The organism is Arthrobacter sp. efr-133-TYG-118 (assembly GCF_030209755.1).
Classification (GTDB): domain Bacteria; phylum Actinomycetota; class Actinomycetes; order Actinomycetales; family Micrococcaceae; genus Arthrobacter.
Window position 1 is genome coordinate 1 of sequence record NZ_JARVRH010000016.1, and the last position, 57,500, is coordinate 57,500.

Annotated in this window: 52 protein-coding genes and 1 tRNA gene (1 of these 53 running past the window's edge); 39 read left to right on the forward strand and 14 right to left on the reverse strand. The window is 64.1% G+C overall.

Features of this window, described 5'->3' with window-relative positions:
• Positions 1–109 precede the first annotated feature (109 nt).
• The 6 genes from QRN59_RS14440 (at position 110) to QRN59_RS14465 (ending at position 7,346) form a co-directional block, all read left to right on the forward strand.
• Positions 110–1,036 carry an alpha-E domain-containing protein gene (locus QRN59_RS14440; protein WP_284983196.1) on the forward strand — a complete coding sequence of 309 codons (927 nt, stop codon included), beginning with the start codon at positions 110–112 and terminating at the stop codon, positions 1,034–1,036.
• Positions 1,033–1,884 (forward strand): transglutaminase family protein, encoded by an 852-nt coding sequence (locus tag QRN59_RS14445; protein WP_284983197.1) that lies wholly within the window; start codon positions 1,033–1,035, stop codon positions 1,882–1,884. The genes QRN59_RS14440 and QRN59_RS14445 overlap by 4 nt, the downstream gene beginning before the upstream one ends.
• A 114-nt stretch (positions 1,885–1,998) precedes the next feature.
• Complete coding sequence (locus tag QRN59_RS14450) at positions 1,999–3,039, forward strand: LLM class flavin-dependent oxidoreductase (protein ID WP_284983198.1); 1,041 nt, start codon at positions 1,999–2,001, stop codon at positions 3,037–3,039.
• 79 nt (positions 3,040–3,118) lie between these two features.
• On the forward strand, positions 3,119–4,390 hold the full coding sequence (gene cobA, locus QRN59_RS14455) for a uroporphyrinogen-III C-methyltransferase (RefSeq protein WP_284983199.1): 1,272 nt from the start codon (positions 3,119–3,121) through the stop codon (positions 4,388–4,390).
• Positions 4,391–4,404: 14 nt separating this feature from the next.
• Positions 4,405–5,871 (forward strand): FAD-dependent oxidoreductase, encoded by a 1,467-nt coding sequence (locus tag QRN59_RS14460; RefSeq protein ID WP_284983200.1) that lies wholly within the window; start codon positions 4,405–4,407, stop codon positions 5,869–5,871.
• A 95-nt stretch (positions 5,872–5,966) separates the two neighbouring features.
• A complete protein-coding gene (locus QRN59_RS14465) occupies positions 5,967–7,346 on the forward strand; it encodes an MBL fold metallo-hydrolase (protein ID WP_284983201.1) in 1,380 nt (459 codons plus the stop codon).
• Positions 7,347–7,455: 109 nt separating this feature from the next.
• Here QRN59_RS14465 and QRN59_RS14470 read toward each other — a convergent pair whose 3' ends face one another.
• The 3 genes from QRN59_RS14470 to QRN59_RS14480 form a co-directional block, all read right to left on the reverse strand.
• Complete coding sequence (locus QRN59_RS14470) at positions 7,456–8,136, reverse strand: FadR/GntR family transcriptional regulator (RefSeq protein ID WP_284983202.1); 681 nt, start codon at positions 8,134–8,136, stop codon at positions 7,456–7,458.
• Complete coding sequence (locus QRN59_RS14475; protein WP_284983203.1) at positions 8,133–9,398, reverse strand: MFS transporter; 1,266 nt, start codon at positions 9,396–9,398, stop codon at positions 8,133–8,135. The genes QRN59_RS14470 and QRN59_RS14475 overlap by 4 nt, the downstream gene beginning before the upstream one ends.
• Before the next feature lie 155 nt (positions 9,399–9,553).
• A complete protein-coding gene (locus QRN59_RS14480) occupies positions 9,554–10,996 on the reverse strand; it encodes a PucR family transcriptional regulator (protein ID WP_284983204.1) in 1,443 nt (480 codons plus the stop codon).
• 144 nt (positions 10,997–11,140) lie between these two features.
• Between QRN59_RS14480 and QRN59_RS14485 the strand changes: the two genes are divergently transcribed.
• Together QRN59_RS14485 and gabT are read left to right on the forward strand one after the other, a co-directional pair.
• Positions 11,141–12,571, forward strand: a complete 1,431-nt coding sequence (locus QRN59_RS14485) for a gamma-aminobutyraldehyde dehydrogenase (RefSeq protein ID WP_236812411.1) — start codon at positions 11,141–11,143, stop codon at positions 12,569–12,571.
• Between the two features lie 16 nt (positions 12,572–12,587).
• Positions 12,588–13,943 (forward strand): 4-aminobutyrate--2-oxoglutarate transaminase, encoded by a 1,356-nt coding sequence (gene gabT, locus QRN59_RS14490; protein WP_284983205.1) that lies wholly within the window; start codon positions 12,588–12,590, stop codon positions 13,941–13,943.
• Positions 13,944–14,073: 130 nt separating this feature from the next.
• Here gabT and rarD read toward each other — a convergent pair whose 3' ends face one another.
• Positions 14,074–14,973 (reverse strand): EamA family transporter RarD, encoded by a 900-nt coding sequence (rarD, locus tag QRN59_RS14495; protein ID WP_284983293.1) that lies wholly within the window; start codon positions 14,971–14,973, stop codon positions 14,074–14,076.
• A gap of 303 nt (positions 14,974–15,276) precedes the next feature.
• Here rarD and QRN59_RS14500 point away from each other — a divergent pair, with 303 nt between their 5' ends.
• From QRN59_RS14500 to QRN59_RS14510, 3 genes are all read left to right on the forward strand, one after another.
• A complete protein-coding gene (locus QRN59_RS14500) occupies positions 15,277–16,710 on the forward strand; it encodes an FAD-dependent oxidoreductase (RefSeq protein ID WP_284983206.1) in 1,434 nt (477 codons plus the stop codon).
• A 75-nt stretch (positions 16,711–16,785) separates the two neighbouring features.
• Positions 16,786–18,225: an amidase gene (locus QRN59_RS14505; protein ID WP_284983207.1), complete on the forward strand. Its 1,440-nt coding sequence runs from the start codon at positions 16,786–16,788 to the stop codon at positions 18,223–18,225.
• A 32-nt stretch (positions 18,226–18,257) separates the two neighbouring features.
• The gene (locus tag QRN59_RS14510; protein ID WP_284983208.1) at positions 18,258–18,530 is read left to right on the forward strand and encodes a hypothetical protein; all 273 of its coding nucleotides are present in this window, start codon (positions 18,258–18,260) and stop codon (positions 18,528–18,530) included.
• Between the two features lie 31 nt (positions 18,531–18,561).
• Here the strand turns inward: QRN59_RS14510 and QRN59_RS14515 are convergent, their stop codons facing one another.
• On the reverse strand, positions 18,562–19,293 hold the full coding sequence (locus QRN59_RS14515) for a GntR family transcriptional regulator (protein ID WP_284983209.1): 732 nt from the start codon (positions 19,291–19,293) through the stop codon (positions 18,562–18,564).
• Between the two features lie 157 nt (positions 19,294–19,450).
• Here QRN59_RS14515 and QRN59_RS14520 point away from each other — a divergent pair, with 157 nt between their 5' ends.
• The 12 genes from QRN59_RS14520 to QRN59_RS14575 all read left to right on the forward strand — a co-directional run bounded on the left by QRN59_RS14520 (position 19,451) and on the right by QRN59_RS14575 (position 33,250).
• Complete coding sequence (locus QRN59_RS14520; protein ID WP_284983210.1) at positions 19,451–20,845, forward strand: MFS transporter; 1,395 nt, start codon at positions 19,451–19,453, stop codon at positions 20,843–20,845.
• Positions 20,842–21,876 carry an L-idonate 5-dehydrogenase gene (locus QRN59_RS14525; protein ID WP_284983211.1) on the forward strand — a complete coding sequence of 345 codons (1,035 nt, stop codon included), beginning with the start codon at positions 20,842–20,844 and terminating at the stop codon, positions 21,874–21,876. Before QRN59_RS14520 ends, QRN59_RS14525 begins: the two co-directional genes overlap by 4 nt.
• A 67-nt stretch (positions 21,877–21,943) precedes the next feature.
• Positions 21,944–23,155 (forward strand): D-mannonate dehydratase ManD, encoded by a 1,212-nt coding sequence (manD, locus tag QRN59_RS14530; protein WP_284983212.1) that lies wholly within the window; start codon positions 21,944–21,946, stop codon positions 23,153–23,155.
• 44 nt (positions 23,156–23,199) lie between these two features.
• On the forward strand, positions 23,200–24,126 hold the full coding sequence (locus tag QRN59_RS14535; RefSeq protein ID WP_284983294.1) for a PfkB family carbohydrate kinase: 927 nt from the start codon (positions 23,200–23,202) through the stop codon (positions 24,124–24,126).
• Positions 24,114–25,583, forward strand: coding sequence for a mannitol dehydrogenase family protein (locus tag QRN59_RS14540; protein ID WP_284983213.1), 1,470 nt, complete (start codon positions 24,114–24,116; stop codon positions 25,581–25,583). Before QRN59_RS14535 ends, QRN59_RS14540 begins: the two co-directional genes overlap by 13 nt.
• Positions 25,576–26,208, forward strand: coding sequence for a bifunctional 4-hydroxy-2-oxoglutarate aldolase/2-dehydro-3-deoxy-phosphogluconate aldolase (gene eda / locus QRN59_RS14545; protein WP_284983214.1), 633 nt, complete (start codon positions 25,576–25,578; stop codon positions 26,206–26,208). Before QRN59_RS14540 ends, eda begins: the two co-directional genes overlap by 8 nt.
• A gap of 62 nt (positions 26,209–26,270) precedes the next feature.
• Positions 26,271–27,635, forward strand: coding sequence for a GAF domain-containing protein (locus tag QRN59_RS14550; protein WP_284983215.1), 1,365 nt, complete (start codon positions 26,271–26,273; stop codon positions 27,633–27,635).
• Between the two features lie 83 nt (positions 27,636–27,718).
• Positions 27,719–28,330 (forward strand): hypothetical protein, encoded by a 612-nt coding sequence (locus tag QRN59_RS14555; protein ID WP_284983216.1) that lies wholly within the window; start codon positions 27,719–27,721, stop codon positions 28,328–28,330.
• Between the two features lie 133 nt (positions 28,331–28,463).
• Entirely contained in the window at positions 28,464–29,987 is a 1,524-nt protein-coding gene (exaC, locus tag QRN59_RS14560) for an acetaldehyde dehydrogenase ExaC (protein ID WP_284983217.1), read from the forward strand.
• Positions 29,988–30,109: 122 nt separating this feature from the next.
• On the forward strand, positions 30,110–31,132 hold the full coding sequence (gene adhP / locus QRN59_RS14565) for an alcohol dehydrogenase AdhP (protein WP_284983218.1): 1,023 nt from the start codon (positions 30,110–30,112) through the stop codon (positions 31,130–31,132).
• On the forward strand, positions 31,132–31,548 hold the full coding sequence (locus QRN59_RS14570; protein ID WP_284983219.1) for a DUF779 domain-containing protein: 417 nt from the start codon (positions 31,132–31,134) through the stop codon (positions 31,546–31,548). Before adhP ends, QRN59_RS14570 begins: the two co-directional genes overlap by 1 nt.
• 112 nt (positions 31,549–31,660) lie before the next feature.
• Positions 31,661–33,250, forward strand: a complete 1,590-nt coding sequence (locus QRN59_RS14575; protein WP_284983220.1) for an amino acid permease — start codon at positions 31,661–31,663, stop codon at positions 33,248–33,250.
• A 56-nt stretch (positions 33,251–33,306) separates the two neighbouring features.
• On the opposite strand, the gene QRN59_RS14580 is transcribed toward QRN59_RS14575, so the two are convergent.
• The 3 genes from QRN59_RS14580 to QRN59_RS14590 form a co-directional block, all read right to left on the reverse strand.
• Complete coding sequence (locus QRN59_RS14580) at positions 33,307–33,942, reverse strand: DUF2461 domain-containing protein (protein WP_284983221.1); 636 nt, start codon at positions 33,940–33,942, stop codon at positions 33,307–33,309.
• Between the two features lie 348 nt (positions 33,943–34,290).
• Positions 34,291–35,775: a catalase gene (locus QRN59_RS14585; protein ID WP_284983222.1), complete on the reverse strand. Its 1,485-nt coding sequence runs from the start codon at positions 35,773–35,775 to the stop codon at positions 34,291–34,293.
• The gene (locus tag QRN59_RS14590; protein ID WP_184738401.1) at positions 35,772–36,263 is read right to left on the reverse strand and encodes a Fur family transcriptional regulator; all 492 of its coding nucleotides are present in this window, start codon (positions 36,261–36,263) and stop codon (positions 35,772–35,774) included. Before QRN59_RS14590 ends, QRN59_RS14585 begins: the two co-directional genes overlap by 4 nt.
• A gap of 149 nt (positions 36,264–36,412) precedes the next feature.
• Here QRN59_RS14590 and QRN59_RS14595 point away from each other — a divergent pair, with 149 nt between their 5' ends.
• Both QRN59_RS14595 and htpX read left to right on the forward strand, forming a co-directional pair.
• The gene (locus QRN59_RS14595; RefSeq protein ID WP_284983223.1) at positions 36,413–37,684 is read left to right on the forward strand and encodes an MFS transporter; all 1,272 of its coding nucleotides are present in this window, start codon (positions 36,413–36,415) and stop codon (positions 37,682–37,684) included.
• Between the two features lie 171 nt (positions 37,685–37,855).
• Positions 37,856–38,725 (forward strand): zinc metalloprotease HtpX, encoded by an 870-nt coding sequence (gene htpX, locus QRN59_RS14600; protein WP_284983224.1) that lies wholly within the window; start codon positions 37,856–37,858, stop codon positions 38,723–38,725.
• Positions 38,726–38,776: 51 nt separating this feature from the next.
• On the opposite strand, the gene efeB is transcribed toward htpX, so the two are convergent.
• The 4 genes from efeB to QRN59_RS14620 all read right to left on the reverse strand — a co-directional run bounded on the left by efeB (position 38,777) and on the right by QRN59_RS14620 (position 43,055).
• Positions 38,777–40,153: an iron uptake transporter deferrochelatase/peroxidase subunit gene (gene efeB, locus QRN59_RS14605; RefSeq protein WP_284983225.1), complete on the reverse strand. Its 1,377-nt coding sequence runs from the start codon at positions 40,151–40,153 to the stop codon at positions 38,777–38,779.
• Positions 40,150–41,361: an iron uptake system protein EfeO gene (efeO, locus tag QRN59_RS14610; RefSeq protein WP_284983226.1), complete on the reverse strand. Its 1,212-nt coding sequence runs from the start codon at positions 41,359–41,361 to the stop codon at positions 40,150–40,152. The genes efeB and efeO overlap by 4 nt, the downstream gene beginning before the upstream one ends.
• 34 nt (positions 41,362–41,395) lie before the next feature.
• Positions 41,396–42,250: an iron uptake transporter permease EfeU gene (gene efeU, locus QRN59_RS14615; RefSeq protein ID WP_284983227.1), complete on the reverse strand. Its 855-nt coding sequence runs from the start codon at positions 42,248–42,250 to the stop codon at positions 41,396–41,398.
• 313 nt (positions 42,251–42,563) lie between these two features.
• Positions 42,564–43,055: a YajQ family cyclic di-GMP-binding protein gene (locus tag QRN59_RS14620; protein WP_059387254.1), complete on the reverse strand. Its 492-nt coding sequence runs from the start codon at positions 43,053–43,055 to the stop codon at positions 42,564–42,566.
• Between the two features lie 204 nt (positions 43,056–43,259).
• Here QRN59_RS14620 and QRN59_RS14625 point away from each other — a divergent pair, with 204 nt between their 5' ends.
• The 10 genes from QRN59_RS14625 to QRN59_RS14670 all read left to right on the forward strand — a co-directional run bounded on the left by QRN59_RS14625 (position 43,260) and on the right by QRN59_RS14670 (position 52,980).
• Positions 43,260–43,520 (forward strand): hypothetical protein, encoded by a 261-nt coding sequence (locus tag QRN59_RS14625; protein ID WP_284983228.1) that lies wholly within the window; start codon positions 43,260–43,262, stop codon positions 43,518–43,520.
• Positions 43,521–43,654: 134 nt separating this feature from the next.
• Positions 43,655–43,736 (forward strand) — tRNA-Tyr (locus tag QRN59_RS14630).
• Between the two features lie 249 nt (positions 43,737–43,985).
• Complete coding sequence (locus QRN59_RS14635) at positions 43,986–45,461, forward strand: GH1 family beta-glucosidase (RefSeq protein ID WP_502871060.1); 1,476 nt, start codon at positions 43,986–43,988, stop codon at positions 45,459–45,461.
• A 10-nt stretch (positions 45,462–45,471) separates the two neighbouring features.
• Complete coding sequence (locus tag QRN59_RS14640) at positions 45,472–47,190, forward strand: glycoside hydrolase family 13 protein (RefSeq protein WP_284983229.1); 1,719 nt, start codon at positions 45,472–45,474, stop codon at positions 47,188–47,190.
• Between the two features lie 193 nt (positions 47,191–47,383).
• Complete coding sequence (locus QRN59_RS14645) at positions 47,384–48,148, forward strand: ABC transporter ATP-binding protein (RefSeq protein WP_284983230.1); 765 nt, start codon at positions 47,384–47,386, stop codon at positions 48,146–48,148.
• Positions 48,145–48,897 carry an ABC transporter permease gene (locus QRN59_RS14650; RefSeq protein WP_284983231.1) on the forward strand — a complete coding sequence of 251 codons (753 nt, stop codon included), beginning with the start codon at positions 48,145–48,147 and terminating at the stop codon, positions 48,895–48,897. Before QRN59_RS14645 ends, QRN59_RS14650 begins: the two co-directional genes overlap by 4 nt.
• The gene (locus QRN59_RS14655) at positions 48,894–49,730 is read left to right on the forward strand and encodes an ABC transporter permease (RefSeq protein WP_284983232.1); all 837 of its coding nucleotides are present in this window, start codon (positions 48,894–48,896) and stop codon (positions 49,728–49,730) included. Before QRN59_RS14650 ends, QRN59_RS14655 begins: the two co-directional genes overlap by 4 nt.
• A gap of 68 nt (positions 49,731–49,798) precedes the next feature.
• On the forward strand, positions 49,799–50,878 hold the full coding sequence (locus QRN59_RS14660) for an ABC transporter substrate-binding protein (RefSeq protein ID WP_284983233.1): 1,080 nt from the start codon (positions 49,799–49,801) through the stop codon (positions 50,876–50,878).
• A gap of 59 nt (positions 50,879–50,937) precedes the next feature.
• On the forward strand, positions 50,938–51,759 hold the full coding sequence (locus tag QRN59_RS14665) for an HAD family hydrolase (protein ID WP_284983234.1): 822 nt from the start codon (positions 50,938–50,940) through the stop codon (positions 51,757–51,759).
• Positions 51,760–51,903: 144 nt separating this feature from the next.
• Positions 51,904–52,980, forward strand: a complete 1,077-nt coding sequence (locus QRN59_RS14670) for a LacI family DNA-binding transcriptional regulator (protein ID WP_284983235.1) — start codon at positions 51,904–51,906, stop codon at positions 52,978–52,980.
• A gap of 49 nt (positions 52,981–53,029) precedes the next feature.
• Here QRN59_RS14670 and QRN59_RS14675 read toward each other — a convergent pair whose 3' ends face one another.
• Positions 53,030–53,254 carry a hypothetical protein gene (locus QRN59_RS14675; protein WP_284983236.1) on the reverse strand — a complete coding sequence of 75 codons (225 nt, stop codon included), beginning with the start codon at positions 53,252–53,254 and terminating at the stop codon, positions 53,030–53,032.
• A gap of 139 nt (positions 53,255–53,393) precedes the next feature.
• Here QRN59_RS14675 and QRN59_RS14680 point away from each other — a divergent pair, with 139 nt between their 5' ends.
• Both QRN59_RS14680 and QRN59_RS14685 read left to right on the forward strand, forming a co-directional pair.
• Complete coding sequence (locus tag QRN59_RS14680; RefSeq protein WP_284983237.1) at positions 53,394–53,939, forward strand: acyl-CoA thioesterase; 546 nt, start codon at positions 53,394–53,396, stop codon at positions 53,937–53,939.
• Positions 53,940–54,050: 111 nt separating this feature from the next.
• Entirely contained in the window at positions 54,051–54,422 is a 372-nt protein-coding gene (locus QRN59_RS14685; RefSeq protein ID WP_059387274.1) for a thioredoxin family protein, read from the forward strand.
• Here QRN59_RS14685 and QRN59_RS14690 read toward each other — a convergent pair.
• Entirely contained in the window at positions 54,419–54,697 is a 279-nt protein-coding gene (locus QRN59_RS14690; RefSeq protein ID WP_284983238.1) for a putative quinol monooxygenase, read from the reverse strand. The genes QRN59_RS14685 and QRN59_RS14690 overlap by 4 nt on opposite strands.
• Before the next feature lie 102 nt (positions 54,698–54,799).
• Here QRN59_RS14690 and QRN59_RS14695 point away from each other — a divergent pair, with 102 nt between their 5' ends.
• Positions 54,800–56,473 carry an AMP-binding protein gene (locus QRN59_RS14695; RefSeq protein WP_284983239.1) on the forward strand — a complete coding sequence of 558 codons (1,674 nt, stop codon included), beginning with the start codon at positions 54,800–54,802 and terminating at the stop codon, positions 56,471–56,473.
• A gap of 138 nt (positions 56,474–56,611) precedes the next feature.
• Positions 56,612–57,500, forward strand: partial view of a hypothetical protein gene (locus QRN59_RS14700; RefSeq protein WP_284983240.1) — the 5' portion only. It continues 74 nt past the right edge of the window; the window shows 889 of its 963 coding nt (coding positions 1–889); it begins with the start codon at positions 56,612–56,614; its stop codon lies beyond the right edge, outside the window.

Genomic DNA, 57,500 nt, shown 5'->3' on the forward strand with positions numbered 1-57,500 from the left:
CATCACGGTCCGCGAACAGGTCTCGGTCTGGCCCGTCGAAAGCAACTGGCGGGACGGTGCCGACCAATGAATACCACCACCCCAATCCGTAGCCACAGGAGGTAGACACATGCTCAGCCGTATCGCTGAATCGCTGTTCTGGATCGGCCGCTATGTGGAACGAGCCGACGGAACAGCCAGAATCCTGGACGTCCACCTCGAACGCCTCAATGGCCTGGGTGAAGACGAGCAAAACCGCGTCTCAAGGAACCTTCTGGCCCTGATGGGCTCGGACCCCGGGACGGAGGCCGTGACGCTGGATCGGCTCCTCAAATGCCTGGCCCACGACAAGGCGAGCCCCACCTCCATCGCAGGATCGCTCTCCGCGGCACGGGAGAACGCCAGGCGAGCCCGGGAAACAGTGTCGTCAAGCCTCTGGGAAGGACTGAACACCACCCATAACGGACTCAAGAAGCAGCGAAAGGACCTGGTGGGAACATACCGCTTCTGCCATTGGGTGCTTGAACGTACCGCCATGGTCTCCGGCTCCGCCGACTCAACGGTCAGCCACGACGACAGTTGGCTTTTCATGGTGTTGGGGCGTTCCCTGGAACGCGCCGACATGACGGCACGCATGCTCTCTACAAGGGACCTGCTCTCCGGCAGCCTTTCATGGGTGAACATGCTCCATTGCGCCGGGGCCTACGAATCATTCCTGCGGAACCGGGGCGGCTCGTCCGGGGATCAGGATGCTGCCGAATTCCTCCTCCTGGACAGGCTCTTTCCCCGCTCCATCGTGTACGCGCTGCGGGACGCCGAAGAGTGCCTTTCCAAGCTGGATCCTTCTGCGCAACGGGTAGGCTTCATCGACGACGCCCGGCGGGTGGTGGGGCAGGCCCGCACCTTCCTGGAGTTCCACCGCACGGACAACCTCATTGAGGAACTGCCGGAGCACATGGAACGCGTCCAAAGGGCGGTCAGTCAAGCCTCCGAGGCCGTCTCCCGCAAATACTTCAACCAGGCCTCTGAACTCGAATGGATAGGGGAAGTCTCATGACCCGGCTCAGCATCGTGCACACCACGGCATACAAATACAAGAAGAGCGTGACCCGGTCCTACAACGAGGCGAGGTTGACGCCCCTCAGCGACGCCCAGCAGGTGGTGCTGGAATCCAGGCTGAAAGTGTCGCCGTCGCAGGCCGCCGTCGGGAGCTATCGGGACTACTGGGGTTCCCGGGTGAGCACGTTCGATATGCAGCACCGGCATGGCGAGATGAAAGTGACTGCGGTGTCCACCGTCGAGGTGGACCGCAGCGCCAGCCCGCCGCCGTCGACCTCGGGACTTGGCTGGGAGGAGATCAAATCCGAAGCGATTACCGACGCCTTCAGCGAGTGGATTACGCCCTCACAACTCACCGCCATCGGCAAGGAGATCCGCAAGGCGGTGGCTGGAGTGACGGCGGGCCTTGAACCCGGGGAAGCGGCCCCCGCCGTCATGGAATGGATGCGGGCCAACATGGAGTACGTCAAGGGGGTTACCAGCGTCAGCACCAATGCCGAGCAGGTCTGGCAACAGCGCAAGGGTGTTTGCCAGGACCTGGCCCACCTGGGGATTGCGGCGTTGCGGAGCCTGGGCATTCCGGCGCGGTACGTATCGGGCTACATTCACCCGGTCCCGGATGCGGCCGTAGGGGAGACCGTCGCCGGACAGTCCCACGCGTGGCTTGAGTGGTGGGACGGCGAATGGCGCAGCTGGGACCCCACCAACCACAAACCGGCAGGCAACCTCCACGTGACTGTGGCTCGCGGCCGCGACTATCGTGACGTCGCGCCCGTTCGGGGGATTCTTTCCGGCGGCGGGGGTTCGGTCTTGAGCGTGCAGGTCCAGATCACCAGGCTCACCTGAGAGGGCGCGCCCGACGGCGACTTCCGCCGTCGGGCCGCTTCGTCCGGCAGCCGCGCCTCACCACGGGCGCGGCCCTCAAGGAATTCCCCGGCTTGCCCCGTGGTTGACGCGGGCATGAAACGAATCGGTTTTCTTTCCTTCGGCCATTGGGGACCCGTTCAAGGCTCGCTGACTCCTTCGGCCGGCGACGCCTTGCTCCAGGGGATCGACCTTGCGGTGGCGGCGGAGGAACTCGGCATCAACGGGGCCTTCTTCCGCGTGCACCACTTTGCGCGCCAGCAAGCCTCGCCGTTCCCCTTGTTGGCGGCCATCGCGGCCCGGACCAACCGGATCGAAATGGGCACCGGCGTGATCGACATGCGCTACGAAAACCCCCTTTACATGGCCGAGGAAGCCGCGGCCACGGACCTCATCAGCCAGGGCAGGCTCCAGTTGGGCATCAGCCGTGGTTCACCCGAGCCTGCCCTGCATGGCGCCCGGTACTTCGGTTACGCGCCTGCCGAGGGTGAGGACGACGCCGCGATGGCCCGCCGCCACACCGCCGTATTCCGGCATGCCATCGCGGGTCATGGAGTGGCCGAAGCCGATCCCTCCTTCAGGGGCGGCGGCCGTGGCCTCCTGCCGATCCAGCCGACGTCGTCCGGGCTGCCGCGGCGCATCTGGTGGGGCGCCGGCACCCGCAAGACCGCCGTCTGGGCCGCGGAACAAGGCATGAACCTCATGAGCTCCACCCTGCTCACCGAGGACACCGGGGTTCCCTTCGACCAGCTCCAGGCCGAACAGATCAGCATGTTCCGGGAGGCGTGGGCAGCAGCCGGACATGGTTTTGAGCCGCGCGTTTCGGTCAGTCGCAGCATTATCCCCGTGGTGGACGCCGAGGACGAACACTATTTCGGGCTGCGCGCGCAGGTGGAGAACCGCGACCAAGTGGGCATGCTCGACGGCGCCGTGTCGCGGTTCGGCAAGAGCTACGTCGGCCCACCCGATGCGTTGGCTGAGGAACTCGCCCAGGACGCCGCGGTCCAGGCCGCGGACACTGTGCTGGTCACCGTGCCCAACCAACTCGGGGTGGAATACAACGTCAAGCTGCTGGGCAACATCGCCAAATACGTCGCTCCGGCGATCGGCTGGGAGGCGCCCACCGCGCAAGCGTAATGTGACGCAGAGTTACCTAGCGTGAACTGGTGTTTCCGGACCTTTGAAGCATGTTACGGCCCGGCCCTACAGTTTTTTCATGGCAATACAGGACATCTACGCCACAGCACTGCGGCTGCTCGGCCGCCCGGTGCTGGTGGTGGGCGGCGGACCCGTGGCTGCGCGACGCGCCAAGGGGCTGCTCGACGCCGGCGCCCGGGTGACCGTGGTCGCGCCGCTTGCCTCTGACGCGCTCCGCGAACTCGCCGCCTCCGGCCTGCTCACCTGGAAGCCGCGCACGTACCTTTCCTCCGACGTCGACGGCGTCTGGTTCGTCCAGACCGCCACCGGCGTTGCCGCTGTGGACGCCCAGGTTGCCGCCGATGCCGAGGCGCAGCGCATTTGGTGCGTCAACGCCTCCGACCATGAATCCTCGGCGGCTTGGACCCCCGCGGTCGCCGTAGTGGACGACGTGAAGATCGCGATCAACGCCGGGGGAGACCCCCGCCGTGCCATGGCGTTGCGCGACGCGGTTGCCACTGCGCTTGAGACGGGAGACCTGCCGCTCCGCCGTCGTCGTGCTTCGACCGGAAGCGTCGCGCTCGTGGGTGGCGGTCCTGGCGACTCCGGGCTCATCACGGTCCGCGGCCGCCGTCTCCTGGGCCAGGCCGACGTCGTCGTCGCGGACCGCCTCGGGCCGCGCGACTTGCTGCAGGAATTGGCTCCGGACGTCCGCGTGATCGAGGTCGGCAAGACCCCCGGCCACCACCCCGTGCCGCAACTGGAGATCAACCGGATCCTTGTCGAGGAAGCCCTGGCCGGCCACCGTGTGGTCCGGCTCAAAGGCGGCGACCCCTACGTCCTGGGCCGCGGCGGCGAGGAAGCGGAATTCTGCCGGCAGAACGGCGTCGAGGTTGAAGTGGTTCCCGGTGTCACTTCGGCGATCTCCGTGCCCGCGGCAGCAGGGATTCCCGTGACGCACCGCGGACTTGCGAAGGGCTTTAGCGTGGTGACCGGCCACGAGGAACTCTCCGAGGTCCCTGCCCGTCCCGACCACACCGTGATCCTGCTCATGGGTGTCGCCAAACTCCGCGAATCCGCCGCTGCACTCGCGGCATCCGGAATGCCCTTGGATACGCCAGTGGGTATCGTAGAGAACGGCTACATGCCCGAACAGCGCGTCACGATCGGCACCTTGGCAACCATTGCCGAGCAAGCCGAGGCCACCGGCGTCGCAAATCCCGCAGTGATTGTGATCGGCGATGTGGTGCGTGTCAGCCCGTTCGCCCCCGAGCACTTCAAGACCGCTGACTACAGCACCCTGACCCCTAACAAGCCCCGCGTCGTTACCCCTAGCCCCTCAGCACACTGAAAAGGAACACAGCCGTGTCATCTAGCACCACCGTAGGAACCGCTGCACGTCCGCTGCGCGTCGCCGTCGTCGGCTCCGGCCCGGCCGGCGTCTACGCAGCTGACATCCTGACCAAGAGCGAGGCCGTCAAGAGCGGCGAGCTGACTGTCAGCATCGACCTCTTCGACCGCTACCCGGCCCCCTACGGCCTGATCCGGTACGGCGTTGCCCCGGACCACCCCCGCATCAAGGGCATCGTGAACGCCCTGCACAAGGTCCTGGACCGCGGTGACATCCGCTTCTTCGGCAACGTCGACTACGGCACTGACATTTCCATCGAAGACCTGCGCACGCACTACGACGCCGTCATCTTCGCCACCGGCGCCATCAAGGACGCCGACCTGAACATCCCGGGAATCGAGCTTGAAGGCTCCTTCGGCGGCGCCGACTTCGTCTCCTGGTACGACGGCCACCCCGACGTTTCCCGCGAATGGCCGCTCGAAGCCACCTCCGTGGCCGTGCTCGGCAACGGCAACGTGGCACTCGACGTTGCCCGTGTCCTCTCGAAGCACGCGGACGACCTCCTGGTCACCGAAATTCCGGACAACGTCTACGCCGGCCTCAAGGCTTCCCCGGTCACCGACGTGCACGTCTTCGGCCGCCGCGGCCCGGCACAGGTGAAGTTCACCCCGCTGGAGCTCCGCGAGCTGTCCCACTCCAAGGACGTGGACATCATCCTCTACGCCGAGGACTTCGAGTTCGACGAAGAGTCGGACCGCCAGATCCAGACGAACAACCAGACCAAAACCATGGTGGGTACCCTCACCAACTGGATCGCCGAGCAGCCCGAGGACCTCTCCGAGCTCAAGGCCTCCCGCCGACTGCACCTGCACTTCCTGCACAGCCCGGTGGAGATCGTGGATTCCGCGGAGGCCCCGGGCAAGGTTGCCGCGATCAAGTTCGAGCGGACCGAGCTGGACGGCACCGGCAATGCGCGCGGTACCGGCGAGGTTGTCGACTACCCGGTCCAAGCCGTATACCGCGCGATCGGCTACTTCGGTTCCGCGCTGCCGGACGTCGAGTTCGACCACCGGCGCGGGGTCGTCGCGAACGACGGCGGTCGCGTGCTGGACGCTTCCGGCGAGCACGTTCCTGGCTTGTACGCCACGGGCTGGATCAAGCGTGGCCCCATCGGCCTCATCGGCCACACGAAGGGCGACGCCCTGGAGACGGTCACGTACCTCCTGGAAGACCGCGAAAACCTGCCGTTGGCTACCGTTCCCGAGGCGGACGCCGTCGTCGAGCTCCTGGACGCCCGCGGCGTGAAGTTCACCAGCTGGGAAGGCTGGCTGGCTTTGGACGCCCACGAGCTTGCTCTTGGCGCCGCCGCTTCCGAAGCGGGTGGCTCGCACGGCGTCGAGGTCCAGCGCGAACGCATCAAGGTTGTGCCGCGCGAGGACATGGTAGACATTTCCCGCGACGGCGTGGCCGCTCAGGTCTAGTTTCAGCAACGCGGGGTCACTTAGCGCCCATCCGGAGCATCGGAATGGGCGCTAAGTGACCCCGCGTTGTTTGTTATCGGGGTTAGACTCTCCGCATGGACGTCGTCGTCGTCGAAACGACCCAATTGGGGGACCGCAGCTACCTCGTTCATGACGGCACGGCGGCACTCGTGATCGACCCCCAGCGCGATACCGACCGCGTCGAAGCGGCAGCGCGAAACGCCGGTGTGACCATCACCCATGTTGCTGAGACCCACCTCCACAACGACTACCTCACGGGTGGCCTCATCCTTGCCCGGCACCACAACGCCCGCTATTTGGTGAATGCCGCGGACAATGTGGCGTTTGAACGTGAGCCGGTTGTTCCAGGGCAGGCGTTCAAGGTCGGCCGACTTTCCGTCAAGCCAGTGGCCACTCCGGGCCATACGCATACTCATCTGGCCTATGTGGTTTCGGACCCCGACGCCGGCACTGGCGTCCGGCAAGCGGTGTTTTCCGGGGGCAGCCTGCTCTACGGTTCTGTGGGCCGGACTGACTTGATCGGCCCGGAGGACACCGCCGGACTGGCCCATGACCAATACGCCTCGGTCCGGCGGCTCGTTGCTGAGGCAGCACCGGACGCGATCCTGTATCCCACCCATGGCTTCGGTTCGTTCTGCTCCATCGGTCCTGCGAGCAGGATCCCCGCATCGACGATCGGGGAGCAGGGCGCCACCAACCATGCGCTCACCGATCCGGACGAAGACCACTTTGTGAGTCACCTCCTGGCGAACATCACGGCCTACCCGAGCTACTACGCGCACATGAGCCCGATCAACGCCCTGGGACCGGGACCTGCAGTGCTCGACGTGCCGGAATCGGTGCAATCCGCGGAACTGGAGCGCAGGCTCGAGAACGGGGAATGGGTCGTGGACCTGCGCAGCCGGGTCGCATTCGCCGCAAACCACCTGCGCGGCAGCGTGGCCTTTGAATACGGGACGGGGTCGAGCTTCACGAGCTACCTCGGTTGGGTCCTGCCATGGAACCAGCCGCTGACGCTGCTGGGCGCCCACGACGACGTCGAAAAGGCCATCCGCGATCTCGCAAGAATCGGATTCGACTCCCCGGACGCCGCCGTCGGCGAGGATCCCGGGGCCCTGGCACCAGGCACGTCCCTCGTGCAGTATCCGATCACCGACTGGGCGGGGCTGGTGCGGGACCAAGTCCCGGGAGAAACAGTGCTGGACGTGCGCCGCACCGAGGAATATGCCGCCTCCCATGTGTCCAAGGCAGTGAATGTTCCACTGCACGAGCTTTTGCTCCGGCTGGACGAATTGCCGGAAGCCAGGATCTGGGTGCATTGCACCTCCGGCTACCGGGCCAGCGTCGCCGCAAGCCTGCTGCATCGTGTCGGCCGCGACGTGGTGCTCATCGACGCCCTCTTCCGCGAGGCAGCTGATGCCGGCGTCGAGATGACGGGCGCCGCTCCGGCCTAGATGCCCGGGACACGGCGGACGCTCGCTCACCTTTGGGGCATTTCCGGCGGACGCCCGCTCACTAGAGGTGAGCGGGCGTCGGGGAAAGCCCGTCATAGGTGAGCGGGCGTCAGCTGTTGATCCACTCCGCGGCGAAGTCCAGGTTGCGGTAGACGCTCGCGACGGCGGCGGCCTCGTCGCGTGCCTCGATGGCGTCGGCGAGTTCGTCGTGGCCTTCGTGCGGGATGCCGTTGAAGCCGGCCTTGCGTTGTTGGCGCAGGAGATCGTCGTGGAAGACCCCGCCGAAGGACACGTACAACTGGTGCAGCAACGGGTTGCCCGAAGCCAGGGCCACCCGTTCGTGGAAATCCCAATCGGCTCGGGCCCAGGCGGGGTAGTCGGCCGCGAGCCACGCGTCGTGGCGTAGTTGGAGGAGGGTCCGCATGGCTGCGATGTCCTCGGCCGTGGCATGCTTCGTGGCCAGTCGGGCGGCCTGGGTGTCGAGCCCTACCCGGACTTCGACCACATGCTCCTGCGTGTGTTCCTTGTACATTCGTTGGGCCGCGCCCGAGATCTCGCTGGTGGCCCGGACATAGGTGCCGTCCCCCCGGCGAACCTCCAGCATGCCGCTGTGCGCCAAGGCCTTGATGGCTTCCCGGAGTGTCCCGCGGGAGACTCCGAGCGAGGCCATGAGTTCCGGCTCGGCCGGAATCTTTTCCTGCAGCGGCCACTCTCCGGACTGGATCATGCCGCGAAGTTGCTTGGTGACTTCCTCGGCCAAAGCGGGCCGGTGCGAAGGCGTCAGGCTCATGCCACGGGCCTTGGTCCGGCCTTGATCGGCGTGCGTTTGCTGGTCAGCAGGTGGGAGGTCACCATGAGGGCCAGGGCCGCAACGGCAAGGAGCGCCAGGGGGAGGGTCCAAGCTCCGGTGGCACTGTGGAGCAGGCCCATGCCGAACGGTCCCAAAGCCGCAATCAAGTACCCCACGGATTGGGCGACGGTGGACATGGCGGTGGTCTCCGCCGTCGTACGCCCGCTCCGGCTGATGATCACCAGGACCAAGGGGAAGATGCCTAGGCCGAAACCGAACATCACGGCGGGAACCGAAGCGAACGACGTCGGCAGCAACAGCATTGCCGGGATTGCCAGAAGGGTGGTGCCGCTACCCAGGTACAGGGCAGGCCGCATCATGCCGGGCCGCGAGCCGATGGCCAGCAGGATCATGCCGGCGGCGACCGAAACCAACTGCATGAGTCCGAACTGGAGGCCGCTCTCGGAGGCGCTGAGTCCTTGGGTTGTCAGGATGTAGGCAAACCAGCTCATCACGGCATACGCCAGGAGGGCCTGCAACGTGAAGATGGAGGTGATGAGGAATCCCAGCCGGGTGCGCAGGAGCGGCCACATCGATACGTGCTCCTGGCTGGCCTTGCGTGAAGTGCGATGGGTGTGGAGGACCATGGGGAGGAAGCCAAGAAGTGCGGCGACGCCAAGGAGGCCCCATGCGGCAAGGCCCATCGACGGCGAGCCCAGTTGCTGGGCCAACGGCACGCTGACTGCCGCGGCGAAGGTGGCGCCGCCGGACATCGTGAAGGTGTAGAGGCCGGTCATCATGGAGGTCTTGCTTGCATAGTGCTCCCGGATGTACGACGGCATGGCCACGTTGCACACCGCCAGGCCGGACATCGCCAGAACTGTTCCGGCGAGGAGTGCGCCGGTCGCTGGGATGCTGCGGACCAGGAGCCCGGCAGCCAGCATGGCCAGCGCCACGAAGATCGACTTCTCGACGCCGATCCTTCGCGACAGCCACGAGGTTCCCAGTCCTGCCACGGCGAAGCACAGCAAGGGGATGGACGGAAGAATCGACGCGACGAGTGCCCCGTAGCCGAGGAATGCCTGCAAATCGTGGAACAGCGCCGCCGCGCTCGTGATGCCGGCGCGCAGGTTCAGGCCGATCAGGATGACGGCGATGATCCCGACGACGGCGACCACCCGGGATTTCGGCGCCACCGTGCCGCCGCTGGCCGGGACAGTTGTTGCTTCCGTTGCGTGGGGAGTCGGGTGAGTTGGAGCCATGTTTAAAGGTTAGACGTTTGATGTTTGCTGCGGGAAGTTCTGTGGTGAAAATCTCCGCGCCGCCGTCGGAGCCCAACTGACTCGCAGTTAATGTCGTTTTCAGCCCTCAAAACGACAACAAATGCCAGCTAGTTGGGCCGGGCCGCGAAGAACCCTCAGCGCGGGTTGCGCGCTCCCAGCCGTTGCACCGCCAAGGCAAGCCACAGCTGCACCCGGTCCGGCGTCTGGGCGGGGTCGTAGCCGGTGAGGTCCGTGATTTGCGCCAAGCGGTAGCGCACCGTATTGCGGTGCAGCGTCAGGGCTTCGGCGACGGCGGCCACCGAGCCATTGTGGTTGAGGTAGCTTTCCAGGGTCGGAACAAGCTCGGAGCCGTGCGCCGCGTCGAACTTGCGCAGGGGAGTGAGCGCCTCGCTGGCCATGTCCGCCAGCGGCACGTCCTCGCTGGCCAGCAACAGCGAGGTCAGGCTGAGCCGCTCAGGTTCGTTGACCGGCAGGCCGTGCGCCACGGCGTCGCGCGCTTCGAAGTAGCTCCAGCGCACGCCGTTCGGCTTCGTGTAGGCGCCGCCGATCCCGATCACCGCGTGGATCCCCGCTTCCAAAAGGTGATCACTGAGATCCTTCGCGAGCGCGCTCGCGGAACTGCCGTCGTCGGGCACGACCGTCACCAGGTCCTTCCCGACGACGGCGGTCACCCCGCCGTCGAGCGATTGCGGAAGCGAGGTGCTGCTGAGTTGTTTGTGGTGGGCAGCGGAGACCACCAGCAGCACCACGTTCTTGCGGGTGCTGTTGATTCCGACGCCGGCCAGGCGGCGGGCGCCCTCCACCGTGTCCAGGGTTCCGTGGATGACATCGTCCAGCACCTGGCCCGCCAAGGCCCGCTGGCTCTGGCGCTGTTTGACCATGTTGTTGAGTTCCACGCTGATCAGGTTCTGCGCATAACTGACAATTCCGGTGTCGCCGAAGGGCTGTTTGATCCAAAGGGTGCAGGCGTCGCGGCGGCCCGTCGGGATGGGGAAGGACGCCCAGTCGTCGGCGGTGGGTGCGGGGCTGCCGGCCACGCTGTTGTAGAGCTGGGCGCTGAACTGCGTGAGCGCGATGTCGGTCCGGAGCATGCTGCCCAATTGCTTGAGCAATTCGCCGAGCCCGCCGCCGGTCAGCAGGGCCCGGGCCAGGATCTGGTGGCCGGCGATGAGGCGCTCCAGCTTGGAGTAGTGGTCAGCGGATTGGGAATCGGCCACGAGTTTGCCGATAGCGATGAAGGGGGTCTCGTACGGAACTTCCACGAGGGGCAGGCCCCAGCGGTTCGCTTCCGCAATAAGGGCAGGGGGCACGGACTCGTGGGTCAGTCCGGTGCCGAAGCCGATGCCGACGGCTCCCGCCCGCTGGACCTGGCGCACGAAGCGGCGCTGTTCCGCGGCTCCGTTGAGCCTGAGGCCTGTGGTCAGGATCAACTCGCCGCCATTGAGGAAGCGTTGGGGATCCTCCTGCTCGGTCACGGCCACCCAGCGGATATCTTCGTTCCACGTGGTTTCCGCGAGACCGGCTTTGCGGAGCCGAAGAGAGGGGACGGCGACGAGCGCGGCGAGTGACATTGCCATGCCAAAAAGGATATCCCGGCACTGGTCATTCGCACTAAGTCGGCGTGGTCGAGGTGTGCACCTGACTATTCCGCGCCGCGGGGTGCTGGCATAGGCTCGGAGCAGCTGCAACCAATGCCTAGACACCGAAAGAGGTTGTACACCGTGGTCCAAACCTTGCAGAACTTCATCAACGGCGAGTTCGTCACGCCGGCAGGCACCGAACTGCTCGACATCGTGAACCCCACCAACGGGGAGATTGTCGCTCATGCGCCTATCTCCACGGCGGCCGACGTCGATGCGGCCATGAATGCGGCGAAGGAAGCCTTCAAGTCCTGGAAGCATGTCACGCCTGGCCAGCGCCAGCTCATGCTGCTCAAGCTCGCTGATGCCATCGAGGCCAACAGCGACGAGCTCGTTGAGGCACAGCACCGCAACACCGGCCAGGTCCGCGCCCTCATCGCGTCCGAGGAGGTTGCCGCTGGAGCAGACCAGCTCCGCTTCTTCGCGGGCGCCGCGCGCATCATGGAAGGCAAGTCCGCCGGCGAGTACTTCGAGGGCCACACCTCGTACGTACGCCGCGAACCGATCGGCGTCGTCGCCCAGGTTGCACCGTGGAACTACCCGTTCCTCATGGGCATCTGGAAGATCGGCCCCGCCCTCGCCGCAGGCAACACTGTCGTTCTCAAGCCCTCCGACACCACTCCGGAGTCCACCTTGGTCCTGGCCCGCCTGGCGGGGGAGATCTTCCCGGCCGGCGTTCTGAACGTGGTCCTCGGCAACGCGGCCACCGGCTCGATGATGGTGGAGCACAAAGTCCCGGGCCTCGTCTCGATCACCGGTTCCGTACGTGCCGGCATTGCCGTGGCCAGCGGGGCGGCAAAGGGCCTCAAGCGTGCCCACCTTGAACTTGGCGGCAAGGCCCCGGCCATCGTCTTCAAGGACGCCGACATCAAGAAGAGCGCAGCGGCCATCGCCGAATTCGCCTTCTTCAACGCCGGCCAGGACTGCACGGCCATCACCCGCGTGCTGATTGAAGATTCGATCCACGACGACGTGGTTGCCGCCATGGTGGAACACACCAAGACGCTGCACACCGGTTCGCAGAACGACGAGGAAAACTACTTCGGCCCGCTCAACAACGTGAACCACTTCAATGCCGTGAACTCGGTAGTGGAGCACCTGCCGGCCAACTGCAAGATCGAAACCGGCGGCCACCGTGCGGGTGACAAGGGCTTCTTCTTCGAGCCCACCATCATCACCGGCGCCAAGCAGAGCGACGACGTCGTCCAGAAGGAAACCTTCGGACCCGTCATTACCGTCCAGAAGTTCACCACTGAGGCCGAGGCTCTCGAGCTGGCCAACGACGTCGAATACGCCCTGGCCTCCAGCGTCTGGACCACGGACCACGGCACCGCGATGCGGATGAGCCGCGACCTGGACTTCGGCGCGGTCTGGATCAACACCCACATCCTGCTGACCGCTGAGATGCCCCACGGCGGCTTCAAGCAGTCCGGCTACGGCAAGGACCTGTCCATGTACGGCGTCGAGGACTACACGCGCATCAAGCACGTCATGTCCGCACTGGACGCGTAAGAAAGAAAGAACCATCATGACCGCAACAGCACATGAAATCACCTACCGCCTGGACCAGGAGCGCAGCATCAACGGCGCCTTCCCCGGCCCCAAGTCGCAGGCCCTGAACGAGCGCCGCGCCGCCGTCGTCGCTGCCGGTGTGTCCTCGGGCGTGCCGGTCTACGTTGAGGACGCCGACGGCGGCATCATCCGCGACGTCGACGGCAACTCCTTCATCGACCTTGGCTCGGGCATTGCCGTGACGAGCGTTGGCGCTTCGGATCCCGCCGTCGTCGCCGCCGTCCAGGATGCGGCAGCGCACTTCACCCACACCTGTTTCATGGTCACGCCGTACGAGGGCTATGTTGCCGTCGCCGAGCAGCTGAACCGGCTTACCCCGGGCGACCACGAGAAGCGCACCGTGCTCTTCAACTCCGGCGCCGAAGCAGTGGAGAACGCCGTCAAGGTGGCACGCCTGGCAACCGGCCGTGACGCCGTCGTCGCCTTCGACCACGCCTACCATGGCCGCACCAACCTGACCATGGCGCTCACCGCCAAGGCCATGCCGTACAAGACCAACTTCGGCCCGTTCGCGCCCGAGGTCTACCGCATGCCGATGAGCTACCCGTTCCGCGAGGAAAACCCGGGGATCACGGGTGCCGAAGCCGCCAAGCGCGCCATCACCATGATCGAGAAGCAGATCGGTGGCGACCAGGTTGCCGCGATCATCATCGAACCGATCCAGGGCGAGGGCGGCTTCATTGTCCCAGCCGAAGGCTTCCTGCCGGCGCTGTCCGCATGGGCCAAGGAAAAGGGCATCGTCTTCATCGCCGACGAGGTCCAGTCCGGTTTCTGCCGCACGGGTGAATGGTTCGCCGTCAACCACGAGGGTGTTGTCCCGGACATCATCACGATGGCCAAGGGCATTGCCGGTGGCCTCCCGCTGTCCGCGATCACCGGCCGCGCAGACCTGCTCGACGCCGTCCACCCGGGCGGCCTCGGCGGCACCTACGGTGGCAACCCGGTTGCCTGCGCCGCAGCGCTTGCGGCCATCGGCACCATGGAGCAGCACGACCTCAACGCACGCGCCCGCCACATCGAGGAAATCGCACTCAGCCGCTTGCGTGAGCTCGCTTCGGAACTTTCCGTCATCGGCGACGTCCGTGGACGCGGTGCCATGCTGGCGATCGAACTGGTCCAGGCCGGCTCCAAGGAACCGAACGCGGAGCTGACCAAGGCTGTTGCCGCCGCGTGCCTCCAGGAAGGCGTCATCATCCTGACCTGTGGTACCTACGGCAACGTGATCCGTCTGCTGCCGCCGCTGGTCATCAGCGACGAACTGCTCCTGGACGGCCTCGAGGTCCTGGCGGCGGCCATCAAGGCCAACGCTTAGCCACAACCTTCAGGTGGACATGCCCACCTCCAGGTTCAAGGGATGGACATAGTGTGACTATGTCCATCCCTTGCGTTTAACAATGAGCATGTCCATTGGTGATCGGTAGCGCTGGGTATGTCCGGGGGTCCTAGGCCGCGCTGAGCCGTGCGCTTTTCCTGATGACCGAGTTCTTGCGTGCCGTGCGTAGCATGTCGAGGGTCAGGAGCAGCAGCGCCAGCCACACGATCCCGAAGCCAACCCAGCGGTCCGGCGTCATGGCTTCGTGGAAGACGGCCAGGGCCACGATGAACTGGAGGACGGGTGCGAAGTATTGCAGGAGGCCGATGGTGGTCATGGGCAGGCGGCGTGCGGAGGCACCGAAGAACAGGAGCGGCACAGCCGTGATGATGCCTGAAGCCGCCAATAGCCAGAAGTGGCCCGGGCCGTTGCTTCCCAAAGTCCCGGCCCCCGTGAGGCCGAGGACAATCATGGTGGCGCCGGCGATCGGCGCGAGGACCACGGTCTCCACAGTGAGGCTCGTGATGGCGTTGACCTTGGGCCCCACGCGCTTCTTCACGAAACCGTAAAGTCCAAAGCTGAACGCCAGGACCAGCGCGATCCACGGCAGCTTGCCATAGGAAACCGTCAAGACGCCGACGGCGATGAAGCCGATCCCGACGGCGGCCCACTGGAGCGGGCGGAGCTTTTCCTTCAGGACGAACACGCCAAGGAGAACCGACACGAGCGGGTTGATGAAGTAGCCGAGCGAGGCTTCGACCGCATGTCCGGTGGTGACGCCGAAGGTGTAGGTCAGCCAGTTGATAGCGATCAGCCCGGCAGCTATGGCGAGTGGCCCCAGGACGGTCCGGTCCCTGAAGGCGTTGCCGAGGAGGCGCCATGTCCGGGTGATCGTGATGAGCAGGGCGCAGAAAATGAGCGACCACACCACCCGGTTGGCGACGATTTCGACCGCTCCGGCGGGTTGCAGCACCAGGAAGTAGAGCGGAAGCAGCCCCCACAAGCCGTACGCCCCGATGCCGAACACCACACCCGCCGTCGTCTCCTTCTTGGCAGTGGCAGCGGCGGCTGCTGCAGCCGAAGCATTCGAAGCGCTGGAAGCACTGGTGGCGGACTGGGCAGGCACGGTTTGCTCGGGCGTAGACACAAAGTCAACAACATCACATTTTGTGAAGGTATTCCTGACCGTACGGCCGGAAAGTTATTGTGAGTTTCCTCGCCCGGTTGTGTCACCTACCGCCACGTCCTGACACTACTGCCACAACTGAGAACTAGAATTGGAAACTGCGCGCCCCACCACGCGGGGCGGATTCCTGTCTCAGAAGGGTTCACGGTGTCCAACTCGGCCGAAACCACCTCAAAACGTCCATTGCGCGTCGCTATTGTCGGCGCAGGGCCGGCCGGCGTGTACGCCGCGGATATCCTGACCAAATCGAACGAGGTCAAGGACGGCGACGTCGAGGTCAGCATCGACCTTTTCGAGGCCTACCCCGCACCGTACGGCCTGATCCGCTATGGCGTGGCGCCGGACCACCCCCGCATCAAGGGCATCGTCAACGCGCTTCACAAGGTCCTGGACCGCGGAGACATCCGCTTCCTCGGCAACGTGACCTACGGCCGCGACCTCACGCTGCACGACTTCCGCGCCTTCTACGACGCGGTGATCTTCTCCACGGGTGCCATCAAGGACGCAGACCTGAACATCCCCGGCATCGAGCTGGAAGGCTCCTTCGGCGGAGCCGACTTCGTCTCCTGGTATGACGGACACCCGGACGTGCCCCGCGAATGGCCCCTGGATGCCAAGGAAGTGGCAGTCATCGGCAACGGCAACGTCGCGCTGGACGTGGCCCGCATGCTCTCCAAGCACGCAGATGACCTCCTGGTGACTGAAATCCCGGACAACGTCTATGCCGCCCTTAAAGCCTCCCCGGTCACGGACGTGCACGTCTTCGGACGTCGCGGCCCAGCCCAGATCAAGTTCACTCCGCTGGAACTGCGCGAGCTCTCGCACTCCAACGACGTGGACATTGTGCTGTACCCGGAAGATTTCGAGTTTGATGAAGCCTCCGACGAGGCCATCCGCAGCAACAACCAGATCAAGACCATGGTCAACACGCTGACCAACTGGCTCGTCGAGGAACATGCCGAAGCAGAGCAGCCCTCGTCCCGCCGGCTGCATTTGCACTTCCTGCACAGCCCGGTGGAAATCGTGTCGGAAGACGGCTCCGGAAAAGTCTCCAGCATCAAATTCGAGCGCATGCAGCTGGACGGCACGGGCAACGTCAAGGGCACCGGCGAGTTCGTGGACTATCCCATCCAGGCCGTCTACCGCGCCATCGGCTACCACGGTTCCCCGCTGGACGAGCTTGAGTACGACGCCCGCCGCGGCGTCATTCCGAACGACGGCGGACGGGTACTGGGCACCGACGGCAAAGCGGTGCCGGGTATCTACGCCACCGGCTGGATCAAGCGCGGACCCGTCGGCCTGATCGGGCACACCAAGGGCGACGCGCTGGAGACCATCGGCTGCCTCCTGGAGGACCGCCTCACGCTGCCCCCGGCCGAAAACCCGGACCCGCAGGCTATCATCAACCTCCTTGAAGAGCGGGGCATCGAGTACACCACCTGGGAAGGCTGGAACAAGCTCGATGCGCACGAACTAGCCCTCGGCGCCGAATGGACCGCCGAAAACCCGGACGCCGGCGTCGTGCGCGAACGCATAAAGGTCGTCCCGCGCGAGGACATGATCGAGATCTCTCGCGGCTAACGGCTAGCGGACGGCACGGCTAACGGCTAGCGGACGGCGCCTAGCGGCCCGGGACGCCCGGTCCTAAAATGAGCCATGGACGAGGAGCTCCGCTGGACTGACGCCGTCGGGCAGGCAGAATTGGTGCGGAGCGGCGCGATTTCGCCGGGCGAACTGCTCGACGCCGGCCGCGACCGTATCCGGGAGATCGATCCGGTTCTGCATTGCATCGTCGCGCACTTGGAACCTGGGGCAGCCGACCCGGCCCCTGACGCACCGTTTCCGGGAGTTCCTTTCCTGGTGAAGGATCTCTCCCTCGAGATCGCGGGAGCCCCCTTCAACGAAGGCTCCCGCTGGTTGAAGGACAACGTCTCAAGCCAGGACCAGGAGCTTGTGCGGCGGTACCGCCGGGCCGGACTTGCCATCCTCGGGAAGACCAACACGCCGGAATTCGGGCTCAGCCCGCATTGCGAGCCGGCCTTGCATGGTGCCACCCGAAACCCTTGGAACCTGGGGCTATCCACGAGCGGCTCCAGCGGCGGGTCCGCTGCCGCCGTCGCCTCCGGAATGGTCCCCATGGCGCACGGGAACGATCTTGGCGGATCCCTTCGTTACCCCGCTGCGTGGTGCGGGGTTTTCGGGTTCAAGCCGACCCGCGGCCGGGTTCCCATGGGCCCTGAGTATGGCGACGTGGCCGGGGGCTTCGCCGTGGAACATGCGCTGACCCGGAGCGTGCGCGATTCGGCGGCTCTCCTCGACGCGACGGCAGGTCCGTCGCTCGGTGATCCATATTGGGCGCCGCCCCAGGCACGGCCCTTCCTGCTTGAGGCCGGCACTGTTCCGGGAACGCTCCGCATCGCTGCAACGGCGACGCCCAACTCGGGACAGCAGGTGCATCCGGACTACCTGAGGGTGTTCGAGGAAACCGTGGAATTGCTCGCCGGGCTGGGTCACACAGTCACAGAAGCGCACCCCGAGAGCCTGGGGCGGGCCGGGCACCGGGCGGTCAGGGCCGTCTATGGAGGCGCGATCGCGTGGATAGAGGCGTACTGGACGCAGAGGATGGGCAGGCCGCCCGAAGCCGGTGAGATCGAGCCGTTCACCGCAGCCAATTTTGAGCGCTCGCGGGCCGTGACAGGCGGGCAATACCTCCTTGGCATGGAGGAATTGCAGCGCTTCAGCCGCCGTCTGGCTGGATTCTTCGAGGAATTCGACGTCTGGATGACACCCACCGTCGGCTGGCCACCGTTGCCCCTTGGAACGCTGCGGGGGACCGAGGAAGAACCGTTGCGCGGCGAGCGCGAAGCCGGCCGCTTCCTCATGTTCGACGGCGAGTACGCGAACATCTCGGGCAACCCGGCCATGTCGGTGCCACTCGGAGTCGACTCGACCGGCCTGCCGGTGGGCATGTCCTTCCTTGGCCGCTTCGGGGACGAGGCCACGCTCTTTCGCCTGGCGGGCCAGCTTGAGAAAGCCGCACCTTGGGCGGACCGCAAACCTGAAGCCATCGCACGGGCCTTGGCTGCACCGCTCTGAAGCTGAAGCAAGACAGGAGAGAAGCAATGTTCATGGGCGTCTACCATTTCGACGGGGATCCCGCTCAACTGCTGGAAGGTCACAAGCGCATGGTGGGCCTCCTGCCACCCGGTGCGTTGAAGATCCATGTATGCCTATCCACCGAAGGGGGCATCTCGGTCTACGACACCTGTCCGGACAGGGCAACGTTTGACCGCTTCAGCCGTGGCCACAGTTTCGCCGAACTCGTCGCCGAAGTTGGACTGCCCGTCCCCCGGATCGAAGCGTTGGGCGAGGTCGAGTCGTACGAATTCCACCCGGAGTGACTTCGCCACCAGTCTCGTCGCGATGAGGGCCTTATGCCAACCGGGCGATGCTCCGCCTGATGGGACGTGGCACGGTGCCGTCCGAGAAGAGTTCGGGCGTGGCAGCCTGGATGCGCTTGACGTCGTCGAAAACGCCCCGCAGGTGGACGCGCAGTGAATCGTCTGCTCCGGCGGGATTGTTTGCCTCCAGGGCATCGACGATCGCCGTGTGTTGCTCAATCAAGGTGGAAACTGGCCGGGTGTCGATGAGGCTCAGCCGCCGTGCGCGGTCCAAATGCGCCTTGGCTGAATTCACTGCGGTCCATGCAGTTTCATGGCCGGCCAGGCGCAGCAATTCGCGGTGGAAGTCCTCGTCCAGCCGGAAGAATTCGTCGACGTCGCCGGCGGCCTCGGCACCTCGTTGGTCGTTGAGGATTTCGCGGAGCCCCGCAATCCCCTCGCCATCAACCACGGCGTCAACCAGGGAGGCACACTCGATGGCTTCCCTGACGAACTGAGCTTCGGCGACCCTGCCGAGATCCACCAGGGAGACGAACGAACCGATCTGCGGGAAGACCTGAACCAGGCCTTCTTCGCGCAGCAGAATCAGGCTTTCCCTGACCGGCGTCCTGCTGACCCCTAGCTCCTGGGCCAGTTCATTTTCGGACAGGGGCTCACCGGGCCGCAGCTCGAGCGAAATGATTCGACGCCGGAGGGTGTCCAGGGTCCGGTCACGTACTGAAAGCCGGGGCGCCTGGTCACTTGCTGGTTTATTCGTAGCCACGTGTCCAGTCTAATCTCCATTGACAGACTAGAATGGTAGTGCTTGTATGGTAGTAATCAAACGGCCGACTCAAGCCTTGTCACGAGGTATTACGAGCGCTGGCATTCCCTCCGAGAACTCTCCATTTCGCTTTTCATCGCCTGCAAAGGAGCAATTGATGACCGAGAGCTTTGCCCCACCCGCCGTCAAGCCAACTACCAGGAGCACGGGCGACCTCGCGAAGGTTGCCGTTTCCGGATGGCTCGGGACTGCCATGGAATTCATGGACTTCCAGCTCTACTCGCTAGCAGCGGCCATTGTCTTCAACAAGATCTTCTTCCCGGACGTCAGCCCGGTCATCGGTTTGATCGCCGCCATGGCGACCTACGGCGTCGGATATGTGGCCCGCCTTGTCGGTGCGATCTACTTCGGACGCATGGGTGACCGGATCGGCCGCAAGAAGGTCCTGTTCATCACCATCGCACTCATGGGTGCATCCACCACCCTGATCGGCGTGCTTCCCACCTACGCGATGATCGGTATTTGGGCCCCGATCCTGCTCGTCGCGCTGCGCCTCATCCAGGGCTTTGGCGCCGGCGCCGAAATTGCCGGGGCAACGGTCATGCTCACCGAATACGCATCCGCCCGTCGTCGCGGCCTGATCTCGTCCCTGGTGTGCCTTGGAACCAACTCCGGAACCCTCGGCGCTTCAGCGCTCTGGGCGATCCTCGTTGCTGCTCTTCCCCAAGACCAATTGCTCAGTTGGGGTTGGCGTATCCCGTTCCTGGCGAGCTTCGTGCTGATGATCTTCGCGATTTGGATTCGCCGTTCCCTCAAGGAAAGCCCGGTGTTCGAGGAACGTGCCGACGTCGTTGATGGCGTGGCCCTGTCCAAGCAAGACATCATGTCCAAGCAGGACATCAAGGACAGCAAAAAATCCACCAGCACCATCGAAGCCGCGCTCCACCAGCGCAAGGGCAAGGCCTTCCTCATCGCGCTTGGTCTGCGGTTTGGCCAGGCGGGCAATTCCGGTCTCGTCCAGACGTTCCTGGTCGGATACCTCGCTACCGTGCTGCTGGTCGACAAGACCGTAGGCACCACGGCCATCGTCTACGGTTCCCTGCTGGGTTTCGTCACCATTCCGCTGATCGGTCTCCTGGGTGACCGCTTCGGACGCAGGCCCCTATACCTGGTCCTCAGCGCCTTGAGCGCACTGTTCGCCATTCCCATGATGCTGATGGTCACCAGCGGGAACCCCGCCGTCATCACGACTGGCATGGTCGTTGGACTTAACCTGGGCGTCCTCAGCCTCTTCTCGATGGAGAGCGTCACGATGGCCGAATTCTTTGGAGCCCGCACCCGCTTCACCCAGCTGGCGTTGGCCAAGGAAATCGGCGGCATCCTCGCCACCGCCATCGGTCCGCTACTGGCTGCAACCCTGACGGCCGTCACCGGTCAATGGTGGCCGCTGGCGGCAATGCTCATCGGCTACTCGCTGATTACCTTGGTTTCCGCCGCCGCCGGACCGGAAGTCCGCGGCCGTGACATGGTCCTCCTGGAAGACGCCGTATGAAAGCGGTAGTGGTCCACGGAGCGAACGACCTCCGCATCGACCAGCGGCCGGACCCGGTCGCAGGGCCCGGAGAAGTGGTTCTTGACGTCGAGTGGGGCGGGATCTGCGGTTCGGACCTGGCCTACTGGAAGCACGGTGCGTCTGGAACAGCGACGCTGAAATCGCCGCTCATCTTGGGCCACGAGGTTGCCGGCCGCATCGCCCAACTGGGCGCCGGCGTCGAGAATTTCGACGTCGGCCAACCCGTCACGGTACATCCCGCGGAACTGGTAGGCGACGGCGTCCTGCCGGAGCGTGTGGCCGGTCGCACCAACCTGTATCCGCATGTCCGGTACTTCGGATCGGCCGCCTTTGACCCGCACACGGACGGTGGCTTCAGCGAACGGAAGCTCGTGCGGGCATCGCAACTCCGGTCCCTGCCCGACGGTGTCGACACGTTGCGCGGTGCGCTCGCTGAACCGCTCGCCGTCGCCATGCACGCCGTCGGCAGGGCGGGATCACTCGCCGGGCGGGACGTCCTGGTGAACGGTGCAGGTCCGATCGGTTCGTTGGTGATTGCTGCTGCCAAGTACGCGGGTGCCAAGACCGTCATCGCGGCGGACATCAGCGACGACTCGCTGCGGATCGCGAAGGCCATGGGGGCCGACGAAGTGCGCAATGTCGCAAACGGCGGCGCGCTTCCCGACGGCGTCGAACTGGTTTTTGAGGCCTCCGGTGTCCCCAGCGTCCTAGGCAGCGTCCTCAAAGCCACATCCCGGGGCGGAACCCTTGTCCAGGTGGGCAACCTGCCTGGCGCCCCGAGTCCCGCGGCCATTGGTGACTTGGTGACACGCGAAATCACATGGATCGGCTCCTACCGCTTCGTGGATGAGATCAGCGACGCCCTGGTGGCCATGACCAACGGCCTGGATGTTTCACCCGTGATCACGCATAAATTCGCCATCGATCAAGCCGCCGAAGCCATGCGGGTGGCCACAGACCCAGCATCCGGCAGCAGCAAAGTCATGCTGCAGCTGAGCCAAGCCAACTAACTCGCAGTAGGTGTCGTTTTGACCGCTCAAAACGACACCTACTGCCACCTACTTGAAGGAAAACGCAGTGAAGATCACCGACGCTCGGGTGGTGGTTTCGTCCCCGGGACGAAACTACGTCACGCTCGTTATTGAAACCGAGGACGGCCTCACCGGCATCGGCGACGCAACGCTCAACGGCCGGGAACTGGCTGTGGCGTCGTACCTGTCCGAGCACCTCTGCCCGCTGCTGATCGGCCGGGACGCACGCCGCATCGAGGACACCTGGCAGTACTTTTACAAGGGCGCTTACTGGCGCCGCGGCCCGGTGACCATGACGGCGATCGCCGCTATCGACGTCGCGCTCTGGGACATCAAGGGCAAGGCCGCCGGCATGCCGGTGTATGAACTCCTGGGCGGCGCGGCCCGCGAAGGCGTGATGGTCTACGGCCACGCCAGCGGGTCCACGCTGGAGGACCTCAGTAACGACTTCCAGCATCACCTCGATCTCGGCTACAAGGCCATCCGTGCCCAGGCCGCGGTTCCGGGGCTGGACAAGACGTACGGGATCGCGCCGGTGGACGGCAAAACCTACGAGCCGGCGAGCGGCAACGTCCCCCAGGAAGACACCTGGGAGACCACGGCGTACCTGGATTTTGCGCCGAAGATGATGGCGCATGTCCGTGAACAGTTCGGCTACGGCGTGCATGTCCTCCACGATGTCCACCACCGGCTGACGCCCATTGAGGCCGGCCGGCTGGGATCCTCGCTGGAGCAGTATCGGCCGTTCTGGATCGAGGATCCGACGCCGGCGGAGGATCAGTCGGCGTTCCGGCTGATCCGTCAACACACGACGACGCCGATCGCGGTCGGTGAGGTTTTCAACTCCATCTGGGATTGCCAGCAGCTGATCACCGAACGCCTCATCGACTTCATCCGCGCTTCCGTTTCACACGCCGGCGGCATCACGCACCTGCGCCGCATTTTCTCCCTTGCGGACCTCTACGGCGTCCGCTCCGGCTCGCACGGTGCCGGTGACCTTTCGCCGGCCTCCTTCGCCGCGGCGCTTCACGTGGACATGAGCATTCCCAACTTCGGCGTCCAGGAATACATGGGCCACAGGGACCCGGCAGGCGAGGTGTTCAAGACGTCCTACACCTTCACCGACGGTTACATGCATCCCGGCGACGCTCCGGGCCTCGGGGTGGAATTCGATGAAGAAGCGGCATTGTCTTTCCCCTTCGATCCGAAATATCTACCCATCAACCGCCGCCTCGACGGGTCGGTGCATGACTGGTGAATACCCTCACTGAACCCCTGCAGAGCCCGTTCGATGTCGTCGTGATGGGCGAAATCCTCCTCGAGGTAGCCACGGACGTTCCCCTCGGCCACGGCGTTCCCGCGCAGCTCGGCATCTCCGGGGACGCCCTGAATGTCGCGGCGTCAGCCGCAGCGGCGGGCGCCCGAGTCGGGCTGCTATCCGTAGTGAGCGACGACGAGCTCGGCCAAGCGATTGCCGCCAGGATCCGGGAACTCGGCATTTCCACGGAACTGCTGAAGTTCAGGCGCGGCCAGCAAGGCGTGTACTTGATGCACTGCGACCCCGACGGCCGGCGGGAATTCTCCTATGCCCGCCACGGCAGCGTTGGATCCACGCTCAGCCCCGACGACGTCGATCCCGCCGTGTTTTCGGACGCCGGTGCAGTGGTGGCGGGCGGGATCGCCTGTGCTATTTCCAGCACATCGCGTGCCGCCGTCCTCAAAGCCGCGGGACTTTCGCCCCGCTTTGTGTTCGACCCCAACTTCCGGCCGCGGCTTACCTCCGTGGAGGACGCGACGGCGGTCCTCGCCGAACTGGCGTCCCAAGCGTTCTTCGTGACTCCCTCGTTTCCTGGAGAAACCTCGGCGCTCTTGGGTTGTGGGTCCGCTGAGGAGGCCGTTGAGAAGCTTCGAGGGCTCGGGGCCGCGAACGTGGCGGTGACGTGCGGGGCCGACGGCATTCAACTGGGGAGCGCCACCGACTCACTGTGGGTTGACGCGATACCGGCGCCCGTCGTCGTGGACCAGACCGGTGCCGGGGACGCCTTCGTGGGCACAACGACCGCCCGTCTGGTGCTCGGTGACCCGCTGACGGCGGCGGCCCGCTACGGTGCCGCGGCCGCCTCGCTCGTGGTGGGTGGCAAGGGCGGAACCGGGTTCATTCCGACGTTTGAGCAGACGCGGGCGCACGCCGCCTCCCGCGCCGACGGAGAACTGACGTGGCACGCCTAAGCTACGGCGCGCTCGCCTCTCGCGAAGGTTCCCAGCCGTTGCTTCCGGCGGGGGCAGTGAAGCCCGGAATCGTCCACCTTGGCCTGGGAGCCTTCGCCCGCGCGCACACCGCTGTTTTCACGGAGCGAGCCATGGCGGCTTCCGGCGACCCTGATTGGGGGATTATCGGATTCACCCAACGTTCTGACACGGTCGCGCGGCAGTTGGCACCCCAGGACGGGCTGTTCACCGTAACAGAGAGGGGCCGCAGTGCGGCGCCCCTTCGTGTCGTCTCCAGCATCAGCGAAGCCCTTTCCGGACGGGACAACCCCGGGACAGTTGGCGAGCGCATAGCTTCGGAAACAACCAAGGTGGTCACGCTGACGATCACCGAGAAGGGGTACAGGATCGATCCCCGCACCGGAGGGTTGAACACGGCGGATGAGGATGTCCAGTCGGATCTCGCAGGCAGGCCTCCGCTCACGGCCATCGGCCAGATCACGCGGGGACTCCAACGGCGATCACGAGCTGACGCAGGGCCGATCACCGTGGTCTCCTGTGACAACCTTCCAAGCAACGGGGAATTCACCAGGAAATTGGTGCACTCGTTCGCCGCCGAGCTGCCTTCAGCCGAGTCGGGTCCGCTGATTTCATGGCTGGAAGCGAACGTGACATTCCCGAACACGATGGTGGACCGGATGGTCCCGGCAACCACTGCCGGTGACCTTGACACCGTAGAACGTGAACTGGGCCTGCGGGACGAGGCTGCTGTGGTGGCCGAACCATTCCGGCAGTGGGTCATCGAGGACAACTTCGCGTCCGGCCGCCCGCGGTGGGAGGACGCCGGCGCCATCTTCAGTACCGATGTCGCCGCCTGGGAGGCCGCCAAGCTGCGTCTTCTGAACGCCAGCCACTCGATGCTCGCGTACCTTGGGTTGGCCTCGGGCAAGACGACCATCAGCGACGCCGTAGGGGAGGACGCCTTCCTCGCAGCGTGCAGCCGAATGATGACCGAAGACGTGATCCCCTCCATCACGCTGCCCGCCGGGCTCGACGGCGAGGCCTACTGTGCGCAGGTCCTGGGACGCTTCGCCAACGCTGCATTGGGTCACACCACCGCCAAAGTGGGTAGCGACGGCTCACAAAAGATCGGCCTTCGGCTGCTGAGCACGGTCCGGGGAAACCTCGACGCCGGACGCGAGCCTCGCTGGGCCGCTCTGGCGGTCGCGGCGTGGATGCGGCACGTTGCGACCACACCGGCAAGTCGTCTGGACGATCCGCTTGCCGCGGAGCTGCATGCGATACTCCCGTCCACACGGACGGCAGCCACTGTGATCCCGGCACTTCTTGGCTGCCCCAGCATCTTCGACGCCGATTTGGCTGATCACACCGGATTCGCTGAGTTGCTCACGCACTGGTACCGCATCATCGACAACCACGGGCTCGACGGCCTGAGAAACGAGATCCACCATGGCTGACGCCACACACATCCTGCGCACTTCACCGGTGATTCCCGTGGTCACCATCGACGAACCGAGGCATGCTGTACGAGCGGCCCAGGCGCTTGCCGACGGCGGCGTCCGGATCATCGAACTGACGCTCCGGACGGAGAGCGCCCTCGAATCGCTCAAACTCATCGGCGAGGAAGTACCGGACATCCTGCTGGGTGCCGGCACGGTCCTCACTCCCGGCCAGGCCGACGCCGCGGTATCTGCCGGCGCGCAGTTCCTTGTCAGCCCCGGAGTCACCGCCGCGCTTCTTGGGCACATGCTCACCCTTGACGTCCCGGTGCTGCCCGGAGTCGCCACCGTCGGCGAAGTCATGGCCGTGCTGGAACGTGGACTCCACGCCATGAAGTTCTTCCCGGCGGGTCCGGCCGGTGGTCCCAAGTACCTCGCGGCCATCGGAGCTCCCATCCCGCAAGTGCAGTTCTGCCCCACCGGCGGCATCAGCCTGGCCTCAGCGCCGGACTACCTGAAGCTGCCCAATGTGTCCTGCGTCGGAGGCAGCTGGCTGACACCCAGCGACGCCATCGAAAACGGCGACTGGCAGCGCATCACCGAGCTCGCCCAACAGGCCGTGACCCTCGCCGTCTCCCCATAGGCAAAGCCTCGAGACCCAACTAGACTGGCCCATACTGTGCTGCGTCCGGTTTTGGGAGTTCGATGAAGAATCCGATCCATCCGGCAGCTTCGGTCAATGATGTCGCCGAGCTGTTGCAGCGCCATGCCCGCGCTGGCCATGAGCAAATTGATACGTGGCGCTTTGGGCTTCCAGATGTCACGGAGCTTTCCGGTTTGCGTAGCCTGATCAAGGAATCCTGGCAGCGTTCCGCGCAGCTCAAGGCGAACCCGGACCAGCCCGAAGCTCCCGTGGCCATGGACCTCGACGAGCTCGAGGAATACCGCCGCCAACACCCGCTGGCCATCATCATGCCCGTCATCCAGAAGCTCCTCATCCAGCCCAGCTATGAGAGCGGGCTGCTGGTCGCCGTGGGGGACGAGCTCGGCCGCCTGCTGTGGGTGGACGGAAATCCCGCGATGCGGCGCCGCGCCGAAGGCATGATGTTCGTGGCAGGCGCAGACTGGTCCGAAGCCGCCGTCGGGACGAGTGCCCCCGGCACGGCGCTCGCCTTGGGCCGCGGCATCCAGATTTCCGGCGCCGAGCACTACAAACGCTCCGTCCACCCGTGGAGCTGCACCGCCGTGCCTTTTCATGACCCTGACTCCGGCGCGCTCCTCGGCGTCGTCGACATCACCGGCACGGAAGCCGCTGTCGCACCCCACACGCTTTCCCTCGTTGAAGCAACCGTGGCGGCAGCGCAGGCGCAATTGCGCGTGGAAAGGCTCCAGCTCGCGGCGACCAAGCACTCGGCGCCTTCCCGACGCCGGAACTCGCCTTCCGCCGTCGGCTCGCGCCAGGGCACGGGGCTGTACCGGAACAGCCTCCAGCTGCTGGGCCGGGACCAGGCCCTGTTGAGCATCGGAGGACGCAGCATTCCGCTTTCCGCGAGGCACAGCGAGATCCTGGCGTTGCTGGGAACCCGTCCCGAGGGGCTCAGTGCCGAGGAGCTCGCTCTGTCCCTCTATCCGGGAGATGGCTTCACCGTCACCCTCCGGGCGGAAATGGTGCGCCTGCGCAAAGTCCTGCACGAACTCGACCCCGCGGCAGTTCCGGAATCCCGCCCCTACCGGCTCCCGATCGACCTCGGCCAGGACGCCGCCCAGGTCCTGTCCTGCCTGCAGCGGGGCGCCCACCGCATTGCCTTGGAGATCTACAAAGGCGCCGTCCTTCCGCATTCGGAAGCCCCCGGCATTGTGGAGCTCCGTGAGAAGGTTTCGGCGCTCTTGCGCGAGGCGGTCCTCAACGACGGCAGTGCCGAGGCGCTGCTCAAGTATGCCGGGCTGCCTGAGGCGAAGAACGACGTCGATGTGCGGCTTGCCGCCCTCAAGCTCCTGCCGCCGCGCTCGCCCAAGCGGGCTTCCGTCGTCGCCGAGCTTGAACGCCTGGAAACCGAACTGTCGGCCTGACGCGGGCCCATCGTGTGGCACTCGGGAAATACGGAGTTTCGGCCCGTATCGTAGAACCGAGCCGAACGAAAGAAGCATTCCCCGTGTTGAACAAACGCCTCGCCGTTGCCCTGACCGTTTCCGGACTCCTTGCCGGAGCCACAGCCTGCGGGGCACCCACCCAGACAGCGCCCGCATCGGCAATGCCTTCGGCTTCGGCCACCACAGCTGCCGCCGCCGGCTGGGAACTCGATCCAGCCGCCGGCGCCCGGAGAATCAAGGCCGCGGGCCTGGATATCCTGACCGCCGAAGGCACCGCAGAGCACTATCACGCCCACTTGGATGTCCTTGTTGATGGCAAAGCCGTCACGGTCCCGGCCGAGATCGGCTTCAGTTTCGGGGCCGACGGGCAGCCCAACGGAATCTCGGCGCTTCACACCCACGACACCTCCGGCGTAATTCACATCGAAGCGCCTACGCCCGGCCTTAAGTACACACTGGGCCAGGTCCTGAGCGAATGGGGAGTCCTGGACGGTAAAGATGCCACCGGAGCACCGCACAGCGGGACCGGCGGCTGGACCGCATATGTGAACGGCGCAAAGCAGAGTGCGCCTGTGTCTGACGTGGTCCTCAAGGCCCACGACGAAGTGGTGCTCTCCTATGGTGCCGCACCCTCGCCGGTTCCAAGCTCCTACGCTTTCCCCGCGGGCCTCTAGCTTGCAGGACCCCGGTAGGTGAGTACCGCCTGGAAGTGATCTGAAACACAGGGTTGCAACCTGCTTGCAACCTCCCCGCTCCTACGCTGAAGCCATAGCAAAGCCACCATCATGCGGAGCAAAGGAGCTAGCAATGACTGTTTATGCACAGCCGGGTGCCGAGGGTTCTAAGGTCACGTTCAAGGACCGTTACGAGAACTGGATCGGCGGAGAGTGGGTTGCCCCGGTCAAGGGGCGGTACTTCGAGAACATCACCCCGGTGACCGGGAAGGCCTTCTGCGAGGTTGCACGGGGCACGGCAGAGGATATCGAGCTGGCTTTGGACGCCGCGCACAAAATAGCACCGTCCTGGGGCAAGACTTCGGCCACGGAGCGCGCCGCGGTCCTGAACAAGATCGCGGACCGGATCGATGAAAACGTCGAGCTGCTGGCCGTGGCCGAGAGCTGGGACAACGGCAAACCCATCCGGGAAACCCTGAACGCGGACATCCCCCTCGCGGCGGACCATTTCCGCTACTTCGCCTCCGCGATCCGCGCCCAGGAAGGCCACTTGTCCCAGCTGGACGAGGACACCACGGCCTACCACTTCCGCGAGCCGCTCGGCGTCGTGGGCCAGATCATCCCCTGGAACTTCCCGATCCTCATGGCCGTGTGGAAGCTCGCCCCGGCACTTGCCGCGGGCAACGCCGTCGTCCTCAAGCCCGCCGAGCAGACCCCGTCCTCCATCCTGGTGCTGATGGAACTGATCAGTGACCTGCTCCCCGCCGGGGTGGTCAACGTCGTCAACGGCTTCGGCGTCGAGGCCGGCAAGCCCCTGGCGTCCAGCCCGCGGATCCGCAAGATCGCCTTCACCGGTGAGACCACCACGGGCCGGCTGATCAGCCAGTACGCGTCACAGAACCTGATCCCGGTGACCCTTGAACTGGGCGGCAAGAGCCCGAATATCTTCTTCGACGACGTCGCCGCACAGAACGACGCGTTCTACGACAAGGCGCAGGAAGGCTTCACGCTCTTCGCCTTCAACCAGGGCGAAGTCTGCACCTGCCCCTCCCGCGCCCTGGTCCAGGAAGGCATCTACGACTCGTTCATGGCCGACGCCGTGGCCCGGACCAACAAGATCATCCAGGGCAACCCGCTGGATACCGACACCCAGCTCGGTGCCCAGGCCTCCAACGACCAGCTGGAGAAGATCCTTTCCTACATCGACATTGGAAAGCAGGAGGGTGCCAAGGTCCTCAGCGGCGGCGCCCGTGCACAGCTCGACGGCGACCTGGCCGGCGGCTACTACGTCCAGCCGACCATTTTCGAGGGCCATAACCGGATGCGGATCTTCCAGGAGGAGATCTTCGGCCCCGTGGTGTCCGTGACGAAGTTCAGCGACTACAACGACGCCATCGGTATCGCCAACGACACCCTCTACGGCCTCGGCGCCGGCGTCTGGTCCCGCAACGGCAACGTCGCCTACCGGGCGGGCCGGGAAATCCAGGCTGGCCGCGTCTGGGTCAACAACTACCACGCCTACCCGGCCGGCGCCGCGTTCGGCGGGTACAAGTCCTCCGGCATTGGTCGTGAGAACCACGCGATGATGCTGGACCACTACCAGCAGACCAAGAACCTCCTGGTCAGCTACAACGAGAACAAGCTCGGCTTCTTCTAAGCCGCACTTAACCGGCGGGGAGTGTTCAGCACAGATCACTCCCCGCCGAACCACCCTGGCCACCCCTCAGGAAAGCAGCAGCTCCCCTAGAGAAACGCTTTAACGACGCAAGGATTTCGCCAATGACGACGACAATGCAAGCAGCCGTAGTAACTGAATTCGGTAAAGACCTTCAGATCCTGTCCCTTCCGGTTCCTGTTCCCGGCCGGGGGGAAGCGCTGGTCAGGGTGATGACCACGGGGGTGTGCCACACGGACCTGCATGCCGCGGAGGGGGACTGGCCGGTCAAGCCTTCACCGCCGTTCGTGCCCGGCCATGAAGGGGTGGGCGAAGTGGTGGCCCTTGGTGAGGGCGTCACGGACCTGGCCGTCGGGGACCTGGTGGGCAATGCCTGGCTCTGGTCCGCGTGTGGCGATTGCCGGTTCTGCCGGACTGGTTGGGAAACGCTGTGCGAAGCCCAGAAGAACGCCGGTTACAGCGTGGATGGTTCCTTCGGGGAGTACATGCTGGTGGACAGCCGGTTCGCCGCGCGGATTCCGGCTGGTTCGGATCCGGTGGAGGTCGCTCCGGTGTTGTGCGCCGGTGTCACCGTGTACAAGGGATTGAAGATGACCGAGGCCAGGCCGGGCCAATGGGTCACCATTTCCGGTATCGGCGGCCTGGGTCATATCGCGGTGCAGTACGCGGTGGCCATGGGTTTGAGGGTGGCCGCGGTGGACATCGCCGATGACAAGCTCGCCCTCGCCAAGAAGCATGGTGCCGAGCTGACGGTCAACGCGTTGCACGAAGACCCGGCGGAAGTCATCCAGCGGGAAACCGGGGGCTGCCATGGTGTCCTGGTCACGGCGGTGCATCCGTCGGCGTTCGGGCAGGCGATCGGCATGGCCCGGCGTGGCGGGACCATTGTCTTCAACGGTCTTCCGCCGGGGGACTTCCCCGCGCCGATCTTCGAGATTGTGCTCAAGGGCCTGACCGTCCGTGGCTCGATCGTGGGGACGCGCCAGGACCTGGAGGAAGCGCTGGACTTCTACGCGCAGGGCAAGATCCATCCGACCGTGTCCACGCGCGAGCTCTCCGAGGTCAACGCGGTCTTTGACGAAATGAAGCACGCCAAGATCGACGGCCGCGTGGTGCTGAGGTTCTAATGCCCCACAACAGGCTTGACGCCGCAGTGACGCTGCCCGGGGAAGACTTTTCCCGGGTGGCGCTCACCGCCGTTTCCATCGAACTGCTCCGAAAGCTGTGGGAGCAGCACGGTCCGCTCATGTTCCACCAGTCAGGTGGTTGCTGCGACGGTTCCTCACCCATGTGTTACCCCGCCGGCGAATTCATTACCGGCGATTCGGACGTTCTGCTCGGACTTTTCGACATCGGCCAGCCCGAACGGGCGCAGCCCTTGGAGTTCTGGATGTCCCGGGAGCAGTTCAATTACTGGTCCCATACCCATCTGACGGTGGACGTAGTGGACGGCCGCGGGAGCGGTTTCTCGGTGGAATCGCCCGAGGGGAAACGCTTCCTGATCCGTTCCACCTTGATGGATTGGAACGTCCCCAAGCCCTGAAGATAGGCGGCGCTTGCGTCTCACGATTTGGGACAAATGTGGGGGTCCATTGGCTGGACACTACTCTTGATAAGTCTGTTTCTAGCACCTCATCAAGATTGTGGACTCTTCTATGAACCTCTTCCGGACCAAATCGATCGAGCAGTCCATTGCGGACGCTGATGAGCCCGGACGCAAGCTCAAGCGTTCCCTCAGCACCTGGGATCTGATGATCATGGGCGTTGCCGTTGCCGTCGGCGCTGGGATCTTCTCTGTTGGTGCCAAGGCCGCTGCGAACTTTGCCGGCCCCGCCGTGACAATCTCCTTCGCCGTCGCAGCGGTCACGTGTGCCTTGGCCATCATGTGCTACGCCGAATTCGCTACTGCGATCCCGGTCGCTGGGTCCGCCTACGTCTTCACCTACGCCACAATGGGTGAAGTCCTTGCTTGGATCATTGGCTGGAACCTCATCCTTGAACTGTTTACTGCTGCTGCCGTGATCGCCAAGTACTGGGGAATCTACTTGAGCAAAGTGTTTGCTCTCATGGGTGTGGATATGCCCCCGGCCTTGAACATCGCCGGTGTGGATCTCTATTGGGGCGCTTTCCTGATTGTTGCCATCTTCACGTTGCTCCTGGTGCTCGGCACCAAGCTCTCCGCGCGAGTAGGCAACGTCTTCACCCTGATCAAGATCGCCGTGGTGCTGTTCGTGATTGTTGTGGGCTTCACCTACGTGAAATTCTCCAATTACGCGCCCTTTGTCCCGGCATCGCAGCCTACCGGAGGCAGCGACGGTGCGGATGTCATGAAGCAGTCCCTCTTCGGCTTCCTCACTGGCGCGGTTCCGGCCCAGTACGGAACGCTGGGCATCTTTGCCGGCGCCGCCTTGGTGTTCTTTGCCTTCATTGGCTTCGATGTGGTTGCGACCTCCGCGGAAGAGGTCAAGAACCCGCAAAAGACCTTGCCCCGGGGCATCTTCGGCGGACTGGCGCTCGTGACGTTGCTCTACATCCTGGTCTCCCTGGCCCTGACGGGCATGGTGTCCTACACGCAGCTGGCCGAAGCCAAGAACCCCACCCTGACCACGGCCTTCGAAGCGGTTGGAAACACCGACGCGGCCAAGGTCATTGCCTTTGGCTCCCTCATCGGGTTGACGACCGTCATCATGGTGCTGCTCATGGGCCTGGCCCGCGTGGTCCTCGCCATGAGCCGCGACGGTCTGCTTCCCCGCGCGCTGTCCAAGACCAGCGCCAAGCGTTCGACGCCGGTCCGGCTCCAGATCATCTGTGGCGCTGCCGTGGCGATCGTCGCAGGTCTGACCAACGTGGATCTCCTCGAAGAAATGATCAACATCGGTACCCTCTCGGCCTTCGTGATGGTGAGCCTTGGCATCCTGGTCCTGCGTAAGAAGCGCCCGGATCTGAAGCCGGCTTTCCGGGTTCCGTTCGGCAAGGTGCTTCCCGTGGTCTCGGCTGTCCTCTGCGTCTACCTGATGACAAACCTGGCCGTGGAGACCTGGATCTTCTTCGCCATTTGGCTGGCAATCGGACTTGCCATCTACTTTGCCTACGGGCAGCGCCACTCCCGCCTCAACGAGAAGTTCGCTTCGGCGAAGGCCGCCGTGTCCGGGACGGCATCTGTTTCCGGTAGGAACAGCGATTCAAGCGGCTCCAGCGGGTCCAGCGATTCCAGCGACGACGAGGACAGCCTCAGCAAGGTCTGACCCTGGGACGGATTCACTGCTCAGGCCGGACTCACGGCCCGCAACGACCCCAACGATTACGGCGCCGCGTGCTCGTTGACCCACTCCACGAGAGGACGCAGTACCTCCCAACGCCTGGCGATTTCTTCCTTGGCTGAGGGCTGGGACATCCATTCCGGTTCGCCCAAAGTCACCCCGGCAGACAACGATTTGTGCTTCAAGAGCTCGGCGCGTGGATGGTCTTTGTCGAACCCACGCGGCACGGTCTTGAGCTTCTCGCCTTCCACCGCGAAACCGGCCGCGGCGATGGAATCCACGATTTTCTGGAGTTCCTCCCCGCTGGCCGGCGAATCCGTGGCGGCGCGGAACCGGGCAATCTGCTCCGGGGTGCGCGAGTGGCATCCGCCGCCGATCAACAGGCCGTCTGCACTGAGCTGAAGGTAGTAGCCCACGCCCTCCTTGTCCGCTGCAAACGCTCCCTGTGCCGTCTTGTAAGGGGACTTGTCCTGGGAGAAGCGGATATCCCGGTTCGGACGGAAAACCTTGCCGGGCCCGAAACGTGGCTCAAGCTCCTCCAGCAACAGCGTCAATGGCTCCTTCACGGCGGAGTCGTAGATGTCTTTGTGCGCCAGCCACCATTCGCGGTTGTTGTTCTCTTCAAGTTCGGCATAAAAGGCGATGGCCTCGGCGGGGATCCCGGTAAATGTGCTCATGTAAGGATCCTATGGATCACAATGCCGAGCTAGCCAGAGTCATTGTCGGCTATGTGGAAAAGCCTCGGTGGAAAACCCTCGGTGGAAAACCCTCGGTGGAAAACCCTCGGTGGAAAACCCTCGGTGGAAACCCGTCGCGGAAAACCCGCCCGCGAACCCGCCGTGGAACCTCGCCGCTGAGAGGCACGCCCCTGGATCCGTACCTTGTTTCCCATTCCACAAGCTACAAGCTCAGGAATCGCAAACAAGCCCCGGAATACATGCCCATCGAGCGGGTGTACATGCCCATTAAGAAAGCAACCCCGCCGCGGAGAATCCGCAGCGGGGTTGCTTCGTTTATGGAGGTTGTTACAGCTTGTTGGCTGCTTCTGAAGCCGACTCGCCCTCGCCGGCGCCGAGGTTGGCGCGCAGTTTGGCGCCGAGTTCAGCATCGACGTTGGTCCAGTACTGGATGGCGCGTTCCTTGATGCCGGGGCTCTTGACGCCGCCCACAGCGCCCGTGATGGTATCCAGCAAGCGGGCCTTGGCGCCGTCGTCGTACACCTCGCGGTACAGCGCGCCGGCCTGGACGAAGTCGCCGTCCTCGGCGTGCAGGGAGTGTGCGGAGAGCGTCAGCTCGCCGTCGTTCTCCCAGCCTCCGGCCGGGTTCTGCGGCTCAACAGCCGCCGGGCCACCCACGGAATTCGGTGCGTAGACCGGAACCGAAGGAGCGTTGAACAGGTAACGTCCCGCGCCGTCCTGGCTGTAGTTGTTGACCTGGTTCTTCGGCTGGTTCACCGGGATCTGGGCGTGGTTGGTGCCCACGCGGTAGCGGTGTGCGTCAGCGTAGGAGAAGATGCGGGCCTGCAGCATCTTGTCCGGGGACGCAGCGATACCCGAAACGAAGTTCGACGGCGCGAAGGTGGCCTGCTCGATCTGCGCGAAGTAGTTCTCCGGGTTCTTGTTGAGCTCCATGGTGCCTACGTGGATCAGCGGGTAGTCCGCGTGCGGCCACACCTTGGTGAGGTCGAACGGGTTGAAGCGGTACGTCTTGGCGTCCTCGTAGGGCATGACCTGGACGTGCAGTTCCCAGGACGGGAAGTTGCCGGCGGCGATGTTTTCCTGGAGGTCGCGGATGTAGAAGTCCGCGTCCGAGCCGGCCAGCTCAGCTGCTTGGTCGCCGGAGATGGACTTGACGCCCTGGTTGGACTTGAAGTGGTACTTGACCCAGAAGCGCTCGCCCTCGGCGTTGATCCACTGGTAAGTGTGCGAGCCGTAGCCCTGCATTTCACGCCAGGAAGCCGGCAGGCCACGGTCGCCCATGAGCCAGGTGACCTGGTGCGCGGACTCGGGGGACAGGGTCCAGAAGTCCCACTGCATGTCGGCGTCGCGCAGGTGGGTGCCCGGGAGGCGCTTCTGGGAGTGGATGAAGTCCGGGAACTTGATGCCGTCGCGGATGAAGAACACCGGGGTGTTGTTGCCCACGAGGTCGTAGTTGCCTTCGGACGTGTAGAACTTGACGGCGAAGCCGCGGGGGTCGCGCCAGGTGTCCGGGGAGCCGTTCTCGCCTGCAACGGAGGAGAAACGGATGAGCATGTCCGTCTCGACGCCCGGCTGGAGGAAAGCTGCCTTGGTGTACTGGGAAACGTCCGAGGAAGTCTTGAAAGTACCGAAAGCGCCGCCACCCTTGGCGTGGACAACACGCTCCGGGACGCGCTCGCGGTTGAACTGGGCGAGCTTTTCCACCAGGTAGTGGTCGGTCAGGATGATGGCACCATCGGCGCCAACGGACTTGGAATGCGCGTCCGAGGTGACGGGGGCGCCCGACTGGGTGGTCGAGATGTTCGCGGTCATCGTTCTCCTATTTCGTGGGTTACTTGCGTTTGAGTAGGAAGCTGTTGTTTGGCTTGGCAGTCCTGGCAGATGCCTTGGTACAGGACGTCTGCGATCTGGATGGTCATGGGTTTGGAGTGCTCGTCCCAGTGCGGGGTGAGGCAGGGGGCATGGCCTACGGCGCAGTCGACATCCTCCACCCGGCCGCAGCTGATGCAGACGGCGTGGTGGTGGTTGTCGCCCACCCGCGTCTCGTACAGCGCGGGAGAGTGGGGCGGTTCGAAGCGCCGCAGCATCTGTAGGTCCGTGAGGTCGCTCAGCACCACATAAACAGACTGCGCTGTCAGTTCGGGAAGATCCTTGCGCGCGGCAGCCAGGATGCCTTCGGCCGGGGAATGTGGATTGTGCTGAACGGCCGCAAGGACCGCAAGACGCTGCTTGGTCACGCGGCGTCCGTGGGAATGCAGGGCGGAAGCCCACGCTTCCTGGTCTGCCGTGTGATCTGCCATACGCCCATTGAAGCACTTATTATGAGTACTTCACAATAAGGTGAGGCTAACTTCGGATGAACCCGCCCGACGGCGGCACGGACTTGGGCGCCCGACGGCGGCACGCGGCGCTCCGGGAGGGCGGACGCGTTGGTGGGTAGGGTTGGACGGTGGCAAAACTCCTGGCTGACATGACCCCGCTTCGCGAAAGCCCCGCGTTCCGCCGCCTGTGGCTGGGCTCTTCGGTGTCGATGGTCGGATCCCAGCTGACCCTGGTTGCCGTGAGCCTTGAGGTCTACAGCATCACCCAACAAAGCCTTTACGTGGGCCTGCTCAGCATCTTTGCCCTGGTTCCGCTCGTGATCGCGGGTTTGTTCGGCGGTGCTCTTTCGGATGCGTATGACCGGCGGAAAGTCGCCATTGTCGCGTCCCTCGTTTTGTGGGGCTGCAGCGTGGCCCTGGCACTCCAAGCGTGGTTCCAGCTGAACAATGTCTGGATCCTGTTCGTCCTCGTCGCGATCCAGAGCGGCGCGCAGGGCATCAACGGGCCGGCACGCAGCGCCATCATTCCCTTGCTGGTCCGGAAGGAGCTGCTGCCCGCCGCCAACGCGCTGAGCATGCTCAACATGGGCATTTCCATGACGGCTGGCCCCTTGCTGGCCGGTGTGCTGGTTGCTTCGAGCGGTTTTGGCTGGACCTACACGATCGATGCCCTGAGCTTCGCCTTCGCGCTGTGGAGCCTTTTCAGGCTCCCGGCCCTTCCCGCCGCTGAGAACGCGTCGGCACCCGGCCTGCGTTCCGTCGTCGAGGGCTTCCGTTTCCTGGGCACCAGGCCCAACCTCCGCATGACTTTCATCATCGACCTCATTGCCATGATCTGCGCCCAGCCGCGCGCCCTCATGCCCGCGATCGGAGCCACGATGATCGGGGGTGGCGACACTACCGTGGGTGTGCTGCTCGCCTCCGTCGCTGTCGGCGCCTTCTTGGCGGGGCTGTTCTCCGGGCCCTTGGGAAGGGTGCGGCGCCAGGGCAGCGCGGTGGTGTGGTCCGTGGCCGGATGGGGCTTCTCGATCGCAGCTTTCGGCCTGGTCGTTGTCCTGGCCGGGGACGCGGGGCGCGGCGGGGTGACGCTCTGGATCATCCCGGCGGCCCTGTGCTGTGCCCTTGCCGGGATCTCGGACTCCGTCAGCGCGGTCTTCCGCACCACCATCCTGCAATCGGCCACTCCGGACCACATGCGGGGAAGGTTGCAAGGCGTGTTCATCGTGGTGGTTTCCGGTGGTCCGAGAGTGGGAGACATGCTCGCCGGTGGCGTCACCAAAGTTCTCAGCGAAGGCTGGGTGCTGCTCCTCGGCGGCGTGCTGTGCGCATTGCTGGCGTGGCTCGTGGCGCGCGGCCAGCGCGGATTCCTCAGGTACGATTCCCTCCACCCGATGCCCTAGCCCGCGTTGAGCCCCACGCCCAAGTAGCTGACAGTTATTGTCGTTAAAACGGCCCAGAACGACATTAAATGCGAGCCAGTTGGGCGGAACGTACGGGCCGCCGTCGGCGTTAATCGGATCAGAACCAGCATGCAATGCAAGACAAAAGCCGTACTGCAAGAAAGTAGTGAAGTGCATAATCATCACAATGGCCTGAAGACCGCAGCGCTATTCGGTGTGCTTTGGGCGGTGCTGCTGGGACTCGGAGCCGTGATCGGCGTGGGCACCCGCAGCGCGTCGCCCATCTGGATCATGGCACTGATCGGCATTGCGACAACTGCTTATGGATATTGGAACAGCGACAAGATCGCCATCCGCTCCATGGCCGCGTACCCGGTTTCGGAAGCGCAGGCTCCGCAGCTGTACCAGATCGTCCGGGAACTCTCCGTGCGGGCGAACCAGCCCATGCCGCGGATCTACGTTTCTCCGACGATGACCCCCAATGCCTTCGCCACGGGACGCAATCCGAAGAACGCTGCCGTGTGCTGCACCGCGGGCATCCTGAACTTGCTCGACGCGCGCGAGCTCCGAGGCGTCCTCGGGCATGAACTCATGCACGTCTACAACCGCGACATCCTCACCTCGTCCATCGCGGCCGCAGTCGCCGGCGTCATTACCTCGGTGGGCCAGATGCTGCTGTTCTTCGGCGGCGGGGATCGGCGGAACGCCAACCCCATTGCCATGATCGCCATGGCGCTCCTGGCGCCGTTTGCCGCCTCGCTGATCCAGCTCGCCATTTCCCGTACCAGGGAGTACGACGCCGACCACGACGGCGCGGAGCTCACCGGCGATCCGCTGGCGCTCGCCTCAGCCCTCCGCAGGATCGAAGCGGGCGTGAAGCAGGTCCCGCTGCCACAGGATCAGCGCCTCGTGAATACTTCACACCTTATGATTGCCAACCCGTTCCGCGGCGGGGCCATGACCAAGCTGTTCGCCACCCACCCGCCTATGCGTGAGCGCATCGAGCGGCTCGAACGGATGGCCGGACGGCCGCTTTCCTAGCCAGCGGTCCCGTAAGCCACCCTACGGTGCCGCGTTCGACGACGGGCGGCTTCATGCGAACAAGCCCTCACCAATGAAGCCGCCCGCCTTAATGCCCGGAGGCACCGCGAACAGGCCCGATCCCGTGTGCTGGAGGTACTCCAGGGCCAGCTTGTCGCTCTTTGCCATGGCCATCTGCATAGGCACATAATGCGTCCGCGGGTCTTTGACGAAGGCGATGAACAACAGGCCTGCGTCGAGGTGGCCGAGCCCGTCCGAGCCGTCGGTGTAGTTGTATCCGCGGCGAAGCATCTTGACGCCGTTGTTCTGGTCCGCGTGGGCGAGGCGGACGTGGGAATCGATGGGAATCAGCGGCTCGCCGTCGCGGCCCTTGATCCCGAAGTCCGGCGCCGTGAATTCTTCCCCTCCGGACAATGGCGCTCCGGCACCTTTCGTGCGGCCGATCAGCCCTTCCTGTTCGCGGAGCGACGTGCGGTCCCAGATCTCGATATGCATCCGAATCCGCCGGGAGACAAGGTAGCTGCCTCCCTCCATCCACGCTTCACCCGGGCGGGTTCCGGCGGTGGCCCAGACGTGCTCGTCCAGGAGTGCTGTGTCTTCCGCCTTCAAGTTGGCCGTGCCGTCCTTGAAACCGAAAAGGTTGCGCGCGGTCGCCTGGGCCCGGGACGTGGACGAGGTGCGGCCGAAGCCCAGCTGGGACCAGCGGACCCGCACCTTCCCGAAGCCAATGCGTGCGAGGTTCCGGATCGCGTGCACGGCGACCTGGGGATCGTCGGCGCAGGCCTGGACCACAAGGTCACCCCCGGTACGTTCTGGCTGAAGGGCGTCGCCGGGGAAGCGCGGCAAGTCGATCAGGGCGTCGGGACGGCGGTGCTCCAGGCCGAAGCGGGGCTCGCCGTCCTTTTCGAAGAGGCCCGGACCAAAGCCGAACGTCAACGTCAGCTTGCCTGCCGCCAGATCGAGGGCTTCTCCGGTGTCTTCCGGTGGCGCGTCATAGGGGCCGTCGACGGCGCCGGTCGCGCCCGTTGTGCGGCCGGCCGTCATGGCTTCCGCCGCGGCCGTCCAGTCCTTCAGGAGCTTGATCAGGGCCGCCCGGTCTTCAACGGTGACGTCGAAGGCGGCCATGTGGAGGCGGTCCTGGGCGGGAGTGATGATGCCGGCTTGGCGTTCGCCGTGGAACGGAACAACATCGCTTGCCATGCTGGCCGGTGCCGCCACGGCTGCTACGGCATCATGGCTCAAGAAGCCGGCGGCAAGGCCGGCCGCCGCACCGGCACCGCCCACGCCGGCCAGGGAGAACAGTCCGCGACGGGACAGGCCGCGCTTGGGCCCGCCGTCGGGCGCCTCAGCGGCGGACGCGACGGACGCGTCGGCGGGCCCGCCGTCGGGCGCCTCAGCGGGCTCGTGGTTGAAAGGGCAGCCGCTCACAGGACCACGGCTGAGGTGAGCTTGGACAGGGGCTCTCCCAGGGCGTCGACGAGCGCGGCGAGCTGCTGGACCCCGGCGGGGCTGAGTTCGTTGTAGTACGCGAAGCCGTCACCCTTGGCGTGCTTCTTGAGCTCGGCCTGCAGGGCAGCGAACTTCTCGTCGAGGCTCGTGGCCAAGGCGGGGTCCTTCTGGGCGAGCGCGGGCTTGAGGTTTTCGAAGGCGATCCGGGCGCCGTCGACGTTGGCTTGGAAGTCCCAGAGGTCGGTGTGGGACCAGATTTCTTCCTCGCCGGTGACCTTGCCGCGCGCGACTTCGTCCAGGAGTTCCTTGGCGCCGTTGCCGAGCTTGTCCGCGGAGAGCACCACCGTGCGGGTGCGCTTGCCGAGCTCCTCGGTATCGGAAACGAGCTGCGTGGCGATCTTGGCTCGCTCGGTGCCCGTCAATGCCGTGTAGCCTGCCGGCGGGAACAGGTCCTTCTCCGCGCGATGCCAGCCGGTCCATTCCTGACCTGGCTCAAGGTCGGCTTCGCGGGCGTCGAGCTTGGGGTCGAGGTCGCCGAAGGATTCCGCTACGGGCTCGATCCGCTCCCAGTGCATGCGGGTCGCGGCGTAGAGTTCGCGGGCCTTGGTTGCGTCGCCTGCAGCGTAGGCATCGGCGAAGGCCTTGGTGCCGGTCACGAGCTGCTCGGTCTGGTCCTTGACGTACGCGGTGTATTGCTGGACGCCGGTGTCCACAAGCTTCTGGAAATCGGCATTGACGCCGGTCTTGTTTCCGGAATCCGTGACTTCAAAGGCGGCACGGATACCGTCGCCCTGCATGCCAGGCTTGCACGCGGTGGTGTACTTTCCTGCGGGAGCCGTGACCACCAGGTTGCGGGTCAGGCCGGGGCCGATGTTCTCCACTTCGCCGACGATCCGCAAGCCGTCTTCGGCGAGGAGGTAGAACTCGGTGATTTCCGTGCCTTCGTTCTTGACTGCGAAGCTCAGGTTGCCGCTGGGGACACTTCCGATGGAGACGTTGCACTCGGTCTTGGTGCTGGTGACCTGGATCGGTCCGGCGGAGGCGCTGGAACCGGGCGTCTTTGTGTTGTCCGTGCAGCCTGCGAGTACCAGGGGAACGGCGGCGGCCGCGGCGACGATGGCAAGGGACTTCCGACGGCGGGAGGCGATTTTGGGCAGCGCGATTTTGGGCAGGGGAGTGCCAGGCATGGGGTTTCCTTCTGTTGTGGAGTGCGGGAAGCGTTTAGGCGGCTTTGGCGGCCTGGGGAGCGGCGGCGTTGCCGGAAGATTTCGCGGGAGCGGAACCGTTGGCCCGAATGTAGAAGTAGAGCACCGGAATCACATACAGCAACCAGGCTCCCGCTTCGAGCCAGGTGGTGGCGGGGGAGAGGTTGAGGGTGCCCTTCAGCAGGGTGCCGTACCAGGACGACGGCGGGATGGCCGCTGAGACGTCGAACGCGAGGTTGTGGACCCCGGGCACGATTCCGGCTTCCTGGAGGTCATGGATGCCATAAGCCAGCACGCCGCCCGCGATCACGATGAGGCCGACGCCGGTCCACGTGAAGAAGCGGGAGAGATTGACCTTGAGGACTCCGCGGTGCAGCAGGTATCCGAGTCCTGCGGCAACGACCAGGCCGAGCAGCGCGCCGAGCAGCGGCTGCGACGATTCGCCGGCGGCCTGGGCAGCAGCCCAAAGGAACAGTGCCGTCTCGAGTCCTTCGCGTCCCACCGCGAGTGCCGCCACGACCACGAGTCCCCACGCGGCGCCGTCGGCCATCTTGTCCACTTGGGATTTCAGCTCGCCGCCGAGGCTGCGGGCAGTGCGTGCCATCCAGAAGACCATCCAGGTGACGAGCGCGACGGCGACAATGGACAGTCCGCCCCCGATCGCCTCTTGCGCCTCGAAAGTCAGTCCCTGTGGACCGAAGGTGAGCAGGGCCCCGAAGGCGATGGATACGGCCACGGCGATGCCGACGCCGGCCCAAAGCCGGGGGAGCAGCGAGCGCCGTCCGGTTTTGACCAGGTAGGCCATAAGAAGGACCACAACGAGGGTGGCTTCAAGGCCCTCACGCAGGCCGATCAGGAAGTTCGCGGTCATGTGGAATCTTTCGTTAGGGGAGCCACACTTAGGCTCGCCTAAGAAGGTACAGTACCCGTTTCATCCGATTACGCAAATGAAACGTGTCGTAATTGCCGGACATTACGAGCAGGTGGTTGTCACGCGCTGCAGTCTTTTGGCGTCCGCGGATCGGTGAAGTCGCGGAATCCTGGGGTCTCCGCCAGACCTCGACTCCAAAAAATTGCCCGGCGTGACGCGCCTGACCCCATTAACGACGACGGCGCGTTGCCCGCTCAGGGGGCAACGCGCCGTCGTCGTACTTCTGGATGGCGGCCTGGGCCGCAGCGAAGTCTTAGCTGCGGAAGTTCACGAACTGGAGATCGGCCTCTTCGAACTTCTTCAGGATGTTCATAGTTTCCTGCAAGTCATCGCGCGACTTCGACGTGACGCGGAGCTCGTCGCCCTGGATCTGGGACTTGACGGACTTCGGGGCTTCGTCGCGGATGATCTTGTTGATCTTCTTCGCGATGTCCTGGGCAATGCCCTCCTTGATGGAGCATTCCAGGCGGAATTCCTTGCCGGAGGGGTAAGGCTCGCCCTGGTCGAGGGACTTCAGGGAGATGCCGCGCTTGATGAGCTTGGACTGGAATACGTCCAGGACGGCGAGGATGCGGTCCTCGGAGTTGGCTTTCATGAGGATCTTTTCGCCGCTGAAGTCGATCTCGGCGCCGACGCCCTTGAAGTCGTATCGCTGTGCGATTTCCTTCTGGGACTGGTGGAGCGCGTTGGCGACTTCCTGCTTGTCTACCTTGCTGACGACGTCGAATGTGGATTCGCCTGCCATGACTCTCCTTTGATTGGTGCGTTGCGTTTGATTGGTGCGTTGCGGCCCGGAAACGGGCGGCTTTGTCTGCCAACCAGCCTAATACGGAAGCGCCCGGCGTGTGCTGAGCGTTCACAGTTCGCTCACAGCACACGCATGGCCGGAACTGAGACTGCCCCGACAGAGTTGTATCAGTTTGAAGAACCTGTCCTGAAAGGGAGCACCATGAGCAACCAGGCCGTCCGATACGTCACCAAGTCAGCTGCTGCCGCCGCCGGTTCAATCGGAGTGGCTGCCGCCACCGCCGCAAGCGCGGTTGCAGCCGCAGCGCTCGCGGCGTCGGTGGTCTTGAGCCCGGTCCCGGACGCGGCATCGCGGATGGATGGCATCCACGCGGACCTGTTGCGGGCCGTGCAGCTCAACCAGATCACCCTGGAGCAGGCGGCCAGTTTCGAGGCCAAGCTGGCCGGCCGGATCCTTGGTTAGCCTGAGATTTCCGCTGATTGTGGGGCTCTGAGGGCTCGATTCGATTCTTCGGCCGAAGTTCTGTAAGGTTGTCTTGCTCGCGCTTACCGGATCGGAAACGAAACGATGATCGGGAGTGACTTCTTTTGAAGTTCGGCAGATTACCCGAGCGGCCAAAGGGGGCTGACTGTAAATCAGCTGGCAACGCCTACGGGGGTTCGAATCCCTCATCTGCCACAAAATTAAATCCCCGGAACCATTGGTTCCGGGGATTTTTTTGTGCCACTTTGGAGGGGTGGCTGTGTCCGTCCCGACCTTCTTTGCCGAGTCCCGGCGTCGAAATGACAGGACACGCCGTGTCGCAAGCGCTTTCCGAAATCAAAGAAGGTTACGACGGCGCGAGGGCATCGCCCGCGTTACATCCACGAAATGCGGACTGTGTAATCTAAGCGCATAACATCGGCTCGTCGAAGGAACATTTCTCTCGTGACTGTCACAACATTCCCTGCTACCCAGGTGGAGCAAGCCAGGTCTCTGGGGCACCGCGCTTGGCCTCCCGGGTTCCTCTGGGGGTCAGCCACAGCGGCCGGCCAGATCGAAGGCGCCGCCCACCAATACGGCAAGGAAGACAGTGTCTGGGATGCGTTTGCACGGATCCCGGGAGCGGTCGCCAACGGGGACACGCCCGAAGTTGCCGTGGACCACTATCACCGGATGCCCGAAGACGTATCACTCATGAAGAGACTGGGTCTTGGGTCCTATCGATTTTCGACGAGTTGGGCGCGCATCAAGCCGGGGGACCGTGCGGTCAACCAATCCGGGCTGGACTTCTACTCCCGTTTGGTCGACGAGCTCCTTGACGCGGGCATCCTGCCGTGGCTGACCCTGTACCACTGGGATATGCCCCAAGCCGTTGAGGAGAAGGGAGGCTGGGCCAACCGCGATTCCGCTTTCCGATTCCAGGACTATGCCGAAGTGGTGTACAGCGCGCTCGGCGATCGCGTCCAGCACTGGACCACTTTCAACGAACCGTTCTGTTCGTCTTTGTTGTCCTATGCGGCCGGCCTTCACGCCCCGGGCCGGACATCCCGTGAGGACGGGCTCGCATCGGTACACCACCAGAACCTTGCGCACGGGCTCGCTGCGCGCAGCCTGCGTGAACTTGGCGCCCAAAACGTCGGCATCACCCTCAACCTGTCGAACGCCATTCCAGCAGATCCAGGGAACCCGGCGGACGTCGACGCCGCCCGCCGCTTCGACGCCCTTCAGAATCGCATTTACCTGGAACCCCTTGTCCTTGGAAGGTACCCGGATGACTTCCAGAACGACGTCTCGGGCCTGGGCTTCGAGCAACTCGTCCACGACGGCGACCTCGAGACCACATCCACGCCGATCGATTTCCTGGGCGTGAACTACTACCACGATGACAACGTGTCAGGACGTCCGCTCCCGGAGGGTGACTCGGGCTTCGCCGTGGCGACAGACCGCAAGATCGCATCGCCGTACGTCGGTTCGGAACACATCACCTTCCCGTCGCGCGGTCTCGCCCGCACCGGGATGGACTGGGAGATCAACCCGGACGGACTCCGCCATCTCCTCGCTCGACTCGGCAAGGAGTACCCGAACCTTCCGCCGCTGTACGTGACGGAAAACGGAGCGGCCTTCGACGACGAAATCACTGAGCGGGGACGCGTCCACGACGTCGAACGCACCCAGTACGTGTTGGACCACCTTGAGAGCGTCGCGGATGCGATTGACGAAGGAGCGGATGTTCGCGGGTATTTCCTCTGGTCCCTGCTCGACAACTATGAGTGGGCATGGGGCTACGAGAAGCGCTTCGGCATGGTGCACGTCGACTACGAAACGCAGGTCCGGACCGTCAAGGACTCGGGGCTCGTCTATTCATCCATTATCGGAAATGCCTCAGCGCCCAAAGGCGCTCCTTCGGAACCGGGCAGCTGAAAGGACTTCCATGCCAAACGCAGTGCAGACAACGCCGGAAGTCGGTCTTGACGGGATCACCGAAGACCCCGACTGGTGGCGGCAGGCCGCCGTCTACCAGATCTACCCCCGAAGCTTTGCCGATTCGAATGGCGATGGCATCGGTGATCTCGTCGGGATTACCTCGCGCATTCCCCACCTCGCGGCGCTCGGCGTCGACGCCGTTTGGCTAAGTCCCTTCTACCCGTCGGCGCTCGCCGACGGGGGTTACGACGTCGACGATTACCGCGACGTCGATCCGAAGCTCGGCACCCTGGCTGACTTCGACGCCATGATCGCCGCGCTGCACGACGCCGGGATCAAGCTCGTGATCGATATCGTCCCCAACCACAGCTCCAACCAGCACCCGTGGTTCAAGGAGGCGCTGTCCGCCCCGAAGGGATCGCCAGAACGCGATCGCTACATCTTTCGTGACGGCACTGGTCCGGACGGGGCGCAGCCGCCGAGCGACTGGGAGTCGATGTTCGGCGGCCCCGCCTGGGAGCCTGTCGGGGACGGCCAGTTCTACCTCCACCTCTTTGCCCGTGAGCAGCCAGACTTCAACTGGGAGAACCAGGAGGTCCGCGCCGACTTCCTGGCCACGCTCAGGTTCTGGTCCGACCGTGGAGTGGACGGCTTCCGCGTCGACGTCGCCCACGGGCTTGCAAAAGACCTGACGGCCGACCCGCTTGCCACCTGGGCAGAGTTGGACAGTGCCACAACGGACGGAAGCCATCCGTTCTGGGACCGCGATGGGGTTCATTCCATCTACGCCGAATGGCGGAAGGTACTCAACGAGTACGATCCACCGCGCACTGCAGTCGCGGAGGCCTGGGTGGCGCCGAGCCGGCGTGCCCGCTTCGCGAGTCCGGACAGCCTGGGCCAGTCGTTCAATTTCGATCTCCTCAGTGCCGACTTCGACGCTGGCCAGTTCCGGGTTGTGATCACCGAGGACCTGGCGCTCTCGGGTAAGTCCGGCTCCTCTTCGACGTGGGTTCTCTCAAACCACGACGTCGTCCGGCACGCCACGCGATACGGGCTTCCTCCCAAGGATGCCCACTGCACCATATGGCCCGGGCGGGCGTGGTTGCTGACCGGCGGGACCCGTCCTGCCCTTGAGAGAAACCTCGGGCTGCGCCGCGCGCGGGCTGCGACGCTCCTGATGCTTGCACTTCCGGGCTCTGCCTATTTATACCAAGGCGAGGAGCTTGGTCTTCATGAGATCGCGGACATCCCGGATGAAGCGCGCCAGGATCCCACATTCTTCCGTAACGGGGACGTCGACGTCGGCCGCGACGGTTGCCGTATCCCCTTGCCTTGGTCGGCGGGTGGCCCCTCGTTCGGCTTTGGCACGGCGGCCGCCCATTTACCGCAGCCCGCGGGCTTCGGGAGGTTGTCGGTTGAAACTCAGGAGGGCGATCCGTCATCCACCTTGTGGATGTACAGGGACGCCCTTCGCCTGCGGCGCAGGCTGCAGTCTTCCGAAAGGCTGCGGTGGGTGGACTCCGGGTACCCGGATGTTCTGCACTTCCAACGCGACGGCGGGTGGGAGTCGGTCACGAACTTCCAAGACCAGCCAATCGCCCTTCCTGACGGGGAAATCCTCATCAGCAGTTCAGTAGTCACGGACGGGAGACTTCCCGCGAACAGCACCGCGTGGCTTGTTCGCAGGGAGCCAGAGACCCCGGGAAAGCACGTCCGCGAAGGGTAACCGACGTGTCATCCGATCGAAACAATTGCTCGCTAGGCTTAATCTCAGTTGACTGGAAGGCCATTTTTTTGGATCCGAAATCTAAGCGCATAACAATGCCACCGCCGGAGTCTTCTGATCCTCCGGCCGCATCTACCAATCCAGAATTTTGTCCGAACCGCGGCATGCGCCGCGCAATCGAAAGGGACCGGTCATGAGTGCAACAGGCATATCGCTCGACCGCGTTGAAAAGACTTTCCCCCTTAAGAAGCGGTACACGTACACCGCGCTCAAGGACGTCACCCTCGAGGTCGGGCAAGGCGAATTCCTCGCCTTGCTCGGTCCCTCGGGGTGTGGAAAGTCGACCATTCTCCGCATGATCGCCGGCTTGGAACAGCCTTCCGCAGGCAGCTTGGCCGTCAATGGTCGCGGGCCGCAGGAGCTCGTGAACGAGCACAGGCTCGGTGTAGCTTTCCAGGATCACGCGCTTCTTCCTTGGCTGACTGTCTACCAGAACGTCTCACTTCCCTATCAACTGGCCAAACGCCCCGTGGACTCAGCCCGCATCCAGGAACTGCTCGAACTAGTCGGCCTGGCCGATTTCCGGGATGCCCACCCCCGTCAGCTCTCTGGTGGAATGCGGCAGCGCGCCTCGATTGCCAGGTCCCTCATCCTGAAACCGGATGTGCTTTTGCTCGACGAACCCTTCGGGGCCCTGGACGCCGTCACCCGGCGCAGGATGAACCTTGAGTTGGCACGGATCTGGGACGAGGAACGCACCACTACCGTGCTTGTCACGCACGATGTCGAAGAGGCGGTCTTCCTCGCACAGCGCGTGGTGGTTCTCGCCGCCAACCCGGGACGAGTCCGGCACGACGAAGTCCTGTCCTTCGACACCGCCCGGACCGAGGGACTCGAACGGACAGCGGAGTTCCATCACGTCGTCGACCGGCTGACGCGAATGCTGGACGCCTCATGAGGCCCCAGACAAAGAAGATCGTTCTCGGGATCCTCGGCGCACTCACCCTGATCCTCGTTTCGGAGGTTATCGGCAGACTTTGTCTTGCAGGAAAGGCCTGGCCGGCACCTATCGACGCCGTCTGGTCTGTCCTCGGGTCCAAGCTCTCCAGCTCTCTCCTGTTTCGTGCCCTTGGCGCCACCCTGGCTTCGGCAGGAATCGGACTGGTCACCGGATCACTCGTCGGCATGGCAGTGGGCTTCCTCGGGTACCTTCTCCCTCCCCTGCGCGCGGGCCTGGACCAGACCGCTTCGATTCTGAACACCATCCCGCTCGTCGCGCTCGCGCCGCTGCTTATCGCTCTCGTCGGTCCCCAAGGAATGTCGGTGCTTACCGCGGCGCTGGGCTCGGGTTTCGCGATGTTCGTTGCAACCGCGTCGGGACTGTTGGCGGTCTCCGCAGCCCATTCGGACCTGTTCAGGGTCTCGGGAGCTTCCCGCCTCCAGCACATCATCCGGCTTAGCCTGCCCAGCGCCGTGCCGAGCCTGCTCGGAGGCCTCACCCTCGCCAGCTCCGGGGCTGTCCTCGGTGCCGTTCTCGGAGAATGGTTCGGCGCTCCCACCGGCCTGGGCGTGCTGATGATCAGCTCGATGCAGAACTTCCAAGTCAAGATGCTTTTCGTCGTAGCCCTCACCGCCGCGCTCGTGTCGCTGACCGCGTTCTACGCCATGGTGGCCCTTCAAAAGATGGTCGGAAAGAGGTTCGTGTGACGAAGGAATCTTCAGTTCTCGCTACCCGTATCGCATCCGTACCGGGCCCCGGAGTCCGACGACGCAAAGGACTCTTCCCTGCGGCTAGGGCATCACTCGGCCGGATCCTCGCGCTGGGTTGGCCGATCATCGGGTTGCTGCTGCTCTGGGAACTCGTCGCGGTCCTCAACGGCTACACGGATCTTCTCCTTCCCCGTCCGCTGAGCGTTGCGGCCCACATCTTCAACAATCCGCAGACGTTTGCCGAGCCGACCCTCATCACCCTCGCACTCGCCGTCCCGGGCACGGTTCTCGGCCTAGTGGTTGGCTCGGGCCTTGCGATCCTGGTGTGGTACTCGTCCATCCTGGACGGACTCATCACTCCCACCACCAGCGTCTTTCACGCCATCCCGGTGGTTGCGATGCTTCCCGTGATCGGGCGGCTGGTTGGCTACAACGAAAACACGATCATCGTCATCGTTATGCTGCTTTCGTTCTTTCCCACCTTTGTTCTGGTCCTTGGCAGGCTCCGGCAGGCGAACGGCTCATCCGAGGATGTCTTCCACGTCTTCGGCGCCAGCCGCCGGAGCACTCTTGTCCGGCTCCTGCTGCCCCAGGCGGTGCCCGGCCTGCTCGCGGCCATCCGGATGACGGCACCCTTTTCCATCGGCGCAGTGATCCTTGCACAGTACTTGCTCTCCATCGGCGGACTCGGACAGCTGATTACCGATTCGATTGTCCGGAGCGACACCGTGACCGTCTGGGCCATCGCCTGCATCACGTCCGTCGCGTCAATCATCGTCTTCGCGCTCACCAAGGCGCTGGAAGACCGCGTTTCCGTGAGATTCAAATAGCCCCCGACACTCACGATTTACTCCCACAACCACTTTCGAACCCCCACTTTCGAGCAGGAGATTCCACCATGAACAACCGCTCCCAATTTTCGCGCCGAGACCTCCTCGGTGCTGGTCTTGGCCTCGGTGCCCTCGCAGCGGCAGGCGCCTTGACGTCTTGCAGCGGAAGCAGCCCGGCGTCGTCCGCGACGGCGTCGCCCACGAAGCTGCGCATAACCCTCGGGTGGGTGTCGAATGTTGAATTCGGCGGCTACTTCATTGCCGATGACCGCGGCTACTACAGGGACGAGGGCCTCGAAATTGAGTTCCTCCCCGGCGGAGCAAACGCGCCATCAGCGGCGCAGAGCCTCGCGGCAGGGAACGCCGAGATTGGGCTCTCGCCGTCCATGAGCGACACGATTGTCGCGGCGGCAAAGGGCAACGACCTGAAGATCATCGGCGCAGTCTTCCAGGACAGTCCTGGCGGAATCGTGTCCCTGACCAAGAAGCCCGTGAAGACGCCCAAGGACCTCGCTGTGGCAAAGGTTCTGGGGCAGGGCGGAACCCAACCCTACCTGGACGCCATCCTCGAGCTCGCCGGCCTGCCCCCAGCTACCTACAAGCTCATCCCGGCCGGGTTTGATCCCTCGCCCCTCGTAGACGGCCAGGGCGATGCCTACACCTGCTACGTCACTAACCAACCCACCACCCTCGAGACCCAGTTCGGGCTCGTCAAGGACAAGGACTACGTAACCGTTACCTACAGCGAGCTGGGACTTCCCTCCTATGCAGATGTCATCGTGACTACCGGGAAGTTCGCCAGCGCGAACGGGGATGCAATCGTCAAGTTCCTCCGCGCCAGCATCAGGGGATGGCAGGACAACGTGGCCGACCCGTCCATCGCGGCGAAGCTGTGTGTCGACAAGTATGGCTCCGACCTCGGGCTCGATCTTAAGCAGCAGATCCGCCAGAACGAGCTTCAGGCACCCTTGATCCAGTCCGCTTTCACGAAGACACATGGTCTCCTCAACATGGATACCGCGCTGCTTGAGACGAAAATGCTCCCCGCGATGAAGGCGGCAGGACAGACGCCCGTGCCGGCAGACGTCAAAGGAATCGTGGACTTGTCGTACATCGCCAAGGCCTTCAACGGCAAAACCACCCTCTAGAACACCCTTTAAGGCGCGTTGTGCAAGCACACGAGGAGAAAGGCCCCGGTTAGCGTCCAATGACCACTACAACTCTGGAAACGAAGCGCCGTCTTGTCGCTCTCGACGTTGACGGCACCATCATGCACGACGATGGACGCATCAGTGAGGCAGTCATTGAACAGGTCCGGAGGATTGCCGCCTCGGGAGATGAGATCACGCTCGCGACGGGCCGTCCCGTTGCGAGCGTGATCGGAGTCCTGGACCACCTCGGTATATCGCCCGAATATGTCGTTTGCTCCAACGGGGCCATCATTATCCGGCGGGACGAATCGATGGAACAGAACTACCGCAAGGAGTTCGTCGTGACCTTCGATCCCACGTCCGCGCTCAACACCGTGCGCTCCCACTTGCCCGATGCCCTCTATGCGGTGGAGGACGAGCACCGAGCTTTCTTGTACACGGAAATTCTTCCAAGTGAGACCGGCGATGACCCGAACTCGCGACGGGTCCGTTTCGACGAGCTCCTTGGTGGGCAGGCAACACGGGTGGTGGTTGTTGCCCCTGATACCGAGATGGCGGAATTCTTCGACATCGTGAAAACTCTCGGCCTGGACCACGTCACTTACTCCATCGGACGGACAGCATGGCTCGATATGGCTCCCCGGGGGGTCAACAAGGCGATAGCCCTGGAGCAGGTGCGGCGGCTTCTCGGCGTCGAACGTGCAGACGTCGTCGCATTCGGGGACGGCCGGAACGACATCGAAATGCTGCGCTGGGCCGGGGCTGCCGGTCAGGGCTTTGCCCTGGGGCAGGCCCCCGAGGAAGTCCGCGCCATCGCTTCCGTGGTCATTCCCTCGATTGATGAAGACGGCGTGGCCGCGGTGCTCTCCCGCTTATGAGCCCACCGGTGAAGCGTACCGCCGGAGCCCATCCCGCCGGGGTACGATGTTTCGGCGCTGGAAGGGACAGGCGAAGACCCCCGAATACCAGAGTGACGCGTGACCGGATAAGCGAAATTCGTCATCACAAGGGAGCCCTCATCAATGGCCAAGAGCCCGACTGTTTACGACGTAGCATCCGCCGCGGGTGTTTCGACTGCCACCGTTTCCTTCACCTTCCGGAACCCTGACCGCGTCAAGGAATCCACCCGGGAAATTGTGCTGGCAGCCGCAAAACGGCTTGGTTACGTACCCAACGCCAGCGCGAGGAGCCTGGCGCGGGGCCGCACGGGTGCCTTGGGATTGTTTGCCTATGACTTCATGTGGAACGCGCCGGACCGTCGGGTCGCTCCGGGGCAGTCCCTGCCCGGGAGCCACCTGTTGCAGGGAGAGCCATACGACGATTTCCGCTTGTTTCCTGTGTACCTGGACGAGGTGCAGCGCGGCTTCGAATTGCAATGCTGGCGGCGCGGATTCGAGCTCATCCTGGGCGGCAGGCAGGATGAAACCGGCGAGAACATCATCAACGAGATGGCAGGACGCGTGGATGGCCTGGCGGTCTTCCCGCGACGGCTGGCATCCGATACCTTGTCGCACGTCTCGAGGAGAATTCCGGTGGTTGAATTCGCCTCGGCCGGGACCACCGATGACTACTGCCACATCACCGCGGACAATGCAGGCGGCATGGCTATGATCGCCGATCACTTGATTTCCGTGCACAACATGACGGATTTCATCTTCGTCTCGTCGGTGACCAATGCCGACAGCGAAGAACGCCGGCTTTCCTTCAACGAGGAACTCCAGCGGCGGGGAATTGCCGCCCGGCCTCCCTTGAGCCATTCGCTCGCCACGATCACACAGGATCTCGCAGGCTTGAGCGGCGCCGGTTCCCTTCCGCAAGCGTTCGTCTGTGCCTCAGATCTGGTTGCGCTTGAAGTCGTGGACGCATTGGCCACCCTGGGTGTCTCCGTTCCGGCCCACGTTGCGGTCACCGGGTTCGATGGCGTCGTCGCTGGCGCCGTCTCTCAACCAAGCATCACCACCATTCGGCAACCAATGAGTGACATCGGTCGATTGGCAGCCGACATGCTCATCGCGCGGAGCTCGGGTGAGACCACCGGCAGCGAGTCCATTGTCCTCCGTGTCAGGATGATCGTTCGCGGCAGCTGCGGCTGCGCTTGAGCGGTGATGACCACGACGGCGCGTGGTCACGGATGCGGAAGAGGTCCGGTTAGCTCGCGCTGCCGGGCTCCAGCCAGTATCCGTCCTGGTGGTGCACGAGTTGCCGGCCCAGGCCTCCGGACAACTGGATCCAGAGCGTGCTGCGATCATCGGTCATGCCGTCCAAGGTGCCTATGATCCTGTTGCCGCGGGTGTCCTGCAACACCAACTCCTGGTGGAGCGGCAGTTCCGGCCACACATCTGCGTGTGCCCTGATGGTTTGGGTGGTGCTCACGGGATCTCCTTGATGCCTTCTGCAATTTGTTTTCAGACATTCTTCCGGTGGCACGTGAACCGGCGGTAAACGACATGCCATGTAGCGACACACAAAACGAGGCTGTCACGGAATGTTACTGCGGAGTAACATGGCGGTTATGCATTTGCTTCTCCGAACCCTCTTGCTCTTGTTCACCTCGTCCAGGCGGAGCCGGCTCAGCGTTTGGGGTACGTCCTCGTTGCCCATGCGGGTGCTGCCCACGGACATTGACATTGCAATGCATGTTAATAACGGCATGTATTTCTCGCTGATGGACCTTGGACGCTTCGACCTCATGGTGCGCGCGGGGATCTGGCAAAAGATGCGCCGCCGCCGCTGGAGCCCCGTGGCTGCGGGGGAGACCATCGCGTTCCGGAAGTCGCTGCGGCTTTGGCAGCAATACACCATCGAGTCCAAGATCATCGGGCTCGATTCCAAGGCGATCTACTTTGAACAACGCATGGTGGTCGACGGCGAGATCTACGCCCGCGCGCACATTGCCACCCGGCTTGTCGCCAAGGGCCGGCCCGTGAGCCAGGAAGAAATCCTGGCCGAGTTCGGCGGGCCTCCCGCGGACCTCGAGCTTCCCGAATGGATCCACGAGTGGCGCGAGAACAACGCGCTCCCCGGCGCGCGCAAAACCGCCCCGCACTTCTGGCACTAGCCGAAGGTGCCGGGCGGCGCCAACCCGGCCGCCCGCCGTCGTGGTTTATTCCCGGTTTGCCGGGTAGCGAACAAGAGCGACTTAGACGGCGTGGTCGCGTACCGTGGAAGCATGGCTACAGTTGACATCACCGGCGAGCAGTTCGCATCGACCATCGAGGGCAATGACATTGTCTTGGTGGATTTCTGGGCTGCGTGGTGCGGCCCTTGCAGGCAGTTTGCCCCCACCTACCAGGCCGCTTCCGAGAAGCATGACGATGTCTTCTTCGCCAAGGTGGACACCGAGGCCGAGCAGCAGCTTGCCGCCGAAGCCGGTATCTCCTCGATCCCCACGCTTATGGCCTTCCGCGAAAAGGTCCTCGTGTTCTCCCAGCCGGGCGCATTGAATGGACCCCAGCTGGAGCAGGTCATCGAGGCCGTCAAGGGGCTCGACATGGATGAGGTCCACGCGCACATCGCAAAGCAGCGCGCAGAAAACTCCTAGAGGCGCTTGAGCTTCACCGGCTCCGCCAGCAGCGCGCTGAGGGACTCGTTGAGGTCCTGGACGGCGATGCCCTTGGAGTGGATGTCGAGGTGTTCCTCGGAGGCCCACTGCTCGGTCAGTACCAGCTTGTCCTCGTTGGCTTCGGTGAGCTCGTAGCGGATGCAGCCGGGTTCGTTCACCACTTCGTCGATCGCGATTTCCAGCGCGAGCTTGACGCGGAAGAATTCGCCGTCGTTGGGAATGAACGTGGCCTGCAGGTCAATGGGTGCACTCATGGGATTCACATTACCGGCTGGCCCGGCAAGGCCCCGAAATATTTTGTAGGACTTCCAAGCAAAAGTCTTCTCTTGGCTCCGTGGAGTTGGTAGCGTGCGTTCATGCTTTCCTACACAGCCGGGGACACTGACGTCCCGCTGCTTGAAGAGACAATTGGCGCCAACTTTGAACGCGTCGCGGCGCAGTTTCCGTTGCGGGACGCGCTCATCGAAGCCGCCGTGGTGCCCGGCGATGAGGCTCGGCGCTGGAGCTACGAAAAGCTGAACGACGACGTCGACCGGCTCGCGCGTGCGCTGCTTGCCACGGGCGTCGCCAAGGGTGACAGGGTGGGCATCTGGAGCCCGAACTGCGCCGAATGGACCATCCTGCAGTACGCCACGGCGAAGGTCGGCGCGATCCTGGTCAACGTCAATCCGGCGTACCGCAGCCACGAACTCGAATTTGTGGTCCGCCAAAACGGCATGCGGATCCTGGTGGCCGCGCCAGCGGACAAGAACAGCGACTATGTGGGCATGGCCCGGGAAGCCTTGGCCAACTGCCCCGAGCTTCGGGAGCTGGTGTTCCTTCCCGATCTTGGACTGGACATGCTCAACGCGGGCGAACCGCAAACTGACGCCGAGCTGACGTACGCCGAACTGCTCAAGCGGGCAGACGACGTCGCGCCCTCAACGCTCATGGCTCGCATGGCGGAACTGGACCCGCACGATCCGATCAATCTGCAGTACACCTCGGGGACCACAGGCTTTCCCAAGGGCGCCACGCTGACCCACCACAACATCCTCAACAACGGCAACCAGATCGGCAGGCTGCTCGGATACACGGAACGCGACCGCGTCGTCTTGCCTGTGCCGTTCTACCACTGTTTCGGCATGGTCATCGGGAACCTGAACGCCCTGAGCTTCGGGGCAGCCACCATCATTCCGGGCCGCGGATTCACCCCGGCCGCCGCCCTGGAAGCCGTGCAGGATTTTGGCGGGACCTCGCTGTACGGGGTGCCAACCATGTTCATCGCCGAGTTGGCTCTGCCCGATTTCGCCTCCTACGACCTCTCCACGCTGCGTACCGGCGTCATGGCAGGCTCCCTGTGCCCCATTGAGGTCATGGAGCGTGTCATCTCCGAGATGAACATGCGGGATGTGGCCATTTGCTACGGAATGACCGAGACTTCGCCCGTGTCCACCATGACCCTGGCGGCTGACACCCTGGATCAAAGGACCACGACAGTAGGGCGCACCATGCCCCGGCTCGAGTCCAAGATCGTGGATCCAGGCACCGGCGAAACCCTGGAACGCGGGGGGATAGGCGAACTGTGTACGCGGGGCTACGCCGTAATGGCCGGGTATTGGGGCCAGCCGGAGAAGACAGCCGAGGCTATCGACGACGACGGCTGGATGCACACCGGCGACCTTGCCCGGATGGACCCGGACGGTTTCATCGTGATCGAGGGCCGCATGAAGGACATGGTCATTCGCGGAGGAGAGAACGTGTATCCCCGCGAAATCGAGGAATTCCTGTACCGGCATCCAGCCATCCAGGACGTCCAGGTCATCGGGGTTCCTGATGCCAAGTACGGCGAAGAGCTGATGGCCTGCATCATCCTCAAACCGGGAGCAGCTCTGGACCTGGATGGAGTACAGGAGTTCTGCCGGGGCAAACTGGCCCACTACAAGATCCCGCGCTACGTCGACATCAGGGAGAGCTTCCCCATGACGGTGTCCGGCAAGGTGCGCAAGATCGATATGCGCGAAGAAGCGATCGCCCGCTTGGGACTCTAAGCTCTGATCCAACGCGGGGTCACTTACGGCCCATGCCGGGCAGCAACTTTGGCCGTAAGTGACCCCGCGTTGCTGTGGTTGGAAGTCTGCCTGTGGATAACTCCTTGCCGGGGTCGGTTTGCGGCCAAACTGGATCCCATGGTCCGCATCATTCCGCTGCCGAAAGAACTCAGTAGCCGTCCTTTCACGGTTTATGAATCCCGTGTGCTTGGCGTCGCTCCAAAGCGGCTCCGGGCCAGGGATCTGTCCGACGGCGGCCGCCTGATTTACTTGCCTGCGGGTCATGAGTTTGCGTTTGCCGAACGGGCACGGGTCCTCGCGGCGGCAACACCGGGTGCCTGGGTGTCCCATGAAAGCGCCGCGGTACTGACCCGGCTCGGCCTTCCGCCGTGGCTCGGCGGCGGCGAGACGGTCCACCTCAGCAAGCCCCACGCGCTTCCCCGGGTCCGCCGGACCGGAGTGACGGGGCACCGAGTCCGTGTCCTCCCGGGCGACGTCACGGAAATAGACGGAATTCCGGTGTCTTCCCCATCCCGTACGTGGCTTGATCTGGCGCATCAGTTGCCGCTGCGGTACGTGATTGCCATGGGCGACCAATTGATCCGCATGCCACGCCCCGGCTTTGAAGGAAGGACGGAGCCCTACGCCAACAAGGAAGGGCTGCGCCTGCTGATCCGGCAGCATCCGAACATGAAAGGCGTGGAGAAGGCCCGGCTTGCCCTCGAAGACATGCGGGTCGGAGCAGACTCGTTTCCGGAGACCTTCCTGCGGCTGGCCATGGTGGATGCGCGATTGCCTGAACCGGAATTGCAGCTCCGCCTCGATCCGGACGATCCGTGGTCGCCGTCCGCGGACCTGGGGTATCGGCGGTTCCGGATCGCCGTGCAGTATGACGGTGCGCCGCATCTCGCTCGGGAACGGCAGACAAGGGACAACCGGAGGGACGAGGCTTTCACCAGCGCCGGCTGGTCCTACTTCAAGGCCAACGCCGATGACCTGGCCGAAGGGTTCACCGGCCTTATTGTCC

Coding starts and splice junctions, on each gene's coding strand:
- QRN59_RS14670 (WP_284983235.1), top strand. CDS start 51,904: ATGGCCAAGAGCCCGACTGTTTACGACGTAGCATCCGCCGCGGGTGTT.
- QRN59_RS14440 (WP_284983196.1), top strand. CDS start 110: ATGCTCAGCCGTATCGCTGAATCGCTGTTCTGGATCGGCCGCTATGTG.
- QRN59_RS14575 (WP_284983220.1), top strand. CDS start 31,661: ATGAACCTCTTCCGGACCAAATCGATCGAGCAGTCCATTGCGGACGCT.
- QRN59_RS14580 (WP_284983221.1), bottom strand. CDS start 33,942: ATGAGCACATTTACCGGGATCCCCGCCGAGGCCATCGCCTTTTATGCC.
- QRN59_RS14525 (WP_284983211.1), top strand. CDS start 20,842: ATGAAAGCGGTAGTGGTCCACGGAGCGAACGACCTCCGCATCGACCAG.
- QRN59_RS14650 (WP_284983231.1), top strand. CDS start 48,145: ATGAGGCCCCAGACAAAGAAGATCGTTCTCGGGATCCTCGGCGCACTC.
- QRN59_RS14680 (WP_284983237.1), top strand. CDS start 53,394: ATGCATTTGCTTCTCCGAACCCTCTTGCTCTTGTTCACCTCGTCCAGG.
- QRN59_RS14520 (WP_284983210.1), top strand. CDS start 19,451: ATGACCGAGAGCTTTGCCCCACCCGCCGTCAAGCCAACTACCAGGAGC.
- QRN59_RS14695 (WP_284983239.1), top strand. CDS start 54,800: ATGCTTTCCTACACAGCCGGGGACACTGACGTCCCGCTGCTTGAAGAG.
- QRN59_RS14690 (WP_284983238.1), bottom strand. CDS start 54,697: ATGAGTGCACCCATTGACCTGCAGGCCACGTTCATTCCCAACGACGGC.
- QRN59_RS14480 (WP_284983204.1), bottom strand. CDS start 10,996: ATGGCAATGTCACTCGCCGCGCTCGTCGCCGTCCCCTCTCTTCGGCTC.
- QRN59_RS14450 (WP_284983198.1), top strand. CDS start 1,999: ATGAAACGAATCGGTTTTCTTTCCTTCGGCCATTGGGGACCCGTTCAA.
- QRN59_RS14475 (WP_284983203.1), bottom strand. CDS start 9,398: ATGGCTCCAACTCACCCGACTCCCCACGCAACGGAAGCAACAACTGTC.
- QRN59_RS14640 (WP_284983229.1), top strand. CDS start 45,472: ATGCCAAACGCAGTGCAGACAACGCCGGAAGTCGGTCTTGACGGGATC.
- QRN59_RS14550 (WP_284983215.1), top strand. CDS start 26,271: ATGAAGAATCCGATCCATCCGGCAGCTTCGGTCAATGATGTCGCCGAG.
- QRN59_RS14620 (WP_059387254.1), bottom strand. CDS start 43,055: ATGGCAGGCGAATCCACATTCGACGTCGTCAGCAAGGTAGACAAGCAG.
- QRN59_RS14625 (WP_284983228.1), top strand. CDS start 43,260: ATGAGCAACCAGGCCGTCCGATACGTCACCAAGTCAGCTGCTGCCGCC.
- gabT (WP_284983205.1), top strand. CDS start 12,588: ATGACCGCAACAGCACATGAAATCACCTACCGCCTGGACCAGGAGCGC.
- QRN59_RS14470 (WP_284983202.1), bottom strand. CDS start 8,136: ATGAGCCTGACGCCTTCGCACCGGCCCGCTTTGGCCGAGGAAGTCACC.
- cobA (WP_284983199.1), top strand. CDS start 3,119: ATGGCAATACAGGACATCTACGCCACAGCACTGCGGCTGCTCGGCCGC.
- eda (WP_284983214.1), top strand. CDS start 25,576: ATGGCTGACGCCACACACATCCTGCGCACTTCACCGGTGATTCCCGTG.
- QRN59_RS14505 (WP_284983207.1), top strand. CDS start 16,786: ATGGACGAGGAGCTCCGCTGGACTGACGCCGTCGGGCAGGCAGAATTG.
- efeU (WP_284983227.1), bottom strand. CDS start 42,250: ATGACCGCGAACTTCCTGATCGGCCTGCGTGAGGGCCTTGAAGCCACC.
- QRN59_RS14535 (WP_284983294.1), top strand. CDS start 23,200: ATGGGCGAAATCCTCCTCGAGGTAGCCACGGACGTTCCCCTCGGCCAC.
- QRN59_RS14510 (WP_284983208.1), top strand. CDS start 18,258: ATGGGCGTCTACCATTTCGACGGGGATCCCGCTCAACTGCTGGAAGGT.
- QRN59_RS14465 (WP_284983201.1), top strand. CDS start 5,967: ATGGACGTCGTCGTCGTCGAAACGACCCAATTGGGGGACCGCAGCTAC.
- QRN59_RS14645 (WP_284983230.1), top strand. CDS start 47,384: ATGAGTGCAACAGGCATATCGCTCGACCGCGTTGAAAAGACTTTCCCC.
- exaC (WP_284983217.1), top strand. CDS start 28,464: ATGACTGTTTATGCACAGCCGGGTGCCGAGGGTTCTAAGGTCACGTTC.
- QRN59_RS14590 (WP_184738401.1), bottom strand. CDS start 36,263: ATGGCAGATCACACGGCAGACCAGGAAGCGTGGGCTTCCGCCCTGCAT.
- QRN59_RS14585 (WP_284983222.1), bottom strand. CDS start 35,775: ATGACCGCGAACATCTCGACCACCCAGTCGGGCGCCCCCGTCACCTCG.
- efeO (WP_284983226.1), bottom strand. CDS start 41,361: ATGCCTGGCACTCCCCTGCCCAAAATCGCGCTGCCCAAAATCGCCTCC.
- QRN59_RS14445 (WP_284983197.1), top strand. CDS start 1,033: ATGACCCGGCTCAGCATCGTGCACACCACGGCATACAAATACAAGAAG.
- QRN59_RS14660 (WP_284983233.1), top strand. CDS start 49,799: ATGAACAACCGCTCCCAATTTTCGCGCCGAGACCTCCTCGGTGCTGGT.
- adhP (WP_284983218.1), top strand. CDS start 30,110: ATGACGACGACAATGCAAGCAGCCGTAGTAACTGAATTCGGTAAAGAC.
- QRN59_RS14685 (WP_059387274.1), top strand. CDS start 54,051: ATGGCTACAGTTGACATCACCGGCGAGCAGTTCGCATCGACCATCGAG.
- QRN59_RS14665 (WP_284983234.1), top strand. CDS start 50,938: ATGACCACTACAACTCTGGAAACGAAGCGCCGTCTTGTCGCTCTCGAC.
- QRN59_RS14570 (WP_284983219.1), top strand. CDS start 31,132: ATGCCCCACAACAGGCTTGACGCCGCAGTGACGCTGCCCGGGGAAGAC.